The 55,190-nt window shown below is 69.4% G+C and carries 55 protein-coding genes and 1 riboswitch (1 of these 56 running past the window's edge); of the genes, 28 read left to right on the forward strand and 27 right to left on the reverse strand.

What is annotated here, in order from left to right; translation table 11 throughout:
* Window positions 1-4: 4 nt before the first annotated feature.
* Complete coding sequence (locus ACLBWH_RS05200) at window positions 5-1,372, forward strand: MATE family efflux transporter (RefSeq protein ID WP_447797260.1); 1,368 nt, start codon at window positions 5-7, stop codon at window positions 1,370-1,372.
* Here ACLBWH_RS05200 and ACLBWH_RS05205 read toward each other — a convergent pair.
* Window positions 1,344-2,105 carry an MJ0042-type zinc finger domain-containing protein gene (locus ACLBWH_RS05205; RefSeq protein WP_447797261.1) on the reverse strand — a complete coding sequence of 254 codons (762 nt, stop codon included), beginning with the start codon at window positions 2,103-2,105 and terminating at the stop codon, window positions 1,344-1,346. The genes ACLBWH_RS05200 and ACLBWH_RS05205 overlap by 29 nt on opposite strands.
* A 171-nt stretch (window positions 2,106-2,276) precedes the next feature.
* Between ACLBWH_RS05205 and ftsE the strand changes: the two genes are divergently transcribed.
* The 6 genes from ftsE to ACLBWH_RS05235 are packed head-to-tail and all read left to right on the forward strand — an operon-like array spanning window position 2,277 to window position 6,800.
* Window positions 2,277-2,987 (forward strand): cell division ATP-binding protein FtsE, encoded by a 711-nt coding sequence (gene ftsE / locus ACLBWH_RS05210; RefSeq protein ID WP_038664725.1) that lies wholly within the window; start codon window positions 2,277-2,279, stop codon window positions 2,985-2,987.
* Window positions 2,984-3,850, forward strand: coding sequence for a cell division protein FtsX (locus ACLBWH_RS05215; RefSeq protein WP_447797263.1), 867 nt, complete (start codon window positions 2,984-2,986; stop codon window positions 3,848-3,850). The genes ftsE and ACLBWH_RS05215 overlap by 4 nt, the downstream gene beginning before the upstream one ends.
* Window positions 3,847-4,383: a YdcF family protein gene (locus tag ACLBWH_RS05220; RefSeq protein ID WP_447797265.1), complete on the forward strand. Its 537-nt coding sequence runs from the start codon at window positions 3,847-3,849 to the stop codon at window positions 4,381-4,383. The genes ACLBWH_RS05215 and ACLBWH_RS05220 overlap by 4 nt, the downstream gene beginning before the upstream one ends.
* The gene (locus ACLBWH_RS05225) at window positions 4,380-5,105 is read left to right on the forward strand and encodes a lysophospholipid acyltransferase family protein (RefSeq protein ID WP_447797267.1); all 726 of its coding nucleotides are present in this window, start codon (window positions 4,380-4,382) and stop codon (window positions 5,103-5,105) included. Before ACLBWH_RS05220 ends, ACLBWH_RS05225 begins: the two co-directional genes overlap by 4 nt.
* Before the next feature lie 28 nt (window positions 5,106-5,133).
* Window positions 5,134-6,342, forward strand: coding sequence for an LL-diaminopimelate aminotransferase (locus ACLBWH_RS05230; protein WP_447797269.1), 1,209 nt, complete (start codon window positions 5,134-5,136; stop codon window positions 6,340-6,342).
* Window positions 6,342-6,800 carry an acyl-CoA thioesterase gene (locus tag ACLBWH_RS05235; protein WP_447797271.1) on the forward strand — a complete coding sequence of 153 codons (459 nt, stop codon included), beginning with the start codon at window positions 6,342-6,344 and terminating at the stop codon, window positions 6,798-6,800. Before ACLBWH_RS05230 ends, ACLBWH_RS05235 begins: the two co-directional genes overlap by 1 nt.
* A gap of 208 nt (window positions 6,801-7,008) precedes the next feature.
* Here the strand turns inward: ACLBWH_RS05235 and ACLBWH_RS05240 are convergent, their stop codons facing one another.
* Together ACLBWH_RS05240 and crtY are read right to left on the reverse strand one after the other, a co-directional pair.
* Complete coding sequence (locus ACLBWH_RS05240) at window positions 7,009-8,484, reverse strand: phytoene desaturase (protein ID WP_447797273.1); 1,476 nt, start codon at window positions 8,482-8,484, stop codon at window positions 7,009-7,011.
* A gap of 25 nt (window positions 8,485-8,509) precedes the next feature.
* Window positions 8,510-9,676, reverse strand: coding sequence for a lycopene beta-cyclase CrtY (gene crtY, locus ACLBWH_RS05245; protein WP_447797274.1), 1,167 nt, complete (start codon window positions 9,674-9,676; stop codon window positions 8,510-8,512).
* A gap of 75 nt (window positions 9,677-9,751) precedes the next feature.
* Between crtY and ACLBWH_RS05250 the strand changes: the two genes are divergently transcribed.
* The 4 genes from ACLBWH_RS05250 to ACLBWH_RS05265 all read left to right on the forward strand — a co-directional run bounded on the left by ACLBWH_RS05250 (window position 9,752) and on the right by ACLBWH_RS05265 (window position 12,625).
* On the forward strand, window positions 9,752-10,258 hold the full coding sequence (locus tag ACLBWH_RS05250; RefSeq protein ID WP_447797275.1) for a GNAT family N-acetyltransferase: 507 nt from the start codon (window positions 9,752-9,754) through the stop codon (window positions 10,256-10,258).
* Between the two features lie 252 nt (window positions 10,259-10,510).
* Window positions 10,511-11,335: a sterol desaturase family protein gene (locus ACLBWH_RS05255; protein WP_322848213.1), complete on the forward strand. Its 825-nt coding sequence runs from the start codon at window positions 10,511-10,513 to the stop codon at window positions 11,333-11,335.
* Window positions 11,304-11,690 carry a DUF2141 domain-containing protein gene (locus ACLBWH_RS05260; RefSeq protein ID WP_322848629.1) on the forward strand — a complete coding sequence of 129 codons (387 nt, stop codon included), beginning with the start codon at window positions 11,304-11,306 and terminating at the stop codon, window positions 11,688-11,690. Before ACLBWH_RS05255 ends, ACLBWH_RS05260 begins: the two co-directional genes overlap by 32 nt.
* 86 nt (window positions 11,691-11,776) lie before the next feature.
* Window positions 11,777-12,625: a MipA/OmpV family protein gene (locus ACLBWH_RS05265; RefSeq protein ID WP_322848628.1), complete on the forward strand. Its 849-nt coding sequence runs from the start codon at window positions 11,777-11,779 to the stop codon at window positions 12,623-12,625.
* 64 nt (window positions 12,626-12,689) lie between these two features.
* Here the strand turns inward: ACLBWH_RS05265 and ACLBWH_RS05270 are convergent, their stop codons facing one another.
* Window positions 12,690-13,415, reverse strand: coding sequence for an anti-sigma factor (locus tag ACLBWH_RS05270; RefSeq protein ID WP_322848212.1), 726 nt, complete (start codon window positions 13,413-13,415; stop codon window positions 12,690-12,692).
* On the reverse strand, window positions 13,405-13,980 hold the full coding sequence (locus ACLBWH_RS05275) for a sigma-70 family RNA polymerase sigma factor (RefSeq protein WP_416222380.1): 576 nt from the start codon (window positions 13,978-13,980) through the stop codon (window positions 13,405-13,407). The genes ACLBWH_RS05270 and ACLBWH_RS05275 overlap by 11 nt, the downstream gene beginning before the upstream one ends.
* A gap of 212 nt (window positions 13,981-14,192) precedes the next feature.
* Between ACLBWH_RS05275 and ACLBWH_RS05280 the strand changes: the two genes are divergently transcribed.
* The 6 genes from ACLBWH_RS05280 to ACLBWH_RS05305 all read left to right on the forward strand — a co-directional run bounded on the left by ACLBWH_RS05280 (window position 14,193) and on the right by ACLBWH_RS05305 (window position 21,464).
* Window positions 14,193-15,221, forward strand: coding sequence for a ferritin-like domain-containing protein (locus tag ACLBWH_RS05280; protein WP_322848211.1), 1,029 nt, complete (start codon window positions 14,193-14,195; stop codon window positions 15,219-15,221).
* Window positions 15,222-15,235: 14 nt separating this feature from the next.
* Window positions 15,236-16,291: a ferritin-like domain-containing protein gene (locus ACLBWH_RS05285; protein WP_447797278.1), complete on the forward strand. Its 1,056-nt coding sequence runs from the start codon at window positions 15,236-15,238 to the stop codon at window positions 16,289-16,291.
* Between the two features lie 226 nt (window positions 16,292-16,517).
* Entirely contained in the window at window positions 16,518-17,612 is a 1,095-nt protein-coding gene (locus ACLBWH_RS05290) for a ferritin-like domain-containing protein (RefSeq protein ID WP_322848209.1), read from the forward strand.
* A 40-nt stretch (window positions 17,613-17,652) separates the two neighbouring features.
* Window positions 17,653-18,657 (forward strand): ferritin-like domain-containing protein, encoded by a 1,005-nt coding sequence (locus ACLBWH_RS05295; RefSeq protein ID WP_322848208.1) that lies wholly within the window; start codon window positions 17,653-17,655, stop codon window positions 18,655-18,657.
* 267 nt (window positions 18,658-18,924) lie between these two features.
* A riboswitch (TPP riboswitch) is annotated at window positions 18,925-19,034 on the forward strand.
* Window positions 19,035-19,072: 38 nt separating this feature from the next.
* Window positions 19,073-20,986, forward strand: coding sequence for a phosphomethylpyrimidine synthase ThiC (gene thiC / locus ACLBWH_RS05300; protein WP_447797280.1), 1,914 nt, complete (start codon window positions 19,073-19,075; stop codon window positions 20,984-20,986).
* Between the two features lie 127 nt (window positions 20,987-21,113).
* Entirely contained in the window at window positions 21,114-21,464 is a 351-nt protein-coding gene (locus ACLBWH_RS05305; protein WP_322848206.1) for a hypothetical protein, read from the forward strand.
* Between the two features lie 4 nt (window positions 21,465-21,468).
* Here the strand turns inward: ACLBWH_RS05305 and ACLBWH_RS05310 are convergent, their stop codons facing one another.
* The 6 genes from ACLBWH_RS05310 to ACLBWH_RS05335 all read right to left on the reverse strand — a co-directional run bounded on the left by ACLBWH_RS05310 (window position 21,469) and on the right by ACLBWH_RS05335 (window position 24,927).
* Window positions 21,469-21,750, reverse strand: coding sequence for a DUF427 domain-containing protein (locus ACLBWH_RS05310; protein ID WP_322848205.1), 282 nt, complete (start codon window positions 21,748-21,750; stop codon window positions 21,469-21,471).
* A gap of 91 nt (window positions 21,751-21,841) precedes the next feature.
* Window positions 21,842-22,108, reverse strand: coding sequence for a Txe/YoeB family addiction module toxin (locus ACLBWH_RS05315; RefSeq protein WP_322848204.1), 267 nt, complete (start codon window positions 22,106-22,108; stop codon window positions 21,842-21,844).
* Window positions 22,105-22,359 (reverse strand): type II toxin-antitoxin system Phd/YefM family antitoxin, encoded by a 255-nt coding sequence (locus ACLBWH_RS05320; protein ID WP_322848203.1) that lies wholly within the window; start codon window positions 22,357-22,359, stop codon window positions 22,105-22,107. The genes ACLBWH_RS05315 and ACLBWH_RS05320 overlap by 4 nt, the downstream gene beginning before the upstream one ends.
* A 57-nt stretch (window positions 22,360-22,416) precedes the next feature.
* The gene (ung, locus tag ACLBWH_RS05325) at window positions 22,417-23,097 is read right to left on the reverse strand and encodes a uracil-DNA glycosylase (RefSeq protein WP_447797284.1); all 681 of its coding nucleotides are present in this window, start codon (window positions 23,095-23,097) and stop codon (window positions 22,417-22,419) included.
* A complete protein-coding gene (locus ACLBWH_RS05330; protein WP_322848201.1) occupies window positions 23,098-23,412 on the reverse strand; it encodes an alkylphosphonate utilization protein in 315 nt (104 codons plus the stop codon). It abuts the gene before it with no gap.
* 48 nt (window positions 23,413-23,460) lie between these two features.
* On the reverse strand, window positions 23,461-24,927 hold the full coding sequence (locus ACLBWH_RS05335; protein ID WP_447797493.1) for a S41 family peptidase: 1,467 nt from the start codon (window positions 24,925-24,927) through the stop codon (window positions 23,461-23,463).
* 200 nt (window positions 24,928-25,127) lie between these two features.
* On the opposite strand from ACLBWH_RS05335, the gene ACLBWH_RS05340 reads away from it, so the two are divergent.
* Window positions 25,128-25,643, forward strand: a complete 516-nt coding sequence (locus tag ACLBWH_RS05340; RefSeq protein ID WP_447797286.1) for a YciE/YciF ferroxidase family protein — start codon at window positions 25,128-25,130, stop codon at window positions 25,641-25,643.
* A gap of 215 nt (window positions 25,644-25,858) precedes the next feature.
* Here ACLBWH_RS05340 and pepN read toward each other — a convergent pair whose 3' ends face one another.
* Window positions 25,859-28,468, reverse strand: a complete 2,610-nt coding sequence (gene pepN / locus ACLBWH_RS05345) for an aminopeptidase N (protein WP_447797287.1) — start codon at window positions 28,466-28,468, stop codon at window positions 25,859-25,861.
* A gap of 112 nt (window positions 28,469-28,580) precedes the next feature.
* Between pepN and ACLBWH_RS05350 the strand changes: the two genes are divergently transcribed.
* Complete coding sequence (locus tag ACLBWH_RS05350; protein WP_322848198.1) at window positions 28,581-29,399, forward strand: NAD(P)-dependent oxidoreductase; 819 nt, start codon at window positions 28,581-28,583, stop codon at window positions 29,397-29,399.
* Here the strand turns inward: ACLBWH_RS05350 and ACLBWH_RS05355 are convergent.
* The 5 genes from ACLBWH_RS05355 to ACLBWH_RS05375 all read right to left on the reverse strand — a co-directional run bounded on the left by ACLBWH_RS05355 (window position 29,309) and on the right by ACLBWH_RS05375 (window position 35,118).
* Window positions 29,309-30,226, reverse strand: a complete 918-nt coding sequence (locus tag ACLBWH_RS05355) for a DMT family transporter (RefSeq protein WP_322848197.1) — start codon at window positions 30,224-30,226, stop codon at window positions 29,309-29,311. The genes ACLBWH_RS05350 and ACLBWH_RS05355 overlap by 91 nt on opposite strands.
* On the reverse strand, window positions 30,223-31,224 hold the full coding sequence (locus ACLBWH_RS05360; protein WP_447797289.1) for a threonine aldolase family protein: 1,002 nt from the start codon (window positions 31,222-31,224) through the stop codon (window positions 30,223-30,225). Before ACLBWH_RS05360 ends, ACLBWH_RS05355 begins: the two co-directional genes overlap by 4 nt.
* A gap of 183 nt (window positions 31,225-31,407) precedes the next feature.
* The gene (locus tag ACLBWH_RS05365; protein ID WP_447797291.1) at window positions 31,408-31,698 is read right to left on the reverse strand and encodes a hypothetical protein; all 291 of its coding nucleotides are present in this window, start codon (window positions 31,696-31,698) and stop codon (window positions 31,408-31,410) included.
* Window positions 31,699-31,757: 59 nt separating this feature from the next.
* On the reverse strand, window positions 31,758-32,348 hold the full coding sequence (locus tag ACLBWH_RS05370) for a cell wall hydrolase (RefSeq protein WP_447797293.1): 591 nt from the start codon (window positions 32,346-32,348) through the stop codon (window positions 31,758-31,760).
* A gap of 616 nt (window positions 32,349-32,964) precedes the next feature.
* Window positions 32,965-35,118 (reverse strand): transglycosylase domain-containing protein, encoded by a 2,154-nt coding sequence (locus ACLBWH_RS05375; RefSeq protein WP_447797295.1) that lies wholly within the window; start codon window positions 35,116-35,118, stop codon window positions 32,965-32,967.
* A 112-nt stretch (window positions 35,119-35,230) separates the two neighbouring features.
* Between ACLBWH_RS05375 and ACLBWH_RS05380 the strand changes: the two genes are divergently transcribed.
* Complete coding sequence (locus ACLBWH_RS05380) at window positions 35,231-35,812, forward strand: NADPH-dependent FMN reductase (RefSeq protein ID WP_322848192.1); 582 nt, start codon at window positions 35,231-35,233, stop codon at window positions 35,810-35,812.
* 201 nt (window positions 35,813-36,013) lie between these two features.
* Here ACLBWH_RS05380 and ACLBWH_RS05385 read toward each other — a convergent pair whose 3' ends face one another.
* The gene (locus ACLBWH_RS05385) at window positions 36,014-37,282 is read right to left on the reverse strand and encodes a dicarboxylate/amino acid:cation symporter (protein WP_447797297.1); all 1,269 of its coding nucleotides are present in this window, start codon (window positions 37,280-37,282) and stop codon (window positions 36,014-36,016) included.
* Window positions 37,283-37,800: 518 nt separating this feature from the next.
* Here ACLBWH_RS05385 and ACLBWH_RS05390 point away from each other — a divergent pair.
* Complete coding sequence (locus ACLBWH_RS05390; protein ID WP_447797299.1) at window positions 37,801-38,874, forward strand: PLP-dependent cysteine synthase family protein; 1,074 nt, start codon at window positions 37,801-37,803, stop codon at window positions 38,872-38,874.
* Here ACLBWH_RS05390 and ACLBWH_RS05395 read toward each other — a convergent pair.
* The 6 genes from ACLBWH_RS05395 to ACLBWH_RS05420 form a co-directional block, all read right to left on the reverse strand.
* A complete protein-coding gene (locus ACLBWH_RS05395) occupies window positions 38,790-39,434 on the reverse strand; it encodes a hypothetical protein (RefSeq protein ID WP_447797302.1) in 645 nt (214 codons plus the stop codon). The two genes, ACLBWH_RS05390 and ACLBWH_RS05395, sit on opposite strands and share 85 nt — an antisense overlap.
* Complete coding sequence (locus ACLBWH_RS05400; RefSeq protein WP_322848188.1) at window positions 39,431-39,673, reverse strand: hypothetical protein; 243 nt, start codon at window positions 39,671-39,673, stop codon at window positions 39,431-39,433. The genes ACLBWH_RS05395 and ACLBWH_RS05400 overlap by 4 nt, the downstream gene beginning before the upstream one ends.
* 225 nt (window positions 39,674-39,898) lie before the next feature.
* Entirely contained in the window at window positions 39,899-40,780 is an 882-nt protein-coding gene (locus tag ACLBWH_RS05405) for a hypothetical protein (RefSeq protein WP_322848187.1), read from the reverse strand.
* Window positions 40,781-40,804: 24 nt separating this feature from the next.
* Complete coding sequence (locus tag ACLBWH_RS05410) at window positions 40,805-40,969, reverse strand: hypothetical protein (RefSeq protein ID WP_322848186.1); 165 nt, start codon at window positions 40,967-40,969, stop codon at window positions 40,805-40,807.
* Window positions 40,966-42,495 (reverse strand): PAS domain S-box protein, encoded by a 1,530-nt coding sequence (locus ACLBWH_RS05415; protein WP_447797305.1) that lies wholly within the window; start codon window positions 42,493-42,495, stop codon window positions 40,966-40,968. Before ACLBWH_RS05415 ends, ACLBWH_RS05410 begins: the two co-directional genes overlap by 4 nt.
* Before the next feature lie 16 nt (window positions 42,496-42,511).
* Window positions 42,512-42,880, reverse strand: a complete 369-nt coding sequence (locus tag ACLBWH_RS05420; protein WP_447797306.1) for a CsbD family protein — start codon at window positions 42,878-42,880, stop codon at window positions 42,512-42,514.
* 378 nt (window positions 42,881-43,258) lie between these two features.
* Between ACLBWH_RS05420 and ACLBWH_RS05425 the strand changes: the two genes are divergently transcribed.
* Both ACLBWH_RS05425 and ACLBWH_RS05430 read left to right on the forward strand, forming a co-directional pair.
* Entirely contained in the window at window positions 43,259-45,739 is a 2,481-nt protein-coding gene (locus ACLBWH_RS05425; RefSeq protein WP_322848183.1) for a TonB-dependent receptor, read from the forward strand.
* Window positions 45,739-46,605: a tyrosine-protein phosphatase gene (locus tag ACLBWH_RS05430; protein WP_447797309.1), complete on the forward strand. Its 867-nt coding sequence runs from the start codon at window positions 45,739-45,741 to the stop codon at window positions 46,603-46,605. The genes ACLBWH_RS05425 and ACLBWH_RS05430 overlap by 1 nt, the downstream gene beginning before the upstream one ends.
* Before the next feature lie 66 nt (window positions 46,606-46,671).
* Here the strand turns inward: ACLBWH_RS05430 and ACLBWH_RS05435 are convergent, their stop codons facing one another.
* Both ACLBWH_RS05435 and ACLBWH_RS05440 read right to left on the reverse strand, forming a co-directional pair.
* On the reverse strand, window positions 46,672-47,832 hold the full coding sequence (locus ACLBWH_RS05435) for an MFS transporter (protein WP_447797311.1): 1,161 nt from the start codon (window positions 47,830-47,832) through the stop codon (window positions 46,672-46,674).
* A 15-nt stretch (window positions 47,833-47,847) separates the two neighbouring features.
* Entirely contained in the window at window positions 47,848-48,882 is a 1,035-nt protein-coding gene (locus tag ACLBWH_RS05440; protein WP_447797313.1) for an aldo/keto reductase, read from the reverse strand.
* Between the two features lie 90 nt (window positions 48,883-48,972).
* On the opposite strand from ACLBWH_RS05440, the gene ACLBWH_RS05445 reads away from it, so the two are divergent.
* The 4 genes from ACLBWH_RS05445 (at window position 48,973) to ACLBWH_RS05460 (ending at window position 53,182) form a co-directional block, all read left to right on the forward strand.
* Window positions 48,973-49,887 (forward strand): LysR family transcriptional regulator, encoded by a 915-nt coding sequence (locus tag ACLBWH_RS05445; RefSeq protein ID WP_447797315.1) that lies wholly within the window; start codon window positions 48,973-48,975, stop codon window positions 49,885-49,887.
* 99 nt (window positions 49,888-49,986) lie between these two features.
* Entirely contained in the window at window positions 49,987-52,257 is a 2,271-nt protein-coding gene (locus tag ACLBWH_RS05450) for a PAS domain-containing protein (protein WP_447797317.1), read from the forward strand.
* Window positions 52,254-52,787 carry a hypothetical protein gene (locus tag ACLBWH_RS05455; RefSeq protein ID WP_447797319.1) on the forward strand — a complete coding sequence of 178 codons (534 nt, stop codon included), beginning with the start codon at window positions 52,254-52,256 and terminating at the stop codon, window positions 52,785-52,787. Before ACLBWH_RS05450 ends, ACLBWH_RS05455 begins: the two co-directional genes overlap by 4 nt.
* 5 nt (window positions 52,788-52,792) lie before the next feature.
* Entirely contained in the window at window positions 52,793-53,182 is a 390-nt protein-coding gene (locus ACLBWH_RS05460) for a hypothetical protein (protein ID WP_447797321.1), read from the forward strand.
* Between the two features lie 6 nt (window positions 53,183-53,188).
* On the opposite strand, the gene ACLBWH_RS05465 is transcribed toward ACLBWH_RS05460, so the two are convergent.
* Window positions 53,189-54,577, reverse strand: coding sequence for a glycoside hydrolase family 43 protein (locus tag ACLBWH_RS05465; RefSeq protein ID WP_447797323.1), 1,389 nt, complete (start codon window positions 54,575-54,577; stop codon window positions 53,189-53,191).
* Window positions 54,578-54,707: 130 nt separating this feature from the next.
* Between ACLBWH_RS05465 and ACLBWH_RS05470 the strand changes: the two genes are divergently transcribed.
* Window positions 54,708-55,190 carry the 5' portion of a SirB1 family protein gene (locus ACLBWH_RS05470; protein WP_447797325.1) on the forward strand. 324 nt of this gene lie beyond the right edge of the window, so only the first 483 of its 807 coding nucleotides appear in the window; its start codon is at window positions 54,708-54,710; the stop codon falls past the right edge of the window.

Consider the following 55,190-nt stretch of genomic DNA (forward strand, 5'->3'; position numbering starts at 1 on the left):
CGCCATGGCCAGCACCTTCCCCCGTCTGACGACCCGTGCCGAGACGCGATTGCTGCTCGCGCTCGCCTGGCCGGTGGCGCTGACCAGCCTCAACTGGACGTTGCTGCAGGTCACCGACGTGATGGTCGTCGGCCTCGTCTCGACCGAGGAGGTGGCGGCGCTCGGCGCCAGCCGCGCGCTCGGTTTCGTCGGCATCGTCACCGGCCTGTCGTGGCTGTCGGGGGTGCTGGTGATGGCGGCGCGTGCCGACGGCGCCGGCGACCTGCCGCGCACCGGTGCCGTGCTGCGCGAAGGGCTGCTGCTCGGCCTGCTGCTCGGGCTGGCGATCGGCGCCTTGTTCCTCGTCGCCGCCGAGCCGCTGCTCGCGCTGATCGGCGTCGCCGCCGACCGGATCGACGAAAGCGCGCGCGTCGTCCGCGCCTTCGCGATCGCTTATCCGTTCCAGCTGGTGAACGTCGCCGCCGCCTTCTTCCTCGAAGGGGTGAGCCGTCCGCGGCGCGTCACCGTCGTCAACCTCTCGGTACTGCCGGTCAACGCGCTGCTCGCTTGGGCGCTGTCGGCAGGGCATCTCGGCCTGCCGGCGCTGGGCGCGGTCGGGGCGGCGCTGGCGACGTCGATCGCCGCGCTGCTCGGCGCGATCGGCATGGTGGCGAGCGTGCTCACCCTGCCGCGGGCACGGGCGCGCGGCGTGCTGCGCTTCGACGCCGCGGCGTGGCGCGCGGTGCCGCGCGGCGCATGGGCGCTGGCGGTGTTCGGCACCGTGCCCGCGGTCGCCTCCGGGCTGGAGCTCGCCGGCTTCTCGATCCTGATCGCGCTGTCGACGCAATTGGGCGACGCCGCGGCGCACGCCTTCCAGATCGTGTTCGCGATGCACAACGTCACCTTCGCGGTCGCGCTGGGTCTCGGCTCGGCGGCGGGCGTGCGGGCGGGCAATGCGGTGGGCGAGGGCCAGCCGGTGGCGGCGATCCGTCGCACGCTGATCGCGGTCGGCCTGTCGGTGCTCGCGCTCGGGCTCGGCGCGACGTTGCTCGCGGCGACGGCGCCGGTGCTGGTCGCGCTGTTCCCGGCGACCGCGGAGGTGCATCGGATCGCCGCGGCGATGCTGCCGCTCTGGGCGCCGTTCATCGTCTTCGACGGCATCCAGGTGGTGCTGGTCTATGCGTTGCGCAGCCTCGGCGATCAGGTCGCGGCGGGGGTCAACAGCATCCTCGCCTATTTCGTCGTCACCGGCGGCGTCGGCTGGTGGCTGGTTCACCATGACGGCGGCGCGTCGTCGCTGGTCTGGGCGTCCGGGATCGGAATGCTCGCCGCCGGGCTGCTGCACGGCGGGCGGTTCGCTTTGGTCAGTTCGCGGCTTCGCCGGCGAAGCTGAGTTCGAGCCGTTTCGAATTCGCCGGCACGTCGAGCTTGGCCGAGTTGAAGTCGATCGTGCCGCCCGGATTGAGCGTGCGCTGCTGCGGCGTGATCGTCCAGCTGTAGACGATGCGGCCCTGCGCATCGCGCAATTCGGCGCGGATATCGGGCACGCGCTGGCGCTCGGTCGACGGATTGCTGACCTGGCCGCTCACCGCGAACAGCTCCGAACCGTTCTCCAGCCCGCGCCGCTCGATCGGATTGTCCTTGAGCCGCAGCGGCGATTCCTGCGCGCCGATCGGCAGGCCGATGCGCGCGAGCAGTCCGGGCGCGCCGAGGAAGACGATCGCGGCGACGCCGGCGATCATCAGCAGTCCGGCGAGCACCGCGATCACCGTCCAGCGTTTCGACGTGTTGCGGCGCGGGCGGAACGGCGGGCGTGGCGCGAAGGCGTCGTAATCGGGCGCGGGCAGCACCGATTCGGCCGCGGCCGCGGGCCGGACCGGGGGAATCGCCGCGGGTTCGAGGAAGGCGGGCCGTTCGGGCTCGACCGCCGCGACCGGCTGCGCCGATTCGAACGGCGGCATCGGATCGACGACCGGCGGCGGCGGCGGCGGCGCGGGCTCGGGCGGCGGCGGGTCCTGGAACCAGCTATGCCGGCAATTGGCGCAGCGCACGGTGCGACCCTCGGTCCCGATCGCGCTGTCGGGCACCAGATAGCGGGTGCTGCATTCGGGACATTCGAGGATCATGCGCGACGCTTTACGGACGGGTGCCGGAACCATGACCGGGACTGCGTGCGATTCTAAGCACGTGACCCGCCCGTGTGGCAAGCTTGAAGCCGCGCGCCGCCCATGCGAAGGCTGTCGGCAGGGCCGGTTGCGGCCCCGGACACCCCAGACGGAGCGGTTGCGGCCAGGCGCATGGCAAATATCGTGCAGTTCGAAAATGTTGGGCTGCGCTATGGCGCCGGGCAGGAAACCCTGTCCGACATCAGCTTCACGCTGGGCAGCGGCGCCTTCTATTTCCTCACCGGCGCCAGCGGCGCGGGCAAGACCTCGCTGCTCAAATTGCTCTATCTCGCGCAACGGCCGAGCCGCGGCGTCATCCGCCTGTTCGGCGAGGATGCGGTGACGATGCCGCGCAGCCGCCTGCCCGGATTCCGCCGCCGCATCGGCGTGGTGTTCCAGGATTTCCGCCTCGTCCCGCATCTCTCCGCCTGGGACAATATCGCGCTGCCGCTGCGCGTCGCCGGCGTGCCCGAAGAGGATATCGAACAGCCAGTGCGCGAGATGCTCGGCTGGGTCGGCCTCGGCGACCGGCTGCACGCCCGCCCGGCGACGCTGTCGGGCGGCGAGCAGCAGCGCGTCGCCATCGCCCGTGCGGTGATCGGCCGGCCCGAGGTGCTGGTCGCCGACGAGCCGACCGGCAACGTCGATCCCGAAATGGCCGACCGGCTGATCCATCTGTTCGAATCGCTCAACACGCTCGGCACGACGGTAGTCGTCGCGACGCACGATTATCAATTGCTCAGCCGCGTGCCCGGCGCGCAGATGATGCGGCTCGACAAGGGCCGGTTGCTCGATCCGACCGGCATGCTCCGCTACCCGCCGCCACCGCGGGGGCAGGGATGAGCGGCGCGGATCGGCGTGTGCTCGACGAGGCGGGCGGTTTGCGCGCGATGACCTGGGTGATGGCGATCATGCTGTTCCTCACGCTGCTCGCCGCGGCGCTGGGGCTCGGCACGCGCCAGTCCGCGCAGGCGCTCGAACGCCAGCTCGCCGGCCGGCTCACCGTGCAGGTGGTCGAGGGCAGCCCGGCGACGCGCGACGCGCTCGCCCGACGCACGCTCGCCGCGCTGCGCGCGCTGCCGCAGGTGCGCCGCGCGACGCTGGTCGATCGTGCCGAGCTGACCCGCACGCTCGCACCGTGGCTCGGCGATGCCGGAGACGATGCCGATTTGCCGGTGCCGGCGATGATCGACGTCGATCTCGCCGCCGCCGCGCCCGGGCCGGTGATCGCCGCGGCGAGGCGGATCAGCGCAGTCAGCCGCGTCGACCGCCACCAGCGCTGGATGTCGCCGGTCGGCGGTTTCCTCGACACGTTGACCTGGCTCGCGTTCGCGCTGGTGCTGCTGATGCTCGGCGCGACCGGGGCGGTGGTGGTGCTCGCGGCGCGCGCCGGGCTGGAGACGCATCGTGCGACGATCGAGGTGATGCATATGCTCGGTTCGACCGACGTGCAGGTCGCGCGGCTGTTCCAGCGGCGGATCGCGCTCGACGCGGCGCTCGGCGGCGTCGCCGGCGGTGCGGGCGCACTCGCGGTGCTGCTGTTCCTGGGGACGCGGCTCGCCGCGCTGGGATCGGAGCTGCTCGGCGGCATCACGCTCGATGCGGGCGATTGGGGGCTGCTCGTGCTGCTGCCGCTAGGCTTCGTCGTGCTGGCGACGCTGGCGGCACGGGTCACCGTCGTCACCGCGCTGAGGCGGTCGCTGTGATCGTCCGGCTGTTCGGTCTGGCGGCGCTCGCCTGGTGCCTGGGTTTCGCGGCGTTCATGCTGATGCTGCCCAAGCCGCTCGCCCCCAACACCACCGATGCGATCGTCGTGCCGACCGGCGGGGCGGGGCGGATCGATCGCGGCATCGCGCTGCTCCAGGCGCGGCAGGCGCGGCGGATGCTCGTCACCGGCGTCGCGCCGGGCGTGCGGCCGATCGACCTGGCGCGCGAATATAAGGTGCCGGTGACGCTGTTCGGCTGCTGCATCGATCTGGGCGCCGACGCGGTCGACACCCGCTCGAACGCCGAGGAGACCGCCGCCTGGGTCAAGACGCACGATTATCGCACCGTCCGCCTCGTCACGTCCGACTGGCACGTGCCGCGCGCGCGGATGGAGCTGGCCGCGGCGATGGGGCCGGGGGTGCAGGTGCTCGGCGACGGCGTGCCCAGCACGCCGCGGCTCGGCACTTTGGTGAACGAATACAACAAATTGATCCTGCGGCGCGTGGCGCTGTGGCTGGGGGTAGGGGCATGAACCGGCTGCGCACGATCCTGTTCGCGACGTTCTTCTATATCTTGTCGGTGCCGATCGTCATGAGCGTGCCGGTCTCGGCGCTGTTCGGGCGGCGTGCGGTGATCCGCCATGCGCACGTCTGGGCGCGGATGCACCGCTTGCTCTACCGGTACATCATGGGCGTCCGCGTCCGCGTCGAGGGGCAGGTGCCCGCCGGCACCTATTTCTTCGCCGCCAAGCATCAGGCGATGTTCGAGACGCTGGAGCTGCAATTGCTGCTCGGCGACCCCGCGATGGTCATCAAGCGCGAGCTCAGCCGCATCCCGTTCTGGGGGTGGGCGGCGATGCGCTATGGCGGGATCATCGCCGATCGCGAGGCTTCGGCGGGCGCGCTGCGCTCGATGATGCGCGCCGCCAAGGCGCTCAAGGCGGAGGGCCGCTCGATCCTGATCTATCCGGAGGGCACCCGCGTCGCCCCCGGCGAGCAGCCGCCGCTGCAATCGGGTTTCGCCGGCCTTTATCGCGCGCTCGCGCTGCCGGTGGTGCCGGTCGCGCTCGATACCGGTCTGGTCTGGCCCAGGCACGGCCCCAAGCGTCCCGGCGTGGTGACGATCCGCATCGGCGAGACGATCCCGCCCGGCCTGCCGCGCGAGGCGATCGAGGCGCGGGTCCACGATGCGATCAACGTGCTCGACCGCGAGCGGCGGGATTATCGGATGGTGCAAGCGCCGCCCGCGGCGTAGGGTGGCGGGGTCAACTACAAGGTGACCCATGTCCGACGATTTCTACCGCATCAAGCGCCTGCCGCCCTATGTCATCGCCGAAGTCAACGGCATGCGGGCCGCGGCGCGCGCGGCGGGAGAGGACATCATCGATCTCGGCATGGGCAATCCCGATCTGCCGCCGCCCGCGCACGTGCTCGACAAATTGATCGAGGTGACGCGCAAGCCCGATGCGCACGGCTATTCGCAGTCGAAGGGCATTCCCGGCCTGCGCCGCGCCCAGGCCAATTATTACGGCCGCCGCTTCGGCGTCGACCTCGATCCCGAAACCGAGGTGGTGGTGACGATGGGGTCGAAGGAGGGGCTGGCCAGCCTCGCCACCGCGATCACCGCACCGGGCGACGTCGTGCTCGCGCCCAATCCCTCCTATCCGATCCACACCTTCGGCTTCATCATCGCCGGTGCGACGATCCGCGCGGTGCCCACCACCCCCGACGAAGCCTATTTCGAAAGCCTCGAGCGCGCGATGGCGTTCACCGTGCCGCGGCCGTCGGTGCTTGTGGTGAACTATCCGTCCAACCCCACCGCCGAGGCGGTCGATCTCGCCTTCTACGAACGGCTGGTCGCGTGGGCGAAGGAGAACCAGGTCTGGATCATCTCCGACCTCGCCTATTCGGAACTGTATTACGACGGCAATCCGACGCCCTCGATCCTGCAGGTCAAGGGCGCCAAGGACGTCGCGGTCGAATTCACCTCGCTGTCCAAGACCTATAGCATGGCGGGCTGGCGGATCGGCTTCGCGGTCGGCAACGCCAAGCTGATCGCGGCGATGACGCGGGTGAAATCCTATCTCGATTACGGCGCGTTCACGCCGATCCAGGCGGCGGCCTGCGCCGCGCTGAACGGCCCGCAGGACATCGTCGAGAAGAACCGCCAGCTCTATCACAAGCGCCGCGACGTGCTGGTCGAGAGCTTCGGCCGGGCGGGGTGGGACATTCCGCCGCCGCGTGCGTCGATGTTCGCCTGGGCGCCGCTACCGCCGGCGGTCGCGCATCTCGGCAGCCTCGAATTCTCCAAGCAATTGCTCACCCATGCGCAGGTCGCGGTGGCGCCGGGCGTCGGCTATGGCGAGAACGGCGAGGGTTTCGTCCGCATCGCGCTGGTCGAGAACGAGCAGCGGCTGCGCCAGGCGGCGCGCAACGTGAAGCGCTACCTCCAGTCGATGGGCGTCAACACGCCGAGCCGGACCGCGGGCTGATGCTGCTGCGCGCCGCCGCCGACGGCGCGGCCGGCGGCGGCCCGCGCGAGGGCTTCGCCTTCGCGACGCGCTTCCGCGTGCGCTATGCCGAGATCGATGGGCAGAAGGTCGTCTTCAACTCGCGCTACCTCGAATATGCCGACGTCGCCGCGACCGAATTCTGGGAATGGACCGGGATCGGCGCGGCGCTGGGGCCGGTGTGGGAGCAGCTCGAATTCCACGTCCGCAAGGCGGAGGTCGACTATCTCCGCCCGTTCGTCTGGGGCGATACGGTCGCCGCGCACGTCCGCATCGCGCGGGTCGGCGGCACCAGCATGACGATGGCGATGGACATGGCGCACGGCACGACCGGGGACCTGCACGCGACCGTGTCGCTGGTGATGGTCAACGTGCATCTGCCGACGGGGCGGCCGGCGCCGATCCCGGAAGTGGTGCGGGGGTTTCTGGAGGCGTTGTAGAAACAAGCATTCCTCCCCGGAACGGGGAGGGGGACCAGCGAAGCTGGTGGAGGGGGGCTTCCACGAGCGCTATCGTTTGAGGAAGCCCCCCTCCACCACGCCGCTGCGCGTCCCGGTCCCCAGCGTCAGGTCGATCATGCCCCGCATGATCGAGGATCGTCCGGGGGACGATCCGACCTGGCGCTCCGTGCCGGGGAGGAATGAGCGTTTATCGCGCCGCCATCATCAGTGCCGCCGTCGCCTTGGCGCTTCCGACCACACCGGGGATGCCCGCGCCGGGATGCGTGCCCGCACCGACGAAATACAGGTTCGGGATATGGTCGTCGCGGTTGTGGACGCGGAAATAGGCGCTTTGCGTCAGCACCGGTTCGAGGCTGAACGCGCTGCCCAGATGCGCCTTCAGGTCGGTCGCGAAATCGTTCGGCGCATAACTGAACTTGGTGACGATCCGCTCGTGGATGTCGGGGATCAGCCGCCGCCCGACCTCGTCGAGGATGCGCTTTTCCAGGATCGGTCCGACCTCGTTCCAGTCGACCGGGAACTTGCCCATGTGCGGCACCGGCGCCAGCGCATAGAAGGTCGAATGCCCCTCCGGCGCGAGACTGGGGTCGGTGACGGTCGGATGGTGCAGGTAGAGCGAGAAATCCTCCGCCAGCACGCCGTGATCGTAGATGTCGGCGAGCAGTTCCTTATAGCGCGGCCCGAACAGGATCATGTGGTGCGGGATGCCCGGCCATGTGCCCTTGATGCCGAAATGGACCACGAACAGCGACGGCGAATAGCTCTTGCGCTCGAGCCGCGCCTTGGTCCGCTGCGCACTGCGCGAATCGCTCAACAGGTCGCGATAGGTGTGCATGATGTCGCTGTTGGCGGCGACCGCATCGGCCTGCGCTTCCCAGCCGCTCCCGCAGCGCACGCCGGTGGCGCGGTCGCCCAAGGTTTCGATCGAGGCGACGGGATCGCCAAGCCGCAGCGTGCCGCCGATCCGCTCGAAATGCGCGACGAGCCCGGCGATCAGCCGGTTGGTGCCGCCCTTGGCGAACCACACGCCGCCGTCGCGCTCCAATTTGTGGATCAGCGCATAGATCGCGCTGGTCGTCATCGGGTTGCCGCCGACCAGCAGCGTGTGGAAGCTCAGCGCCTCGCGCAGTTTCTCGTTCTGCACGTATTTCGACACGATCGAATAGACCGAGCGCCACGCCTGGTATTTCGCCAGCGCCGGCGCCGCCTTGATCATCGAGGCGAAGTCGAGGAACGCGACATGGCCGAGCTTCTCATAGCCCTCGCGATAAACGCCTTCGGCATATTCGAGGAATTTGTGATAGCCGGCGATATCGGCCGGATTGAGCTTGCCGATCTCGCGCTGGAGCAGCGCCTCGTCGTTGGTGTAATCGAAATTGGTGCCGTCGACCCAGTTGAGCCGGTAGAAGGGCGTCACCGGTTCCAGCGTCACGTCCTCGGCCATGTCGCGGCCGGTGAGCGCCCACAATTCCTGCAAGCAGGCGGGATCGGTGATGACGGTGGGACCCGCGTCGAAGGTGAAGCCGTCGCGCTCCCAATAATAGGCCCGGCCGCCGGGTTTGTCGCGCGACTCGACGATGGTCGTCGCAATTCCTGCCGATTGCAGGCGGATTGCGAGCGCCAGCCCGCCGAACCCCGCACCGATGACGATCGCCGACTTCATGTTCGTTTCCATTCCTCTGCGCGGGTTACCGCCATGCCGTCGTTCGCAGGACCCTGATCGCACTGCCCACCGGGACCGGTGGCTTGCCCGTCAAAATCCGTATCTTGTCCTTGAGACTGGATCGCCCCGCATAGAAACGGGTGATCAGCGTCGGGTCGAGACGGTAGAAGCGCTCGATGATGCGCCAACGTTCCGCCGGATCGCCCGCACGGAACATCATTGCGCTCAGCATGCGATAGAAGGCGCCGTGCTTCCACGCCGCGCGGGCGTAATCGTGGGTGAAGTCCGCCAGCGCCCGGCCCGCGAAATCGGTGCGTTCCGCCAGTCGCACCGCCAGCCGTACCGCGTCGGGCAGCGAATAGCCGGTGGTCGGCTGGAACAGCCCGGCGCGCATCCCCGCCTTGGCGACGTTGGCGCCGCTCGACCGCCAATAGGCCTCGAAATCGCCCCCCAGCGTGATCGGCAGCACGCCCGCCTCGGTGCGCAGCACGCTGTCGACCTGCCAGCCGCGGCCCGCGGCATAAGCGGCGATCCGCAGCCCCAGCGCGGCGCGGTCGACGTGCGGCGTGTCGCTGTAATAGGTGTCCTCGACGAACATGCGGTCGGCGGCGAAGGGCAGGCAATAGACGAAGCGATAGCCGTCGATCTGCTCCACCGTCGCGTCCATCACCGTCGGGCCGGCGGCGCCGTGCGGCGCGTGGAGCAGCAGTTCCTGCCCGACGAACTTCTGCCAGCCGAGATCGAGCACCGACAGGTCGCCGGGCCCCCGGCAGTCGATCACCCCCTTGGCGGCGATCCGGTCGCCGTCGGCGAGCACCACCGCGGTCGCCGAGGCGGCGAGCACCTTGCGCCCGAGCATCATCGCCGGCGCTGGCAGCGTCGCGCGGATCACCGCATGCAGCCGCTCGCTGGTCACCGAATGATAGGTCGCGTCGATCTGCCGCGCGAGGTGCGGGAAGGCGACGTCATAGCCCTGCCAGTCGTGCACCGTCAGCGGCGTGACCAGCCAGCGATCCTGTGGCGCGATGTCGCTGCCGAAGAACGACCAGACGTGGTCGCCGCCGAGATGCGGTGCCGCCTCGATGATCCGCACGTCGAGGCCGGGGTGCCGCGCGCGCAGCGCCAGCGCGATCAGGCAGCCGGCGAGGCCGCCGCCGACGATCGCCACGTCGCAAGGGATGGTCGAACCCATGCCTGCGCCTAGCCCAAAGCGCACGACGGGAGAACCGGCTTTTACGCCGCCGCGCGCCGCGCTAGCCTCGCCGGCATGACGCCGCCCGTCCTCGCCACTGATCGCCTGATCCTCACCGTCCATCGCCCCGCCGATCTCGACGCGCTCGCCGCAATGTGGGCGCATCCCGCGGTGTTCGAACGGATCGGCGGCGTCGCGCGCAGTCGCGAGGAGGTGTGGCTCCGCCTGCTCCGCTCGATCGGCCAATGGCAGGCGTTCGATTACGGCAGCTGGGTGGTCCGCGACCGCGCCGGCGGCCTGGTCGGCGAAGTCGGCCTGCTCGAGTCACGCCGCGCGATCGATCCGCCGCTGATGCTGCCCGAGATGGGCTGGGCCCTCTCCCCGGCGGCGCACGGCCGCGGTTACGCCGGCGAGGCGCTCGCGGCGGTGTTCGCCTGGACGCAGGCGCAGGGCATCGCGCGCACGACCTGCATCATCGATCCGGGCAACGCGCCGTCGCTCCGGCTGGCGGCGCGGCTGGGGTACGAATTGGTGCGCACGGCGGATTACAAGGGCCGGACGATACGTGTGTTCGAACGGTAATTCCGTCCTCGCTTTAGTTGGGGAGGGGACCGCTGGCTGCAGGCCGGTGGCGGAGGGGGCGTCTCCGTAAATGCTGAGCTGACCGTATCCTCCCCCTCCGTCACGCCCTTCGGGCGCGCCACCTCCCCCTGGCGGGGGAGGATCGAAGTGCTTGTTTTCCCTTTGCAGAGCCGAAGATGGGGAATGCCGCACAAGCCAAGCCAGTCGCTTCCGCCATATCCCCGCGTCGGGAAATCCGCTACGTCCCGTGCCATGCTGCTCGCCGTCACCCTGTCCGCGCTGGCGATGACGATGATCGTCGGCGTGCGCTATCTCCTCGTCTCCGGTGCGTTCGCCGCGGCGACGCGGCTGCGCCATCCCGGCCTCTACCGCGGGCTCGATGCGCAGATGCGGCGCGAGATCGCATGGAGCCTCGCCTCCGCCGCGATCTACGGCATCCCCGCCGGCGTGCTCGCCTGGGGGTGGCAGGCGCATGGCTGGACGCGCGTGTATCGCGACGTCCACGCTTATCCTTTATGGTATTGGCCGGTATCGATCCTGCTCTACCTCGTCCTCCACGACACCTGGTTCTACTGGACGCATCGCTGGATGCACCGGCCGGCGGTGTTCAAGGCGGCGCATGCCGTCCACCACGCCAGCCGCCCGCCGACCGCCTGGGCGGCGATGGCCTTCCACCCGATCGAGGCGCTCACCGGCGCTGTGGCAATTCCGTTACTGGTGCTGGCAATTCCGATCCATGTCGCCGCTCTGGGCTTCGTGCTGGCGACTATGACGGTTATGGGCGTAACCAATCACATGGGCTGGGAGGTTTTCCCGCGGTTCATGTGGCGGGGGCCATTGGGCGGTTGGCTGATCACCGCCAGCCATCATCAGCGGCACCATGAGCAATATGGATGTAACTATGGGCTCTACTTCCGGTTCTGGGACCGCCTCTGCGGCACCGATCGCGGCGTCGGCGATTTCGCGCGCAGCCACGCGCGTGCCAAGGCGCAGGCGCAGCAACCGGCCGGTGGCGCTCGCCGCGCTGTTGCCGGCGGCGGCGCTGGTGCTCGGCGCGGCGCCGATCGCGCGGCTTGACGTTGCCGTCAGCCAGATGCGTTCGGCCAAGGGGCTGCTGCGCGTCTGCCTGACCGCCGATCCTGACAATTTCCCCGCCTGCGTCGACGATGCCGATGCGATCACCCGCTCGGTGCCGGCCAATGCGCACAGCCTGCGCTTCGAGGGCCTGCCGCACGGCCAATATGCCGTCGCGGTGATCCACGACGAGAACAGCAACGCCAGGCTCGACACCTTCGCCGGCATCCCGCGCGAAGGCTTCGGCTTCTCGCGCAATCCGCCGATCCGCTTCGGCGCGCCGCACTTCGCCGCCGCACGCTTCGCGGTGACCGGTGATGCAAATCAGCAACAGATACGGATGCATTACATCCTCTGATCGGTCGGCAATGGATAGCAACCGGCTTCCGCCGCGTTACGGCGTCGTAACAGGTTTGGAGCCGTAGTTTGTCCGCCAAGATCTTGATGCCGCTCGCGCTCGCCGCCGCTGCCGTATTCGTCACCCCGGCCGCCGCGCAGGAGGCCTCGGCGCCCGTGCAGTCGACCGAATTCGATTTCAACCGCGATACCGTTACCGTCGGCGCCGCCGGCGTCTATCTGAGCGATTACGAAGGCTCGAACGACTATCGCTTCACCGCCGCGCCGGGCGCGGTCGGCTCGATCAAGGGCTATGGCTTCGTCCTTGCCGGCAACCGGATCAGCGTCGACCTGATCCGCGACAAGCCCGGCCCCGTCTGGGACGTGCAGGCCGGCCCGATCGGCGTCGTCAACTTCAACCGCAGCAGCCTCAAGAGCATCGACGATCCCCGCGTGCGCGCGCTCGGCAAGGTCGATACCGCGATCGAGCTCGGCGGCTATGTCGGCATCGGCAAGACCGGGGTGATCACCAGCCCGTACGACCAATTGTCGGCGACGGTCAGCTATCGCCACGATGTCGCCAATGCGCACGACAGCGGCATCTGGCAGCCGAGCGTCAATTACATCACGCCGCTGAGCGAGAAGATGGCGGTGGCGATCTTCGCCTCGGCCGAGCGCGCCGGCCGCGGCTATGCCACGACCTATTATTCGGTGTCGCCGGCGCAGACGCTGGCGAGCGGCCTGCCGACCTACAATGCGCGCGCCGGCTGGAAGAACTATTCGCTCGGCGGGCTGTTCACCTATTCGCTGACCGGCAATTTGCTCAAGGGCTTCAAGGTCGTCGCCGGCGGCACCTATGTTCGCATGCTCAACGGCTTCGCCGACAGCCCGCTGGTCAGCGTCGCCGGGTCGCGCAACCAGTGGCTGGGCGCGGTCGGGCTCGCCTATACGTTCTGAAGGCAAGAGCATCCAACCATCGTCCCGGCCCCGGCGGGGACGATGGTAGACGCGAACCGCATCGTCACCCGCTGAGCTTGCCCGTCGCGACCACCGGGCCGGTCGGCAGCCCGGTCGGCGAACCGCCCGCCGGCTCGATCGAGATCGCCAGCACCGTCTCCGCCGCGAGCGCCGGCCGCACCGCCGCGGGCACGATCACCCGCGCCGGCCCCGCCGGGATCACCCCGAGCGAGCGCGGCGCGGCCGATCCCTGGATCGCCCACAATTCCGCCGAATGCCCCGCCGGTACGTCGACACCGCCGGCGATCCGCACCGTCGCGCTCGCAGGATCGTAGGCGGCGGCGATCGGCGCGCCCTTGCCAGTCGGCACGATCGCGGCGAGCAGCGGCGCCGGCGCGGCGACCGGCACGCGCACCGGGATGCGGATCGGCGCGGGCGCCGGCCGCAGCATCAGCAGCGTCGTCACCGCCAGCAACAGGCAGGCGGCGATGCTCGCCGCCACCGCCAGCCCGCGCCAGCGCGCGACGCCGCCCGCATTGTCGTTCGCCGCCACAAGCACGCCGCGCTGCGCGTCGAGCGAGGCCTCCACCCGCGTCGCCACCGCGTCGGGCGCGGCCACCGCCGGCCAGGACGCGAACAGCGCGCCCAGCCAGTCGCGCCAGCGCTCCACCTCGCCGGCGAAGCCCGGCTCGCTCGCCAGCCGCCGCAACGCCGCGGCGCGTTCGCTGCCGTCGAGCAGCCCCAGCGCCAGCTCGGCGGCGGTCATGTCGGGGAGGTCGTCACTCGCCATCGAGGCACCCCCGCAAGGCGAGCAGCCCGCGCCGTACCCAGCTCTTCATCGTGCCGAGCGGCACCGCCTGCGCCACCGCCAGCTCGGCATAGGTCAGCCCGCCGAAGAAAGCGCTGCGGATCGCGCCACGCTGGCGCGCCTCGATCGTCTCCAGACAGTCGTGCAACCGCGCGCGCTGTTCGTCGGCGATCAGCGCATCGTCCTGCGCCGCCGCCGGATCGGGCATCGCGTCGGCATCCTCGACCGGCGCGATGCGCGCCCGGCCATGGCGTCGCCGCCAGTCGATCGCCCGGTTGCGCGCGATCGTCGCCAGCCACGAGATCGGGCTCGCCCGTCCCGGCTGATAGGCCCCCGCGCGGTGCCAGATGGTGAGATATACGTCGTGCAGCACGTCCTCGGCGCCTTGCCTGTCTTCGCAGATACGCAGGCATATCCCGAAAAGCTTCGCCGAGGTCAGACGGTAGACGGTGCGAAAGGCGTCGCGGTCCTCCTCGCCGGTGCGGACCAGCGCCTCGACCAGGATCGCGCGAGCCGCCTGGGGGCTGGAGGGGGCGGCGGGAGACACGATGATGGGCTAACCCGGCGCGCGCCTTGCGGCAATATCCCGCGGCCAACATTCCGACCATGTCGGATCATTTTGCAAAATAGACATAATGTTTCGGCCGCGACGCATCTTTCAGCGGCCCGGCAACGTAGCTCGCCACAGGTCTTCCGGTCGCCCGTCGATAGCATGCGGCGATGACGGAGGACCGCATAAGGTGAGGGAGGTTGCTGACGATGACCCAGACGGACCAGATCATCGAGGCGTTCGACGCCCGGGCGCGGCGACGCGAGGAACGGCGCGGATTCTTCAAGAACGCGATGGGCATGGCGGCGGTGACCGCAGCCGGCGCGGCGGCGATGTCGATCGCCAGCGACGCGGCGGCGCAGACCGCGGTGACCGAGGTCGACGTGCTCAACTTCGCGCTCAACCTCGAATATCTCGAAGCGCAATTCTACAGCTATGCCGCCTTCGGCACCGGCCTGCCCGCCAATCTGCTGACCGGCGGCGTCGGCACGCAGGGCACGGTGGTGACCGGCACCGGCACCGGCTCGGCCCGCCAGGTGCAGTTCAGCGACCGCGGCATCGCCGCTTATGCGCGCGAGATCGCCGCGGACGAAGTGGCGCACGTCACCTTCCTGCGCGCCGCGATCCGCGGCACCGGCACCAGCGACGCGCTGATCGCCGCGCAGCCGCAGATCGACATCTCGGGTGCCACCGGCGGCGCCTTCGCCGCGGCCGCCGCCAGCACCACCCCGGCGCTGACCGGCTTCGACCCCTATGCGAACGACGACAGCTTCCTGCAGGCGGCCTTCATCTTCGAGGACGTCGGCGTCACCGCCTACAAGGGCGCGGCGGGCGCGCTGTTCAACAACAAGACCTATCTCGAGGCGGCCGCCGGCATCCTCGCGGTCGAGGCCTATCATGCCGCGATCGTGCGCACCGCGCTCTACGCGCGCGGCATCGCGACGCCGACGATCATCACCGCGCAGAACAACGTCGCCGCGACGACCGCGATCTCCAACCTGCGCGACTCGGTCGACGGCACCACCGATCTCGACCAGGGCATCGCCGCGACGACCACCAACGCGGGCACGACCTCCAACATCGTGCCGCTCGACGCCAACGGCCTCGCGTTCAGCCGGACGCCGGCGCAGGTGCTCAACATCGTCTATCTCAATCCCCGATCGGTGACCGCGGGCGGGTTCTTCCCGAACGGCATCAACAACGGGAACAGCGGGCTGCGCAGCAGCGCCGCGAACTGAGCAGGGGTGGATATATGACCAAGGAACTCTCCGTCCTCGCCATCGTCGAGGCAACCGCGGCGCGCCGCCGGGCGCGACGCGCCTTCATGAAGACCGCTGCGACCGGCGTCGCCGCAGTCGGCGGCCTGTCGCTGCTCGCCGCCTGCGGTGGCGACGACGACAATATGTCGGTGCCGTTTCCGACCCCGACCCCGACGCCGACCGCGACCTCGGTCAGCACCGACGTCGCGGTGCTCAACTTCGCGCTCAACCTTGAATATCTCGAAGCGCAATTCTACAGCTACGCCGCCTTCGGCACCGGCCTGTCGGCGTCGCTGCTCACCGGTACCGGCACGCAGGGGTCGGTCGTCACCGGCTCGGGCGACGGCTTCCCGCGCGCGGTCAATTTCACCGCCGACCCGCTGATCGGCCAATATGCGCGCGAGATCGCGCAGGATGAGATCGCGCACGTCACCTTCCTGCGCACGGCGCTCGGCAGCGCCGCGGTCGCCCAGCCGGCGATCGACATCTCGGGCACGGCGACCGGCGCGTTCACCGCGGCGGCGCGCGCGGCGGGCGTCGTCGCGTCGAACGGCCTGTTCGATCCATATGCCAGCCCGACCAACTTCCTGCTCGGCGCGTATATCTTCGAGGATATCGGCGTCACCGCCTACAAGGGTGCCTCGCCGGTCATCTCGTCGATGTATCTCGAAGCGGCTGCGGGTATCCTCGCGGCGGAGGCCTATCATGCCGGTCTCGTCCGCACGATCCTCTACACCCGCGGCGTCACCAACGCCGATCTGATCACCGCGACCACCAAGATCTCGGACGCGCGCGATCTGCTCGACGGCACCACCGGCGGCACCAACGGCGACGACGACCAGGGCATCGCCGGCACCAACATCGGCGCGGCCAATGCCGTGTCGAACATCGTGCCGACCGACAGCAACGGCATCGCCTACAGCCGCAGCGTCCAGCAGGTGCACAACATCGCCTATCTCAACGCGACCGGCGCCAACCGCACCCGCGGCGGCTTCTTCCCGGCGGGCACCAACAATCCCGACCCCGCCTTCACCGTCGGCCTCGGCTGAGCCCAGCCTTCCACGGGTTGGCCGGCGGTCCCTTCCACGCTGGCCGGCACACGGTCCTCCCCCGATTCGATGTCGGGGGAGGATTTTTTATGCGCGGTCGCCGCCGTTCCGTCGCGCCGCCGCCGATTTCCGCCGCGTCCGGGGTTGACGCCTCCCGCCGGATGCGGAACGGCAAGGCCATCCTGGGCGGCCGCCAGACCGCCCGCGCGTGGGGAGAACCCGAGTAATGACCGCCCGAACCGATACCGACAGCGCCCTCGCAGCGGCACTCGACGCCCGCGTCCAGCGCCGCAGCGAACGCCGCGACTTCTTCCGCACCGCGATCGGCGCGATGGCGGTCACCGCCGCGGGTGCGTCGGCGCTCGGCCTCGCCGGCGCTGCCGAGGCGCAGACGACGACGACCTATTCCGATCAGGATATCCTCAATTTCGCGCTCAACCTCGAATATCTCGAGGCGCAATTCTATGCCTTCGCCACCGGCGGCGCCGGCCTCGCCGCCACCCTGCTCACCGGTACCGGCACGCAGGGCGCGGCGAACGTCAGCGGTGGCGCCGCGGTGACCTTCACCGACCCGGTGCTCGCCCGCTACGCGCGCGAGATCGCCGCCGACGAGGTCGCGCACGTCACCTATCTGCGCACCGCATTGGGGAGCAGCGCGATCGCGCAGCCGGCGCTCGACCTTTCGGTCGGCCCCAACAGCGCCTTCTCCGCCGCCGCGGTCGCCGCCAAGCTGATCGCCGCGGGCCAGACCTTCAACCAATATGGCAGCGAGGAGAATTTCCTGCTCGGCGCCTATCTGTTCGAGGACGTCGGCGTCACCGCCTACAAGGGCGCCGCGCCGCTGCTTACCAAGACCTATATCGAGGCCGCCGCCGGCATCCTCGCGGTCGAGGCCTATCATGCCGCGACGATCCGCGGCGAGCTGTTCCGCCGCGGTTCGGTCGCCGGCTCGGCGCTGATCACCAGCGCCAGCGCGATCTCCGACGCGCGCGACAGCCTCGACGGCGGCACCGACATCGACCAGGGCATCACGCCGGGCGTCACCGCCGCGCCGGGCCAGATCCTGCCGACGCCGACGCCCACCGCGACGGCCACGGCCACGCCGACCCCCACGCCGACGCCGACCCCGACCGCGACGCCCACCCCGGTGCCGACCTTCGCGGTGTCCAACATCGTGCCCGCCGACGCCAACAGCGTCGCGTACAGCCGCACCCCCAATCAGGTGCTCAACATCGTCTATCTCAACGCCGCGGCGGCGAGTGCGGGCGGCTTCTTCCCCGCCGGCCTCAACGGCACCATCAAGGCGGCGACCGCCTCCTGATCCCGCCGTCCGTATTCAAAGCTTTCAGGGGATAGACCCGATGACCGATCTTCCGACCGACACGATCCTCGACGCGATCGCCGACCGCCGCGCCGAACGCCGCAACTTCCTGCGCTATGCCGGCGGGGCCGCCGCCTCGGCCGGCGCATTGTCGCTGCTCGCCGCCTGCGGTGGCGATGGTGACGGCAGCAGCAGCCCCAGCCCGACGCCGACCGCGACCACGCCGACCGTCGGCACCGATGCCGACGTGCTCAACTTCGCGCTCAACCTCGAATATCTCGAGGCGAGCTTCTACAGCTGGGCGGCGTTCGGCCAGGGCCTGTCGAGCGGCATCATCAGCGGCGTCGGCGCGCTCGGCACCGTCACCGGCGGCGCGCAGGTGAACTTCCAGGACCCGATCGTTGCGCAATATGCGCGCGAGATCGCCAATGACGAGGTCGCGCACGTCACCTTCCTGCGCTCGATCCTCGGCAGCTTCGCGGTGGCAATGCCGGCGATCAACATCGGCGGCGACGCCAACGGTGCCTTCACCACCGCGGCGCGCGCCGCCGGCGTGGTCGGCGGGAGCGGCGTCTTCAACCCCTATGCCGACGACATCAGCTTCCTGCTCGGCGCCTATCTGTTCGAGGACGTCGGCGTCTCCGCCTACAAGGGCGCCTCGCCGCTGATCGTCAACAAGCTGTTCATCGAGGCCGCCGCCGGCATCCTCGCCACCGAGGGCTATCACGCCGGGCTGATCCGTTCGGTGCTCTATCGCAAGGGCGTCGACCCCGCCGAGACGCTTGCCGGCGCCTCGTCGATCCTCAACAACGCGCGGCTGATCTCCGACGCGCGCGACAGCCTCGACGGCAGCAGCGACATCGATCAGGGCATCGGCGACACCACCACCGCCAACGTCGTGCCGACCGATACCAACGGCCTCGCCTATAGCCGCTCGACCGGCCAGGTGCTCAACATCGTCTATCTCAACAAGGCTGCGGTCGCCTCGGGCGGGTTCTTCCCCGCCGGCATCAACGGCAACATCCGCACCTCCGCCGCCAACTGACGCTCCGATGCCCTCCCCTCCGGGGGAGGGCGATTGCGTATGACCGGCCGGGGTGTCGCAGCGGCGCCCGTATCTTCCGTCATGCCGGACTCGATCCGGCATCCCGCTGCTTCGCGCCGTCCGGGGAAGCGGGACGCCGGCGCAAGGCCGGGGTGACGGAGCGGGTTCGGAAACCCGTTGGAACCAGCCCCACGCTGATAAGCAGTAGACCCCGGGCGGGCGGAGGAATGGGCTTGGCGCCCGCCGGCGAACCGCGTACACCATCATCGTTATCCCCGGGGGAGCGCTGACGCAGCGCTTGAGAGGAAGGCCGCAGCCTTCGACCCGCTGAACCTGATCCGGTTGATACCGGCGGAGGGAGGGAGCGGTTTCATCCGAAAACCCGCGTCCGCTCTCCGTTCATGGAGAGAGACTCATGGCCGACATTCCCGCGCGTACCGAGATTGGCGTCACCACCGGCCCGATCCGCGGCTCGAAGAAGATCCACGTCGGCCCGCTCGGCGTCGCGATGCGCGAGATCCACCTCGATCCCTCCTCGGGCGAACCGCCGCTGCGCGTCTACGACACCTCCGGCCCCTATACCGATCCCGATGCGCGGATCGACATCATGGCCGGCCTGCCGCAGCTCCGCCGCGCGTGGATCGAGGGTCGCGGCGATGTCGAGCGCTACGACGGCCGCGCGATCCGTCCCGAGGACAATGGCCAGCTCGGCCCCGACCGCTCCGGCGGCGTGCCGCAATTCCCCGGCGCCGCGCGCCGCCCGCTGCGCGCCCGCGCCGGCGCCAACGTCAGCCAGATGCATTACGCCCGCCGCGGCATCGTCACCCCCGAAATGGAGTATGTCGCGACGCGCGAAAATCTCGGCCGCGCGATGCTGCGCGACCACGTCCGCGACGGCGAGAGCTTCGGCGCCGCCATCCCCGATTACGTGACGCCCGAATTCGTCCGCGACGAGGTCGCGCGCGGACGTGCGATCATCCCGAACAACATCAACCATTCCGAATCCGAACCGATGGCGATCGGCCGCAATTTCCTGGTCAAGATCAACGCCAACATCGGCAACTCCGCGGTTGCCAGCAACGTCGCGGCGGAGGTGGACAAGCTCGTCTGGTCAATCCGCTGGGGCGCCGACACGGTGATGGACCTGTCGACCGGCCGCAACATCCACGACACCCGCGAATGGATCCTGCGCAACAGCCCGGTGCCGATCGGCACCGTGCCGATCTATCAGGCGCTCGAAAAGGTCGGCGGCATCGCCGAGGAACTGACCTGGGATATCTTCCGCGACACGCTGATCGAACAGGCGGAACAGGGCGTCGACTATTTCACCATCCACGCCGGCGTCCGCCTGCCCTACATCCCGATGACGGCGAAGCGCGTCACCGGCATCGTCAGCCGCGGCGGCAGCATCATGGCGAAATGGTGCCTCGCGCATCACAGGGAATCGTTCCTCTACGAACGGTTCGACGAGATCACCGAGATCATGAAGGCCTATGACATCGCCTATTCGCTGGGCGACGGCCTGCGCCCCGGCTCGATCGCCGACGCCAACGACGAGGCGCAGTTCAGCGAGCTCTATACGCTCGGCGAACTCACCCATCGCGCCTGGGCGCAGGACGTGCAGGTGATGATCGAGGGGCCGGGCCACGTCCCGATGCACAAGATCCAGGAGAATATGACCAAGCAGCTCGAGGTTTGCGGCGAGGCGCCCTTCTATACGCTCGGGCCGCTCACCACCGATATCGCGCCGGGCTACGACCATATCACCAGCGGCATCGGCGCGGCGATGATCGGCTGGTTCGGCTGCGCGATGCTCTGCTACGTCACGCCCAAGGAGCATCTCGGCCTGCCCGACCGCGACGACGTCAAGGTCGGCGTCGTCACCTACAAGCTCGCCGCGCACGCTGCCGATCTCGCCAAGGGCCACCCCGCCGCCAAGCTGCGCGACGACGCGTTGAGCCGCGCGCGCTTCGATTTCCGCTGGCGCGATCAGTTCAATCTGTCGCTCGACCCGGATACGGCCGAATCCTTCCACGACCAGACGCTGCCCGCCGAAGGCGCCAAGACCGCGCATTTCTGCTCGATGTGCGGCCCGAAATTCTGCTCGATGAAGATCACGCAGGAGGTTCGCGAATTCGCCGCGTCTCGCGCGGCGAATAGCGACCTGTTGGGAGCAGGTCGCGATCCCGAACCTCGCGCATTCACCGCCAAGCAGAATGCGCCCGTCGCCACCTTCGTCGCGGCGGAAGAGGCCGAGGCGGGAATGGCGGATATGAGCGAACGCTTCAGGGAGAAGGGCGGGGAGGTGTATCTGCCCGCCGCCGAATGATCTCCCGCTCCGAGTCGCTGAGGGAAATGCGCCCGTCCGTCAGCGACCTGGCCGCCGCACCTTGCCTGCCACCGCCGCCGGCCTAATTTCGGCGGCACCGGTCGGGGGACCGGGGAGGGGGCTCCAGATGAGTGTACCGATCGTCCTCACGCAAGCGGCGCCGGAGGCCGTCGATCCCGCCGCCGTCACGTCGCGTGCCAAAGCGCGCGCGTTGGCGATGCGCGGCAAGCTCGTCCAGACCTGGCTCTTCCCGCGCGATTTCGGCGGGCCGGCGGTTCGCGCCAACGAGCTGTTCGTCCCGCCCGACGCCGCGCGTCGCATCGAGGCGCTGATCGCCCGGCTGATCGCAAAGATCGGCGACGCGCCCCGGCGCACGATGGAGGTCCACCCCGCCTATCGCGGCGACAGCATCGTGCCGACCAGCATCACTTATCGCATCCACCCCGGCAACGAACGGGTGACGATCCCGATTTGGTAGGCGTTCAGCGCACCTCGACGCCCTTCCAGAAGGCGATCCGGTCGGTGATCTCCTTGGCGGCGTCCTTGGGCGTGGGATAATACCAGGCGGCATCGCGGTTCTCGGCGCCGTCGACGCGTAGCGTATGGTAATGCGCGGTGCCTTTCCACGGACACACGCTCGTCGTCGCGCTATCGATCAGCACCGCCGGATCGACCGCCGCGCGCGGGAAATAGGCATTCCCCTCGACCGTGACGATGTCGTCGCTCGCCGCGATCCGCACCCCGTTCCAATAGGCTTCGGTCATGTCCGCATCTCCTTGCGCCCGATCAACCGATCGGCGGGGGAAAGGATGCGCACGGCGGTGGCCTATGACGCGGGACCTGCGCGGTGCCGCCTCAATAATGATAGCGGCATTGCGCCACCTGCACCGTCTGGTCCGCCCCGTTGCCGGCGACGCGATACACCAGCCGATGCTCATGGCTGATCCGCCGCGACCACCAGCCCGACAGATTGCCGCCGAGCGGTTCCGGCTTGCCCGTTCCCTTGAAGGGATGGCGTCGGCATTCCTCGATCAACGCATTGAACTTGTCGAAGAGTTTGGCGTCATGCGCCTGCATATCGAGATACTCGGCCCACGAACGGGACGAGAATTGTACGTTCACGGCTTGAGAAGCTCATGAACCTCGCCGCGGCCGGCGTCGAGTTCGGCGATGCTCGCCAACAGTCGCTCGGCGTTCTTCGGCGAACGTAGCAGATACAGGGTCTCCTCGATCGACGCCCATTCGCTCGCCGAAACCAGCACCGCGCCTTCGCCGCGCTGGCGCGTGATGGCGAGTGGGGCGCGATCGGCGACGACCTTGTCGATCATCGACTTCAGATTTTCGCGCGCTTCGGAATAGCTGACGGCCTGCATCGCCCTGAGATGGACAACGTTATGTCCAATGTCAACGCCAGCGACGTCGCGTTACCGTCAGGCATCCGGCAACGCCCAGTCGATCGGCGCTACGCCATGCGCGACCAGGAAGGCGTTCGTCCGGCTGAACGGGCGGCTGCCGAACCAGCCCTTGTACGCCGACAATGGCGAGGGGTGCGGCGCGCTCAGCACCAGATGGTCGGGTCGCGTGACGAAGCCGGCCTTCTTCTGCGCATGTGCGCCCCATAGCAGGAAGACGACGGGATCGGGTTTGCTGGCGACCGCGCGGATCACTGCATCGGTGAATCGCTCCCAGCCGCGGTCGCGATGCGATCCGGCGCGGCCGCTTTCGACGCTCATTACCGTGTTGAGCAACAGCACGCCCTGCCGCGCCCATGGCTCGAGGAAGCCGTGCCGCGCCGGCGCGATGCCGAGGTCGGCGTGCAATTCCTTGTAGATGTTGACGAGGCTCGGCGGCGGCCGCACCCCCGGCCGGACCGAGAAGCTCAGCCCATGCGCTTGTCCCGGCCCGTGATACGGGTCCTGCCCGAGGATCACGACGCGCACGCGGTCGAGCGGGGTCAATTCGAGCGCGCGGAACCGGTCCGCCGCCGGCGGGAAGATCGCCTTGCCCGCCGCCGCCTCGGCGGCGAGGAAGGCGTCGAGCGCCGCGAGGCTGGGGCAGGCGAGCGCTTCGGCGAGCGGTGCCGCCCAGCTTGGATCGATCCGCGGCGGCATTCAGCGCTTGCGCACGAATTCGGCGCGCAGCACCAGCCCCTTGATCCCGTCGAACTTGCAGTCGATCTCCTGCGCGTCGCCGGTCAGCCGGATGCTCTTGATCAGCGTACCGCGCTTCAGTGTCTGGCCCGCACCCTTGACGGTGAGGTCCTTGATCAGCGTCACCTGATCGCCGTCGGCGAGCAGATTGCCGACCGAATCGCGCACCTCGACCGCCCCCTCGGCCGGCGCCCCCGCCGCCGCGGCGGCATCCGCCGCGCTGATCCACTCGCCGCTCGCTTCGTCGTACACGAAGCTGTCCTCGTCGTTCTGCATCGCAAACCCCCTTGTCCAGGCCGATGCCCTTACAGCCTGGCGGGCGGGTTAGAACAGCCCCGGCACCTCGCGCCGCGCGGTCGAGATGCGCCCGCTCGCCGGCATCAGCGCCTCGCGCTCGATCGGCACCGACAGCGCCCGCGCTTCCGCGCTCGCCGACGCGGTCAGCTTGGTGCAGCTCTTGCCCTGCAGGAAGTCGAGCGCCGAGCGCGTCGAGGCCTCGCGCGGATCGCCCATCGGATAGGCGATGTCGTCCGACGCGCGGCAGCTCGCCTCCAGCGACGAGGGCACGCCGTTGGAGGACGCCGCCAGGCCGCCGTAATAGGCGCCCTGCCGCGCCGAATTCTGCAATGCGAAGGCGATCACGCGCAGCCGGTCGTCGCACGCGGTCTTGTCGAGCGGGATCTGGCCGACCGGCTTGCCATAGGTGTTGGTGCCGATCAGCGCCGCATTGGCATGGAGGTAGGGCAGATAGGCGTTGATGACATATTCGCTCGCCGAGGCGGTGCCGCCGGTGCCGATGAACGCGATGCGGGTCGCCGCGACCGACTGCGCCTGCGGGGCGAAATAGGTCGTCTCGTTGTTCGACGCCTTCTCGGGACGGAAGCTGGTATAGCTCATCACGTCGCCGGTCGACCGGTTGGCGCCGAGCAGGTTGGTGAGCAATTCGGCGGTCGAGAGCAGCCCGCCGCCATTGTAGCGCAGATCGACGATGATGTTGGTGACGCCCGCGCTCTTGAACCGGGCGAAGGCGGTGCGCAGCGCGGTATCGGCGGTGGTGATGAAGGTGCGCAGGTTGACATAGCCGTAGCGCTGACCGCCGTCGGTGATGATCTGCGCGCCGTAGCGGCTCGACACCGGATCGAGCGTGAAGTCGCTCTTGGCCACCGCGACGGTGCGCGTGCCGCTGCCGTCCTTGACCTGGAAATAGCGCGTCGTGCCGGCCGAATCGGGGCCGAGCGCGGTGTTGAGCGCGGCACCGGTGGTATCGCTCTGGAACAGGCTGGCGACGGTCTGCAGGTTGCTCGCGCTGGTGCCGATCGCGACGATCTCGGCACCGCGATCGACGCCCGCGGCGAGGCCCGGCGCGCCTTCGAACGCCTCGGTCACGTAGAGATGCCCGTCGGCGGTCAGCCCGAAGCGCCAGCCGAAGCCCGCGGTCGACCCGGAGGAATAATAGGCATCCTCCTCCTTGATCGAGGTGAGATAGGTGAAATGCCGGTCCTTGCCCTGCGAGCGCGCCGTCGAGGTCAGCGAATCGAGATAGGAATCGACGCTGGTGAACGGCGACGGATCGGGGTTGGCGGGCAAGGTGTCGTAGAACAGATACCATTCGCGCATCTGCGCGGTGATCCAGTCCTGCCGCTCGCGCAGCGAACAACCCGCGGCCGTCGCGGTCGGCGTGGGTGTCGGCGCGGGGGTGCTCGTCGTCGGGGCGTTGCCGGTGGCGCCGTTGCCGGCGGTCGAGGACGATCCGCCGCCGCCACCGCCGCAGCCGGTCAGCATCGCGGTCATCGCCAGGACCGTCACCGAACGCCGTATCGTCACCGATTGTCTCCCCACCCGATCCACGCAAGTCTAGGCCTGCGCCGAAGCGCCGGCAATCGCGATCGCAGCCGCAAGCGGATTGATTCGGATCAGTGCCTGCCGACGCAACCGCGCCGCCGTCCGGCTCGTTGCACCCCCCGACGACACCAGCATGACGGAGAACGACCATGGGCCTGTTCAGCAAGGACATTGCGACCTTCGAGGATCTCTACGTCCACCAGCTAGAGGACATTTATTACGCCGAGCAGCAGATCACCAAGGCACTGCCCAAGATGATCGAAAAGGCGACCGACGTGCAATTGCGCCAAGGCTTCGAACAGCATCTGCGCGAGACCGAGGGGCAGATCGAGCGCCTGCGCCGCGTCTTCGAGATCGAGGGCCGCCAGCCCAAGGGGGCGACCTGCCCGGCGATCGACGGCATCATCAAGGAGGCCAACGAGGTCGCCGGCGAGGTGAGCGACAAGGCGGTGCTCGACGCTGCACTGACCGCGGCGGCGCAGGCGGTCGAGCATTACGAGATCAGCCGCTACGGCACCTTGGTCACCTGGGCCAAGCAGCTCGGCCACACCGAAAGCGCGGCGCTGTACCAGCAGACGCTCGACGAAGAGAAAGCGACCGACGAGAAACTGACGCAACTGGCAACGAGCAAGCTCAACGCGCGGGCCGAGGCCGGCGCGGCGTAAGATCGTCCGTCACGTAGCAAGCGGGTACCCCGGCGAAGGCCGGGGCCCAGTTGGGCGAAGCGTCGTAATGACTTACAACGGCCTTCCCGATTGGGCCCCGGCCTCCGCCGGAGTACACCGGGTGTTGTGCAGAGGTTTTGCCGTTTCTGCGTAGGTGATGCGCTCTACCTTCAGCTGAAACGCATTTGGCATAACAGGGTGTTGGAGCGATCCCTCTACCCCAGGCTTTTCGACGCCTGTTCGAACACGTCCTTCGACAGCCCCGGCGTAGCGACGATCCGCTCCAGCTCGCCGCGCATCAGCGCCGCGCGATCCGCATCGAAGCGGCGCCAGCGCGCGAGCGGCGGCAGCAGCTTCGCCGCGGTCTGCGGGTTGAGCTTGTCGAGCGCGATCAACTGGTCGGCGAGGAAGCGATAGCCCGAGCCGTCCGCCGCGTTGAACGCGCGCTGGTTCGCCCCGAACGCACCGACCAGCGCGCGCGCGCGATTGGGGTTGGCGAGCGTGAAATCGGGATGCCGCGCGAGGTCGGCGACCAGCCGCCCGGTGTCGTCGCGCGACGACAGCGCCTGCGTCTGGAACCATTTGTCGATCACCAGCCCGTTGCCGGCATAGCGATGGTAGAAGATGTCGAGCGCCGCCTCGCGCTCGTCCGAATAGCCGTTGGCGAGCGTGCCGAGCGCACCCTGCCGGTCGGTCATGTTGTCGGCGCGCTCGAACTGGCGGAAGGCGATCGTCGCGGCATCGTCCGCACCGCTCGCCGCGATATAGCCGAGCGCGACGCTGCGCAGCCGGCGATGGCCCTTCGCCGCCGGACTGTAGACATAGGGGCCGCTGGGCGCGCGCTCGTAGGCGTCGCGCCAACGGTCGGCGAGGCGCAGCCCGAGCGCCCGGCGCAGCCCCTCGCGCGCGCGGAAGATCGCTTCGGGATCGACCATCGCGAGCTGGTCGCCGATGAACCCCTCCGACGGCAGCAGCACCGCCTCGGCAACGAACGCCGGATCGAGCGTGCGGTCGTCGAGCGTGTTGGCGACCGCGGTGATCACCGCGTCATTGTCGGGCCGCCCCTCGATCGTCGTCGCCACCAACGTGTCGAGCATCAATTGCTGCATCGCCTCGTAGCGCGCGAAGGGATCGTCGTCGTGCGCGCTGAGGAAGGCGAGATCGGCGGCCGACCGGTCGCTCTCGATGATCACCGGCGCGGAAAAGCCGCGGTTGACCGACAGCACCGGCCGTTCGGTGATGCCGTCGAACACGATCGTGCTCGCCGCATCGTCGAGCAGCACCAATTGCTCGTCGCCTAGCGCGCGGCCGGTCTCCGCGCCGAACACGCGGATGCGCAGCGGCAGCACCATCGGCTGCTTGTCGGGCTGGCCCGGCGTCGCCGGCACGTGCTGCGCGAGGCGCAACGTCGCGCGGCCGTCACCCGCCTGATGCGCCAGGCTGGCGGCGACGCGCGGCGTGCCCGCCTGGCTGTACCACAAGCGGAATTGCGTCAGGTCGCGGCCGCTCGCCTCTTCCATACAGGCGACGAAATCCTCGCAGGTCGCGGCGGTGCCGTCGAAGCGGGTGAAATAGAGGTCGGTGGCGGCGCGGAACGCCTGCGGCCCCAGGATCGTCGCCATCATCCGGATCAGCTCGGCGCCCTTGTTGTAGATCGTCGCGGTGTAGAAATTGCCGATCTCGATATAGCTTTCCGGGCGCACCGGATGCGCGAGCGGGCCGGCATCCTCCGGGAATTGCGCGGCGCGCAGGCCGCGCACGTCCTCGATCCGCTTGACCGCCGCCGAGCCCTGGTCCGCCGAAAAGCCCTGGTCGCGATAGACGGTGAAGCCTTCCTTGAGGCTGAGCTGGAACCAGTCGCGGCAGGTGATGCGATTGCCCGACCAATTGTGGAAATATTCGTGCGCCACCACCGCGGCGATCGCGTCGTAATCGTAATCGGTGGCGGTATCGGGATCGGCGAGGATGTAGCGGCTGTTGAAGATGTTCAGCCCCTTGTTCTCCATCGCGCCGAAATTGAAATCGTCGACCGCGACGATGTTGAACACGTCGAGGTCGTATTCGCGGCCGTAGACGCGCTCGTCCCACGCCATCGCCAGCTCGAGCGCGTGGAGCGCGTGCCGCGTCTTCTCGACGTCGCCGGCGCGTACCCAGATGCCGAGGTCGACGGTGCGGCCCGATTGCGTGGTGAACTGGCCGCGATTGACCGCGAGATCGCCGGCGACCAGCGCGAACAGATAGGAGGGCTTGGGGAAGGGGTCGTTCCATTCCGCCCAATGCCGGCCGTCGTCGAGCGTGCCCTGCGCGATCGGATCGCCGTTGGCGAGCAGCACCGGATAGCGCGCCGCATCGGCGATCATCCGCACCGCATAGCGGCTCAGCACGTCGGGCCGGTCGGGGAAATAGGTGATGCGGCGGAAGCCCTCCGCCTCGCATTGCGTGCACAGGATGCCGCCGCTGGCATAAAGGCCCATCAGCTGCGTGTTGCGCTCCGGCGCGATCTCCACCTCGGTCTCGACCGTGTGCGCGTCGCCGGGCAGCGGGACGACGAGCTGCTCGCCCTCGATCCGCCAATCCTCGGTGGCGACGCCGTCGATGCGCACCGCGAGCGGGCGCTGGCCGGCGCCATCGAGCCGCAGCGGGTCGCCGCTCGCATCGTTGCGCGTCACCGACAGCGTCGCGGTCACCCGCGTCGCGGCGGGATCGAGGTCGAACACCAGCCGCGTCTCCGGCACCAGCCAGGCGGGCGGGCGGTAATCGTGGCGGCTGATCGCCCCGGTCGCGGCGTGATCGGGCTGGGCGATGGCGTTGAGGGCGTCGAGCATCCACCCTTTATAAGAACGCACGCGTCCGCTGCCAGTCCTTCCTCCGCACAGGACCACGGCGCATCCTCGCGCTGGGCCGTCGACAAGCTCCGCCTGACGGGTAGGATGCGCTATGCTCCTGATCTTCGGCCTCGGTTATACCGCCACCCGCATCGCCGCCGCCTGGCCCGGCGCGACGCTCGGCACCACGCGCGACGGCCGCGACGGCAGCCTGCGCTTCGCCGACGAGGCCGCGGTGCGCCCGGCGATCGCCGCGGCGACGCACATCCTCTCCTCCGTCCCGCCGGAGGGGGAGGAGGATCCGGTGCTCGCCCGCTACGGCGATGCGCTCGGCGGCGGCCGGCTCTTCTATCTCTCCTCGACCGGCGTCTATGGCGATGCCGCGGGCGCGTGGGTCGACGAGAGCGCGCCCACCGGTTCCGGCCGCCGTTCGGCGCGCGCCGCCGCCGATGCCGCGTGGCTGGCGCACGGCGCGCGCGTCTTCCGCCTGCCCGGCATCTACGGTCCCGGCCGCTCGCCGCTCGACCGCGTCGCCGCGGGCCGGGCGCATCGCATCGGCCTGCCCGATCAGGTGTTCAGCCGCGTCCATGTCGACGATATCGTGGCGGGCGTCCTCGCCGCGCGCGACGCCCCCGCCGGCGCCTATAATCTCGCCGACGACCGCCCCTGTTCGCAGGACGCGGTCGTCGCCTTCGCCGCGCGCCTGCTCCGCCTGCCGCCGCCGCCGCTGGTCGCGCTGGAGACGCTGAGCCCGATGGCGCGCGGCTTCTATGCCGAGAACCGCCGCGTCGCCAACGGCAAGGCGAAGCGCATCCTCGGCTGGCGCCCCGTCTATCGCGATTACCGGTTCGGCCTGCGCGCCCTCAACGCGATGACCAGCCCGACCCCGGTCAGCGCCGCTCCCGCCGCGGCGAGCGGCGACCAACGATAGCCTTCGAACAATGTCGACAGCAGCATCGCGATCACCGGCACGATGACGCTCGAATAGGCCGCCTTGGCCGGCCCGATCACGCGCAGCACCTTGTAATAGAGCGGAAAGGCGACCGCCGAGCCGAACAGGCCGAGATAGAGGATCCCCGCCCAATAGGCGCCGCGCATCTCGACCACCGGCGGCCCGGTCAGCCACCAGGCGACCATCCCGTCGACGCCCGCGCCGATCAGCATCGATACCGCCAGCGTCGCCATCATCGGATAGCGTTTGGCGGTCGGCGTCGCCTGCAGCACGTTCGCCATCGACGCGGCGAGGATCGCCACCCCGGTGAAACCGATCCCGGCCAGCGTCGCCGCGGTCCCCGCCGGGCCGCTGCGCGCCTCGTGCAGGAACAGCAGCGCGATCCCCGCCATCGCCACCGCCGATCCCGCGATCAGCTGCCCGCCCATCCTTTGCCCGAGCAGGATGCGCGCCAACAGCGCGTTGGGCACCAGCAGGATCGCGAACACCACCGCGACGAGGCCGGAGGTGATGTGATGCTCGGCGCGATAGACGAAGTTGAAGTTGAGGCAGAATTGCAGCACGCCGACCGCCGCGGCGAACGCCCAGCCGCGCCCATCGAGCGCGAACCGTTCGCCCTTCGCCCTGGCGACGATCGTCATCGCGATGCCCGCGACGAGGAAGCGGTAGGTCACCGACCAGCTCGGCGGCACCACGCCCAATTGGTCGCGGATCACCAGCCAGGTCGATCCCCAGATCAGCGTCACCAAGGCGAAGGGGACGAGGATCGCCGCCCGCGTCGACCGGGGCGCGGCGGCCTCGCTCACAGCTCCCCGATCGCCGCCGCGAGCAGCGCGACCTGATCGGCCGGGCTGTCCCACGCCGTCACCAGCCGGATCTCGCCCGCCGCCCAATCGTAGAAGTCGAACCCCTGCGCGCGCAGCGCCGCCGCCTCGTCGGGCGTCGCCTGCAGGAACACCTCGTTCGCCTCGACCGGGTGGACCAGCCGCGCCCCCGCCGCCGCCGCCAGCGCCGCCGCGCGCGCATTGGCGGCGCGGGCATTGTCGAGCCACAGGTCGTCCTCCAGCATCGCCAGCACCTGCGCGGCGAGATAGCGGCCCTTGGAGAACAGCAGCCCCGCCCGCTTGCGCCGGTACAGCGTCGCCCCGGCAAGCGCCGGCTTGAAGAAGACGAGCAGTTCGGCGCTCATCGCCCCGTTCTTGACGAAGCCGAAGCTCAGCGCGTCGACCCCCGCCTGCCACGTCACCGCGGCGGGCGAGCACCCCAGCGTCGCCACCGCATTGGCGAAGCGCGCGCCGTCCATATGCAGTCCCAGCCCGCGCGTCCGCGCCAGCGCGCCGATCGCGGCGACCTCGTCGGGCGTATAGACGCGGCCATACTCGGTGGCGTTGGTGATCGAGATCGCATGCGGCTGGACGCGATGCACGTCGTTGGCGATCGCGTCGATCACCGCGGCGATCGTGCCGGGGGTCAGCTTCGCGCCCTCGCCGTCGGCGAGATAGAGTTTGGCGCCATGGGTGTAGAATTCCGGCGCGCCGCCCTCGTCGTTCTGGATATGCGCGTCGCGATGACACACCACCGCGCCATGCGGCGGGCACAAGGCGGCGAGCGCGAGGCAGTTCGCCGCGGTCCCGGTCGGCACCCACAGGGCCGCGACATCGGTGCCGAACAGATCGGACAACCGTCCGTCGAGCGCCTGCGACCGCGCATCGCCGTCATAAGCGGTGTCGAGCGTGTTCGCCTCGGCGAGGGCGGCCATCACCTTGGGATGCACCGGTGCGGCATTGTCTGAAAAGAAGCGCATGCCGAAAACCTTGCGGCGCGGGGCCGGCACCGTCAACCGCGCTTGGCGGGCGAATGGCCACCGCCCTGACTGACACTTCGGAGGAACCCACCCGTGCTCCTGCGAACGCAGGAGCACGGGTGGGTTCGCGGACGTCCCGATCACGTCCGGGTGACGGGAGAGCCTGGAAGCCCTACCCCGCGATCACCCCATCCGCTCGGTCAGCACGATCTCGCCCTCGACCTCGATATCCTCGTCGCTGTCGAGATCGGCATCCTCGGGCATGTCGAATTCCGCGCTCCAGTCGTACACCTTCGCCGCGCCGCCCTCGATCCACACGCGCACCGCGCCGCTGGTGATCTCGCCGCCCATCGCGCCGACGAAGTCGGTGACCAGCGCATCGGCGGCGCTTTCGTGATCGGTCACGCCGGGGATGCTCGCCGCCTCGACCTCTTCGTCCAACTCGATGATCTGCGCCCAGAATCGTTTTGCCATCGTCTGCTTCCTTGCTGCGGGGGGCGGTCTTGCCAGATCGGCGCGCGAAACGCTCGCCTCTAATGCCGCACGTAGAACAGGTGCGAGCGCACCCGCCCGACCTTGACCAACGTATCGCGCCAATAGGGCACCATCCAGTCGGTATGGTAATGCGTCGCCCGCCCGACCGTGGCGAAGACATAGCCGCCGAGCGCCCGCCGCGCCGCGCGCCGTGCCGCGCCCCAGCCGAGGTGCACCGGCCGCCGGACGAACGAACCGTCGCAGGTGAACGAGAATTGGCAGCCCGTCGTCCGGTCCGATCCCTGATAGACGACGCCGCAGATCGTCTTGGGAAAGCCCGGCGCGCGCACCCGGTTGAGGATCACCTGGATCACCGCCTGCTGTCCGCGGCGGTCGTCGCCCGCTTCGTAGAGCGCGGCGGTGGCGAGGCATTCCGCCGCCTGCTCGCGCGCCGCCGGCCCGCCCTGGAAGCGATAGGGCAGGGCGCGCAGCCGCCGTTTCGTCTCGATCGGCACCGCCGCGTTCGACGCGCGCGCCTCTTCCATCGTCAGCGGCCTCGCGACCTGCGGCGCCGGCGGCAGCGCGAACCGCCACGGCCCGATCGACCCCGCCACCACGATCACTACCGCGACGACGCCGAGCAGCAGCAACCACCGCTCCGACGCAAGATCATGCGCCTTACGCCGCCCGCGCGGCCGGGAAGGGGTGCGTCGCTGCGCCATGGTGCGACCGTCTAGCCGAGGCGGAGCACGATGCCAGCCCGCATGCGCGCCGCTTCCCCACGTATCCGTCACCCCGGACTCGTTCCGGGCCGCAGGCGAACGGCATCATCTCAAGCGTTTCTCCTCGCCGCAGAGTAGACCCCGGAACGAGGCCGGGGTGACGGCGGAAGCCGGGAGAGCATTGGGCGAAGATAAACGCCTAGGCGACTGGCCCGCATCCCGGCTCGATATTCCGCATGGCGACGACCCTTCACTCAACCCCAGTGCTCCCGCGCAGGCGGTAGCCCAGGAGTCGCGAATGTCGTCAGGCGTTGCTCTGCTCAACCCTTAATCGCTCCAGCGCTCGCAGACATCGCAAGAAGAAGAGCGGGATCACGCGAAGGCGCGAAGGTGTACCGCGTGGGGCGGCGTCGTCCTGTCATCGCAATCGCCTGATGGAAAGGGCCGCAACCGCGGCGAGCGCAACACCTTCGCGCCTTCGCGTCTTCGCGCGAACACATCCCTCGTCGCTACGCGTCCCGCGGCAGCCGGATACCGATCCGGCCTATTCCTCATCCCCCCCGTCGCCACCACGCCGGTCGCGCGGTGGCGGCGCGTCCGGCGGGACCGGCGCGCGGTCGCGGCCCGGCGTGATGCTGATGCTGCCGTCGCGGCCCATCTTCATCTGCATGCCGAAGCCGTCGATCGTCCCCTCGGGCGCGGCGATGTCGCCCATCGATTCGTCCAATGCCTCATCGGGGCCGACGACCGCCTCGGGGTCCATCGCATTCTCCTCGATCACTACCGGCGCGACGACCGGCGCGATGTTGAGTGCGGAGACCATGAACTGGCGCCACAATTGCGCTGGGATGCCGCCGCCGTGCAGCCCGGCATTGGGCGAGCTGTCGTCGTTGCCGACCCACACGCCGACCACCAGATCGCCGGCGAAGCCGATGAACCAGGCGTCGCGGCTGTTCTGCGACGTCCCCGTCTTGCCATAAGCCGGCAGCGTCAGCACCGCGGCGCGACCGGTGCCGCGCAGCGACGCGCCGAGCAGGTCGAGCATATGCTCGCGGATGCCGTCGGGCATCGTGCTCGGCCCGCCGGTCAGCGACTGATACCAGCTCTTGCTCGCGCCGCTGTCCTCCAGCCCGCGCGGGTGGACCGGATATTTGCCGTTGGCGACCGCCGCATAGGCCGCGGTCAGTTCGAGCAGCGAGACCTCCGCGGTGCCGAGCCCGATCGTCGCCTCGTTGGGGATCGGCGTCGAGATGCCGAGATCACGCGCCGCCTTGATGACGTTGCGCACGCCGACCTCCTGCGTCAGCCGCGCCGCGACGACGTTGCTCGACCGGGCGAAGGCGCGGCGCAGCGTGATCGGCCCGAGATAGCGGTTGTCGTCGTTCTTCGGCTTCCAGCCGGCGATCTCGATCCGGCTGTCGTCGGCCATCGTGTCGGGCGTCATGCCGGCGCGCATCGCGGCGAGATAGACGAACAATTTGAACGTCGAGCCGGGCTGGCGGCGTGCCTGCGTCGCGCGGTTGAACGGGCTCTTGGCGTAATCCTTGCCGCCGACCATCGCGACGACGCGGCCGTCGCGGCGCATCGCGACCATCGCCACCTGCGCCTGCCGCAGCCCCGCCTGCCGCACGACGCGCTCGGCGGTATTCTGCAGCCGGCGATCGAGCGTCGTCTTCACCGTCGCCTCGGTCTTGATCTCGCCCGCCTGGTCGCGCGCGTCGGGCAGCACCCAGTCGGCGAAATAGGTGCCGCTCGGCAATTGCGTCGGGCGGCTGGCCAGCACGCGCTGCGGCTCGACCTCGGCGGCCTCGGCCTTGGTGATGAAGCCCGCTTCCGCCATCGCCCGCACCACCAGCATCTCGCGCTTGCGCGCGCCTTCCAGATTGCTGGTCGGCGCGAGCCGCGACGGCGCCTTGACCAGGCCGGCGAGCATCGCCGCCTGGCCGACGTTCATCTTCTCGGGCTCGCGGCCGAAATAATGTTTCGACGCGGCGCGCAGGCCATAGACGTTGTCGCCGAAATAGACGTTCGACAGATAGCGCGACAGGATCTCGTCCTTGCTCAGCCATGCCTCGAGCCAGAAGGAGATCATCACCTCGCGGATCTTGCGGGCGGCGGTGCGGTCCGAATCGAGGAAGGCGTTCTTGGCGAGCTGCTGCGTGATCGTGCTGCCGCCCTCGCGCACCCCGCCCGAGCCGACATTGTGGACGAAGGCGCGCAGGATGCCGCGCGGGTCGATTCCCCAATGCGAGCGGAAGCGGCGGTCCTCGATCGCCAGGAACGCGTCGGTGACGTGCGCGGGCAGCTTGGCGGCGTCGACCGGCGCGCCGATGATCGCGCCGCGCCGCGCGATCGGCGTGCCGTCGTCCGCGGTCAGCGTGATCGACGGCGGCGTCGGCGGCTTGAGCGAGCGGCTCAGCGGCGCGGTGACCGCGAGCCAGCCGATCGCGATCACCAGCAGGACGATCCCCACGCCGATGCCGCGCACGATCCAGCGGCCGATGTTGCGCGGGCTGCGCGGCGACGGCGGCAGGTCGCCGCCGGACGGATCGTCGCGGTCGAGGAAGTCGTCGAAGCGGCCGCCCAGGCGGTGGTCGCGCGGTGTCTCGTCGTCCAGCTCGTAGCGCTGGCCGATGGAATTGCGGCGATTGGTATCGACGGGTTCGTGACGCATCGGCTCGTCCCAGCGGTCAGCCATGAGGTGTATTACAATCCTAAAACAGCTGAGGCAAGGGCGCACGGCTATGCGTGCGGTTAGCGAAGTTTACCTTGGCTGGCGCCGTCCGTCGAGCCGCGCTATCGCAGGCGTCATGGCAGTCGATCCCGCTTCTCCCCCCCTCGTCGTCGGCATCGGCGGCACCATCGGCGGCGTGTCGTCGACCGAGCGCGCGCTCCGCATCGCGCTCGACGCGGCGGAGCGCGAGGGCTTCCGCACCCGCATGTTCGGCGGCGCCGACATGGCGCGCCTGCCGCTCTACGACCCGCGCGCGACCAGCCGCACCGCCGACGAGGAGGCGTTCGTCGACGCGGTGCGGCAGGCGTCGGCGGTGATCATCGCCAGCCCCGGCTATCACGGCAGCATCTCGGGCGTGGTCAAGAACGCGCTCGACCTGCTCGAGGAGACGGCGAAGGATCCGCGCCCCTATCTCGCCGACATGCCGGTCGGGCTGATCGCGACGGCTTACGGCTGGCAGGCGACGGGCTCGACGATCGCGGCGCTGCGCTCGATCGTCCACGCGCTGCGCGGCTGGCCGACGCCCTTCGCCGCGGCGATCAACACGCAGATCACCAAGTTCGACGCCGACGGCGGCGCGAGCGACCCCGCGGTGGTCGAACAGCTCGGGATCGTCGGCCGGCAGGTCGCGCGGTTCGCACCGCTCGCCACGGCCTGATCCCCGGACGCCATCACCGGGCAACATGGACAAGTTGGACACCTTAACGGAAACGATCCGGGTCTATCGTTTCGATTCCTGCACCAATGAAAAAGAGCCGCGCCGTCCGACGACGGCTTACCGGATGCGCGGCCGGTAGGACAGGCGCGCGCGTTTCCGGCGTCGGTGCAAGGCTTTGCCCCGGAGTCGCACCTATATCGTTCAGGCCGGGACCAATTCGCCCGCGTTCGACTCGGCCAGCAGCCCCTGCCGCTTGGCGACGATCGCCGGGATCAGCGCCTGCCCCGCGACGTTGACCGCGGTGCGGCCCATGTCGAGGATCGGGTCGATCGCGAGCAGCAGCCCCGCGCCTTCCAGCGGGAGGCCGAGCGTCGACAGCGTCAGCGTCAGCATCACCAGCGCGCCGGTCAGCCCCGCGGTCGCCGCCGAGCCGAGCACCGAGACGAGCACGATCAGCAGATAATCCGTGCCGTGCAGCGGGATATTGTAATATTGCGCGACGAACAAAGCCGCGACCGCGGGATAGACGGCGGCGCAGCCGTCCATCTTGGTCGTCGCCGCGAACGGCACCGCGAAGGCGGCATAGCTGCGCGACACGCCGAGCCGCTCGACCACCTGTTCGGTGACGGGCAAGGTCGCGATCGACGAGCGCGAGACGAAGCCCAATTGGATCGCCGGCCAGGCGGTGGCGAAGAAACGCTTCGGGCTCATGCCGTTGGCGAGCAGCAGCAGCGGATAGACGACGAACAGCACGAGGCCGAGGCCGATATAGATGGCGATCGCGAAGGTGCCGAGCGCCGACAGCGACTGCCAGCCGTAGCGGACGATCGCGCTGCCGAGCAGCGCACCGGTGCCGATCGGGGTCAGCCGCACTACCCAGCGCAGGATGCGGCGGAAGATCGCCAATGCCGAGGCGTTGAAGGCGAGGAACGGCGCGCCGGCCTCACCCGTCCGCACCGCGGCGACGCCGATCGCGATCGCGACGACGATCAGCTGGAGCACGTTGAACGACAGTCCGGTCTTCGCGCCGCCGTCGGCGAGCCTGGTCGAGGCTTCGAGGCCGAGGATATTGGCCGGCACCAGCCCGCGCAGGAAGTCGAGCCACGACCCCGCAGTCTCGGGCCGCACCGCAGCGGCGGCGCTGACCCCGGCATGCGCGCCGGGCTGCAGCAATGTGCCGAGCGTCAGCCCGATCGACACCGCGATCAGTGCCGACAGTCCGAACCAGAGGAAGGTGCCGGTGACCAGCCGCGCGGCGTTGTTGAGGTCGCGCAGCGCGGCGATCGACGCGACGATCGCGGTGAAGACGAGCGGCACGACCAGCGCCTTGAGCAATTGCACGAAGATGTCGCCGACGATCTTCAGCCCGTCGGCGAGCCCGGCGAGCGCATAGCTGCGCGCGACGAAGCCGAGCGCGAGCCCGATCGCCATGCCGATGAACACCTGCACGCCGAAGGGAGGGCGGGTCACTGCGTTGAAGTCCTGATCATCGCGGGGATGTAGGGGGTGGGCGGTGTTGGCGCGACGATAGAAATGGTGGAGGCGGGTAAAGATGGGGTGCGGTTTTGTCTGCCTCATGGCTCCCGCCCCATCCTCCCCCTCCGTCAGCGCTGACGCTCTGCCACCTCCCCCTGGCGGGGGAGGAATAAGGAAGTCCTCCCCCGCCAGGGCAGGGCGATCGCATATGGCCCTCCCGGTAAGTCGTACGCCCTCCAAATCCACTTCGTCACCCCGGCCTTGCGCCGGGGTCCCGCTTCTTTGGACGGCGCGAAGAAGCGGGATGCCGGATCAAGTCCGGCATGACGGGGATGGGAAAGCCGTTGCAACACCCCAATGGCCATATGCGATCGCCCTGCCCGCCAGGGGGAGGTGGCGCCCCGAAGGCGTGACGGAGGGGGAGGACAGGGCGGGAGCTCCACGATCACGCGCGCCGTCGAGTTGCGCACCACCCTGTCCGTTTCCGCCCCATCCGTGTAGAGGCCGCCGCCATGACTCACGCAACCGACACCGAACGTCGCTGGCTGACCGAGGCGGTGCGGCGGATCGAGGCGGATTACAACCGCTCGGCGGACACGCATCTGATCCGCCTCGAATTGCCGCGCTTTCCCGGCATCACGCTGTATCTCAAGGACGAAAGCTCGCACCCGACCGGCAGCCTCAAGCACCGGCTGGCGCGCTCGCTGTTCCTCTACGCTCTGTGCAACGCGTGGATCGGGCCGCGCACCACGGTGATCGAGGCGTCGTCGGGGTCGACCGCGGTGTCGGAGGCCTATTTCGCGCGGATGCTCGGGTTGCGCTTCATCGCGGTGGTACCCGCGCAGACCGCGGCGCCCAAGCTCGATGCGATCCGCTTCTACGGCGGCGAGATTCATGCGGTCGACGATCCGCGCACCGTCTATGCCGCCGCGCAGCGGCTCGCGGCGGAAACCGGCGGCCATTATATGGACCAGTTCACGTACGCCGAGCGGGCGACCGACTGGCGCGGCAACAACAATATCGCCGAGAGCATCTTCGCGCAAATGGCGCAGGAGGAGCATCCGGTACCGCGCTGGGTGGTGTGCGGCGCCGGCACCGGCGGCACCTCGGCCACGATCGGCCGCTTCATCCGCTACCAGCGGCATGCGACGCGATTGTGCGTCGCGGACCCCGAACATTCGGTATTCCACCGCCATTTCGCCGACCCGCGCGTCACCGCGCTGCCCGATGGCTGCGCGTCGCGCGTCGAGGGGATCGGCCGGCCGCGGCTCGAACCGAGCTTCATCCCCTCGGTGATCGACCGGATGATCGCGGTCGAGGACGCCGCCAGCGTCGGCGCGATGCGCGCGCTGTCGGACGTGCTCGGCCGCTCGGTCGGCGGCTCGACCGGCACCAACCTCCACGCCTGCGCGCAACTCGTCACCGAGATGGCGGCGGCGGGCGAGCAGGGCAGTATCGTGACGCTGCTATGCGACGGCGGCGACCGCTACGCCTGCACCTATTACGACGACGCCTGGTGCGCGACGCACGGCGTCGCCTGGAACGACGCGGCGGCGGCGATGCGCGGCTTCCTCGGCGCGGGCTGACGGCGCGGCGGCATCACCGGCGGGGCGAGCATCAGCCGATGCCCGAGCCGGTCGTAGAAGCGGCAGACGTCGATGATCTCGGTACGGCCCGGCGCGAGCCGTGTGCCCAAAGCATAGCGGCGCAGTTCGTCGCCCGCGGTCGCGCGCCAGCCGGCGGTCATCACGCTGCCGCCGGCGACGTCGGGCCGGCGCACCACGCCGTTGCAATGGATCAGGCAGGCGCTGGACCGGCCGAGCGCGAGCAAGCGTGCGCGATCGGCGCCGAGGGTGAGCGGGTGGACGCCATAATCGCGCAGCTTGTTGGCGGTGTTGCGCTGCTCCTCGCGCACGACATGGCCCGCCGACGCGCCGAGTTCATCGAGCAGGCCGTGCAGGAAGCGGTCGAGCTCGCGCAGGCAATTGGCGACGAAGCGGGCACGGGTACGCGCATGTGCGCCCTGCGGCCAGCCGTCGGTGATCACCGGACGCTCGGCGAGCGCGGCGAGGAAGGTCGCGCCGCGGGTCAAGGTGTCGTGCGCCGCCGCTGCCCCCCGCAGCGGCGTGACGCGGGTATGAATCACGCCTCGCTATGCACCGGATCGGTGTCGGCATCCTCGGATGCGGCGAGCGTGCTGGCGGCGCGGGTGGCGGCGGCGCGCTGGTCGCGCATCGCCTCGGTCCGCTCGGCGCGGGCGGCCATCGCTTCCCACGACCGTGCGGCGCGCTCGCACCGGTCGCGGACGTTGTCCAGATTGGCCTCGGACGCGTTGTTGCGCTCCTGATCGGCCTGCTTGCGGAAGAATGTGGCGTCGCTGGACATCGGGCACCTCGTCAGCGGAAAGAAGAGAGGCAGGGAAGGGCGAACGGCGCGGTCGAACACCGGCGCGTCACGTCGATATGCGACTATACGGACACCCTAGATGGGCGCGAACCGCTCGATAAGCAAGTGACGCCCCCGCCGGTCGTCCGATCGGACGGCGACGGAGGCGCATCTGCCCGCGAGGGGGGAGCGGCAGGTCGAAATACGCCGACCTGCCGCCGACACTCAGCGCAGGCGGCGGCGCGTCGCCGCCGTCGCGCCGAACCCGGCCGCACCGGCGCCGACCAGCAGCGCGAGCACGATGATGAATGAGGTACCGGCAGCCGCACCGGCGGCGGCGTCGGTCGCCGACTTGGCGGTCGCGACGGCCTTGTCCTTCGTCTTGACGAAATCGGCCTTGGCGCGCGTCACCTGGGCCTGCGCCTCGGGACGGCTGATCTTGCGCTGCGCGGCGACGATATCGACCACGCGGCTTTCCGCCTGCGCGCCCTCGTTGCCGCCGCGTGCCAGCGCGGGAAGCTGCTTGGCGATTTCCTTCTGCGCCTGTTCCGGCGTCATCTGCGCGGGGTCGGACGGCGCGGCGGACAGATAGGCGGCGGCCTCCTGGCGCACGTCGCCCTGATCGACACCGGCAACCTCCGCGGCGCGCGGTGCGACCGCACCGACGCTCGAACCCGCGGCGCCGGCGACCGCACCGACGGTGCGGAACGCGCCGCCGATGATCCCGCCGACCGCCGAGGTCAGCAGGTACAGCGTCAGGATCAGCGTCACGCCCCAGACGACCAGGCCGTGGACCAGCGCGTCGAAGCGATCAGTCGCGCCGCCGACGCGCGCCGCGGCATAGCCGCCCGCGCCGAGTGCTACGATCGTCGTGATCAGCCAATAGATGCCGGCGCCGATGCCGAAGCCGGCGGCGCCGGGCGTCGTGCCCTCGACCGGATCGACCATCGTCAGCCCGATGCCGGTACCGAGGATGCCGAGCACCAGCTGGATCGCCACCGCGATCACCACGCCGGCGAAGATCGCGCCCCAGGACAGCCGCTTCGGCCCACGCAGGATCGCGTTCTCTTCTGCCGGCGTCACGCCGGTCGTCGTCATCGTCACCATATTCACTCCTGTTGTCGTCTGTCGTTATCGGTCGGCGGGCGTACGATCGGCCGGGCCGGTCGCGTCCGCGTCGCGTTCTGCGCGCCCCTTGCGCACCTCGGCATCGTCGCCGAGCAACTTGCCGATCGTTTCCCGCGCGGCGCCCTTGGCCGCGCGCGTCTTCCGGTCGGCAGGTATCTTTCCGGTCATGCGGCCCCTCGCTGCGCGGTGCTGCGCTCGACCGAGCGCAGGACGACCGCGCCGTCGTCGAACCCGCGCGCGCGCGCCCAGGCCGCCGCCGCGGTCCGGCGGTTGACGCCGATCTTGGCGTAGATGCGCGCGACATGGTTGCGCACGGTGTTGCCCGAAACGTCGAGCGCCCGCGCGATGCTCTTGTCGTCGAGCCCGCGGCAGATCAGCGCCAGCACCTCGCGCTCGCGCGCGGTGAGCGCATCGAGCCCGGGGCCGTCGGTGTCCGGCTGCGGCGCGCGCAACCGCGCGAGCTTGTCCATGATCGAGCGGCTGAACCAGCTCGTATCCTTCATCACCGCCTCGATCGCCTCGACCAGTTCGAGCTCGGTCGCCTTGCGGCGGGTGATGTCCTGGAACGCCCACAGCAGGCAGGTGGCGTTGCCGATGGTGATCGATTCGGTCGAGACGACGCAGTCGATCGCGCCGCCGTCGCGCACCGCGATGCGCGCCTCGTGGTTGCGCAGGTCGCTGCCGTCCTCGATCACCGCCTCGACCTCGCCGCGCACCGTATCGTCCGCCCACAGGCCGAGGTCGGCGAGCGAGCGGCCGACGATCGCGTCGGCGGCATAGCCGGTCAGCGCGGTGAAGCTGGCATTTACCTCGCACAGGACGTGGCCGTCGCGCGCGCCGATCGCCATCGGCACCGGCGCCAGCTGGAAGGTGCGGGTGAACCGCTCCTCGCTGTGGCGCAGCGCCGATTCCGCCTGCCGCCGCGGTTCGAGGTCGGCGAAGGTGAACAGCATGCACGGCTGTTCGTCCAGCTCGATCGGCTGGCCCGCGACGATCACCAATTTGGTGCCGCCGCCGGGCAGCACCAGATCGGCCTCCATCTGCGGGATCGTCCGTCCCTCGGCCAGCCGCTGCTTGGCGAGGTCGCGCTGGGTGGCGCCGTGCAGCACGTCGATGTCGTAGACGGTCTTGCCCAGCATCTGTTCGCGGCTCTGCGCGGTCATGTCGAGGAAACCCTGGTTGACCTTGACGAAGCGCAGGTCGGCGAGGCGGCAGATCACCGCCGGGGCCGGATTGGCGTTGAACGACTGTTCGAACCGGTCCTCGGCCTCGAAGCGCGCGGTGACGTCCTGGATGATCAGCACGACGCAGGTCGGCACGTCCTCGTCGGCGTCGTTGAGCACCAGGCTGCGCACCTGATGCACCCAGCGCGGCTCCTCCTCGCCGGCGACGGTCACCTCGACCACCACTTCGGAGAAGGAATCGCCCGCCGCCACCCGCTCGATCGGGTAATCGTCCGCTTCGAGCCGATGGTTGTTGCGATAGCGCAACTGGAAGCGCGCGCGATAATCGTCGACGGTCGCGCCGAGCTGATCGAGCCGCTCGACGCCGTGCATCGCCAGCGCGGCATCGTTCGCCCAGAGCAGGCTCTGGTCGGGATCGATCAGGATCACCCCCTCGTCGAGACCGGAAATGATCTGCCGCAAATGCCGCAGGTCATTGGTCTCGCGCAGGCTCTTGAGCGACGTGGACATCGACGCGCGCCGGCGATCAGTCGCGCTGGCCGTGGATCAGCCAGGCGAGCGCATAGCCGCCCGCCGCGGCGGCCGCTGCCGCCCACAACACCGGGCGTTCGTCGAGGCTGCGCGCGACGACCTGCTTGCCGTGGCGAGCCGCCTCGGCGGCACGGTCGGCGGCATCGGCGACCGCCTCGCGGCCCTTGTCGGCGAGATGCGGCGCGGCATCGATCGCATCCTCGGCGACCGACTGGGCGCGGCCGTACAGGTTCTCCGCGCCACCAGCGACCTGATCGACGACGCCGTCGACCTGCCAGTCGCGGCTGTCGACCGCATCGCCGACGGCCTTCTCGACCTTGCCGCCGACGTAGCGGGCGCCGCCATGCCATTCGTGCGTGTTCATCTCGATCTCCAAAATAAAGGCGCCCGATCCGGCACGGCAGGCATGCAGCCGTCAGCGATCCGATGCGGGCAGGCATCGGATCGGCCGAACCGATCGGGGCGAGTAGGGAAGGCTCGCGAGCAGCCGCCGTGTTCGACCGTTCTGGACATACAAACCTACATCAATCCAGTTGGTTCCTGGTAGCTTTGTGGGGGGTGCCTGATCGTCATGTACCAGACGGGGACCGACGTTCGGCGGTGCGGAGCACCCCGGATATCCCCACGACGCAGGGAGCGGATATTTCACACCGCAACATAAATGTGGCCGATATGTCATAAGTCCGAAACGAACTCATCGCACCGCGCGCCCATGTTTCGTCACGAAACGGGGGGCTTTGTCATGTCATTCACCAACACCGCCATTGCGGCACGGCTGCTCGCCGCGACCGCCGTCTGCTCGACGCTGATCGCGACGCCCGCGTTCGCCGCCGACGATCCCAAGAGCGTCGTCGCCGCCGAGGATCCCAAGAGCGTCGTCGCCGCCGACAGGACGCCCGAGGCGACGCCGGACCAGCTTGCCGATATCGTCGTCACCGCCGAGAAGCGGCCGCAGAATGCGCAGAAGACGCCGATCTCGATCAGCGTGCTGAGCGGCGACGATCTCGCCAACCGGCATGTCGTGTCGCTCGCCGACCTCGGCGACGGATCGATCCCGTCTCTGAAGGTGGCGCCGTTCTACTCGCGCAACTCGGCGCTGATCGTCAACATCCGCGGCGTCGGCGTGCTCAGCGACAGCAACCAGCCGGCGCGCGACCAGGGCGTCGGCGTCTATATCGACGGCGTCTATCTGGGCCGCGCGCAGGGACTCGGCACCGCGCTGTTCGACATCGAGAATATCGAGGTGCTGAAGGGGCCGCAGGGCACGTTGTTCGGCCGCAACACCGAAGGCGGCGCGGTCAACATCGTCACCAAGCGGCCGAGCGGCGAATTCCACCTCAACACGATCGCCGGCATCGGCAATTACGGCGCCTATAAGGGCGAGGTGCATCTCGATCTGCCCGCGATCCAGGATCTCGCGGTCAAGATCGATGCGGTCGTCAGCCATCGCGGCCCGCTGGTGCGCAATCCGTTGACCGGCGCCGACGGCTTCAACGCCTATGACAAGCGCGGCCTGCATTACGAATTGCTGTGGAAGCCGACCACGGATTTCAGCGCCGATTATTCGTTCGACACCTCCTACGACGCCTCGACCCCGCTCTATCTCCAGTTGCTTGCGGCAGGCACGTACAAGCAGGCGCCGCTCGGCACCGTCCAGCCGCAGCGCGCGCGCGACGCCAATGTCGGCGTGCCGCAGCAGCCCAGCGTCGGCAAGGTCCGCGGCAACCAGCTGACGCTCGCCTATCACCCGGCGTCGGCGCTCACCGTCAAGTCGATCAGTGCCTATCGCGCGATGACGCAGACGCAATATGACAACGGCTCCGCGGCCAGCACGCTGTCGGCGCCGACCGCCACCTTCGTCAGCAAGGATTTCGGCGGCAACACCATCCCGCTGCCGTTCTCACGCTACAGCCTCGCCGATTTCCGCCAGAACCAGTTCAGCCAGGAGGTTCAGCTGATCGGCGACGTGGCGGAGGTGCAGTTCGTCGCCGGCGCGCTTTATTATCAGGAGCATGTCGAGGACAATGCCCGCGCCTTCTACACCAACCAATGCACCACCTCGGCCTGCACCGCTTATACGATCCTGCCGCCCAACTTCCGCACCGACGTGGCGAATTACGCAGCGCTGCCGCTCGATTACACCGCGCAGCGGATCGACCGCGCCAGCTATGTGAAGACCAGCAGCATCGGCGCCTTCGGCCAGGCGACCTGGACGCCGGCGGCGCTCGACGACCGCCTCCACCTGACCGGCGGCCTGCGCTGGAGCCGCGACGCCAAGCAGGGCACGCTGCTGACGGTCAACGGCAAGCTGCCGGTCGACCGCCGCGGCGTATCGCGCGAACTGCCGCTCGACGCGCGCTGGTCGCGGGTCGATCCGATGGTCAATCTCGCCGTCGACGCCACCCGCGACGTCCACGTCTACGGCAAATGGAGCACCGGCTACAAATCGGGCGGCGCCAATTCGCGCTCGCAGGAATATGACGCGTTCAATCCGGAAACGGTCTCGGTGTTCGAGATCGGCGCCAAGACCGAATTCTTCGATCGCCACGCCCGCTTCAACATCGCGGCCTATGCCGGGACGTACAAAGACATTCAGATCGACTTCCAGCGTCCCTATGTCGACGGCAAGAACGGCGCGACGACGCGCACGACGATCTCGACGCTCAACGCGCCGGGCACCGGCGGCATCCACGGCGTCGAGGCCGAACTGACGGTGATGCCGACGCGCGGGCTGACGCTCCACGGCTCCTACGCGCATACCTATGTCCACATCCCGCCGGCGGTGAACCCCTATCCCAACGCCAAGGGCGACCTCAGCACGCTCGCCGTGCCGATCTACCAGACCTACACGCCGAGCGATTCGGCGAGCGCCGCCGCCGATTTCGAACTGCCGCTGACCGGCGTGACGCTGCGCGCGCATATCGACGGCAATTACGACTCGGGCTTCTACGCCAATTCCAACGACCCCGTGTACGTCGGCGCGAACAACCCGGCCAACGTCTACCAGCCGAAGGGCGATGCCGCGTTCATCGTCAACACGTCGCTGGCGCTCGCCGATATCGCCATGGGGCAGGGCGGCTCGAAGGTGACGCTGTCGGTCTGGGCGCGCAATCTGTTCGACGAACAGCATGTCTTCTACAAGGCGTTGTACGTCACCACCGGCCTGCAGGGATTCTACAACGAACCGCGGACGCTCGGTGGCCAGGTGCAGGTGACCTTCTGATGCGTATCGTACCATCCGCCGCGACGGTGGCGCTGCTCGCCTTGCTGCCGGGCAGCGCCGTGGTCGCCCGGTCGCAGCCGGTCGCGACCGCGACCGCGGCGGCGCACGAACGGCTGCTGCCGTTGCAGGGCGGGCGCAACTTCCGCGATCTCGGCGGCTATGCCACCGTGGATGGGCGGCACGTCAAATGGGGCCTGTTGTACCGTTCCGGTTCGATGCACGGGCTGACTGCGGCCGATTATGCCGAATTGCAGCGGCGCGGCATCCGCGTCGTCTGCGACCTGCGCGACACCCGCGAGCGCGCCGCCGAGCCGGTCGATTGGCCGGCGCACGGCGCGCCGCAGGTGCTGAGCGACGATTACCTGCTCGATACGCGCGATTTCATTCCCGCCGGCGCGATGAAGGACTGGACGCAGGCGGCGGCACGAGCGGCGATGACCGCGAGCTATCCGAAGATGCTCGGCCAGTTCCGCGGCCAGTATCGCCGGATGTTCGCCGAACTGCTCGCCGGCCACGCCCCGCTCGCGTTCAATTGCTCGGCGGGCAAGGACCGCACCGGCATCGCCGCCGCGCTGCTGCTCACCGCGCTCGGCGTACCGCGCGAGACGGTGGTCGAGGATTATCTGCTGACCAACCGCTACCTCGACGCCGCCAAGCTCCTCGCCAGCCCGGCGCAGGCGGATACGCCCTGGGCGCATCTGCCGCCCGGCGTCACCGCGGCGCTGGCGACGGCGGATCGGCGCTATATCGAGGCGGCGCTGGCAGTGCTCGACGCGCATTCCGGTGGCGCAACCGGCTGGTTGCGCGACGAGATGGGGCTGTCGGCGGCGGACATCGTCCGGCTGCGCACCGCCTATCTTGATTGACCGGGGCGCCGACGGCGTAGCGAACCGCTGACGCAGGCCAGTCGCCGCCCGACCCCCGCCCGGCCTCTATGCGGGGCAGGCGACGCGCGCCGGTCGGCGGACGGCGAGCAGCAGCACGAGCGCCGCAGCCGCCATCGCCGCGCCGGCGAGCGACACCGCGGGCAGGCCGAGCCCTGCGCCGATTACCCCGCCGCCGAGCGCCGCACCGATCGCATTGCCCAGGTTGAACGCCCCGATGTTCATCGCCGAGGCGAGGTTGGGCGCGTCCGCGGCCGCCTGCATCACGCGCATCTGCAACGGCGGCACGATCGCGAAGCTGGCGATGCCCCAGACCAGGATCGCGGCGGCTGCGGACAGCGGCCAGTGCATCAGGACCGCGAAGGCTGCCAATACCGTGGCGAGCACCACGAAGCTCCCCGTCAGCGTCCGTTCGATCGACCGGTCGGCGAGCTTCCCGCCGAGCGTGTTGCCGATCGTCAGGCCGACGCCGTAGAGGACCAGCATCGCGGTCACGAAGCCGGTCGAGCCGTGCGTCACGTCGCGCAGGATCGGCACGATGTAGGTGAAGACGGTGAACATCGCGCTCGCCCCGACCACGGTCAGTGCCAGCGCCGCCAGCACCGGTGCGCGCCTCAGCACGCGCAGCTCGCCGCGTACGTCTCCGCCCTCCGGTGCGGGCAGCGGCGGCAGCGCGACGCGTAGCGACAGCATCGCCACCGCGCCGACCACGGCGATCCCCGCGAAGGCGGCCCGCCAGCCGAGCACCTCGCCCGCCCAGGTGGCGAGCGGGACGCCGCCGATCGTGGCGATCGTCAGGCCCGAGAACATCGCCGCGACCGCACCGGCGCGTCGCTCCGGGGGAACGAGGCTCGCCGCGACCACCGAGCCGACGCCGAAGAATGCGCCGTGGTTGAACGAGGTGACGACGCGCGCCGCCATCAGCAGCCAATAGCCGCCAGCCAGCGCCGACAGCGCATTGCCGAGCGTGAAGATGGCCATCAGGCCGATCAGCAGCGTCCGCCGGTTCACCCGCCCGGTGGTCAGCGTCATCAAAGGCGCGCCGATCAGCACGCCGAGCGCATAAGCGCTGACCAGCAACCCGGCGGCGGGGATCGTGACGCCGAGATCGTCCGCGATCATCGGCAGCATGCCCATCGGCGCGAACTCGGTCACGCCGATGCCGAACGCGCCCAAAGCGAGCGCGAGGAGAGGGGGGTGGAATTTCATCGATCGATTCCCGGTTCAGACGAGCGGCGGGGCGAGGCGGGCGAAGCCCTCCTGCTGGCGATAGGGGGTATGCGGATAGGGCGGCAGCACGTCGCTCGCCGTATCCAGCGCGGCGATCTGCGCGGGCGTCAGCGCCCAGCCAACCGCACCCAGATTGTCGCGCAACTGCGCCTCGTCGCGCGCGCCGATGATGACGGAGGAGACGGTCGGCCGGTGCAGCAGCCAGTTGATCGCGACCTGCGGCACGCTCCGCCCCGTCTCGGCCGCGACCGCCTCCAGCGCGTCGATCACGCGGTACAGATGATCCTGCGTCACCGGCGGCGCGAATTGTTCGGTCTCGTGCAGCCGGCTGCCCGCCGGGATCGGCCGGTCGCGCCCGATCCTGCCGGTCAGCCGCCCCCAGCCGAGCGGGCTATAGACCAATGCGCCGACCCCCTGGTCGCGGCCGAGCGGCATCAGATCGGCCTCATAGGCGCGACCGATCAGCGAATAATAGACCTGATGCGCCACCAGCCGTGGCCAGCCATGCCGGTCGGCTAGCGCCTGCGCCTTCATCACCTGCCAGCCCGGATAATTGGACACGCCGGCATAGCGGACCTTGCCCGCCGCGATCAGCCGGTCGAGCGTGCCCATCAGCTCCTCGGTCGGCGTGCCGGCGTCGAAGGCGTGCAGTTGCAGCAGGTCGATATGGTCGGTGCCCAGCCGCCGCAGCGCCGCCTCGACCGCGCCGATCAGCCGCGCCCGCGACGCGCCCCAGTCCTGCGGCCCGTCGCCCATCGGCAGGCCGGTCTTGGTCGACAGCAGCACCGCGTCGCGCCGGCCGCGGATCGCCGCGCCCAGCACATCCTCCGACGCGCCGTTCGAATAGACGTCGGCCGTGTCGAACAGCGTGACGCCGGCGTCGAGACAGATATCGACCAGCCGCCGCGCCTCCGTGGCATCGCTCCGCCCCCAGGCGCCGAACAACGGCCCGGTGCCGCCGAACGTGCCGGTGCCGAACGACAGCACCGGCACGCGCAGCCCCGATGCCCCCAATTGGCGGTATTCCATGATCAACCCTTTCGCGGTTCAGCGTCGCGTGCATAGATGCAGGGCGGATCGTCTCCGCGGAACCGCCCGGTAAGGCGAAGGATCTGTGCAATGGATGCAAAGATAGCGGGCAATGGCGATCGCGCCCGCTCGCTCGCCCTGTTCGTCGCGGTGATCGACGGCGGCAGTTTCTCGGCCGCGGCGCGGGGGCTGGAGCTGACCCCGTCGGCGGTCGCGCGGGCGATCGACCGGATCGAGGCACGGCTCGGCGTGCGGCTGCTGCTGCGCTCCACCCGCGGGCTGGCGCTGACCGCGGAGGGGCAGGCGTATCTGCTCGCCGCTCGCCGCATCCTCGCCGACCTCGACGATGCCGAACAGCAGATCGCCGATCAGGGCAGCCCGCGCGGGCGGTTGCGGGTGAACGCCGCGCTGGCGCACGGCCGCTTGTGCGTCGTGCCGCTGCTCGGCGACTTCACGCGCGCCTATCCCAACATCCTCGTCGATATCGCGCTGACCGATACGCTGATCGATGTGGCCGGCGGGCAGGCGGATGTCGCGGTACGCTTCGGGCCGCTCGCCGACAGTGCGCTGACCGCGCGCAAATTGGGCGAGAGCGGCCGGGTGATCGTCGCCGCGCCCGACTATCTCGCACGCCACGGCACGCCGCGCGTCCCCGAGGACCTGCACGCGCACAATTGCCTCAACTTCAACTTCCGCCGCGCCGAGCCGATCTGGCCGTTCCGTCGCGACGGGCGCGATCTCTCTCTGTGCGTCGATGGCGGCATCGTCGCCAACAATGGCGAGACGCTGGGGCAGCTCGCCGCCGCCGGCGTCGGCGTCACCCGCGTCGGCCGGTTCAGCGTCGCCGCGGAGATCGCCGACGGGCGGCTGGTGCCGTTGCTCGAAGATTATAATCCGGGCGATGTCGAGCTGATCCACGCGGTGTTCGTCGGCGGCACGCATCTGCCCGCGCGGGTGCGGGTGTTCGTCGACTTCCTCGCTGAACGGCTCGCCCGGCCGGCGTGACCGCCGCATCGGCGACATTCTCGCTAAGTCGATGAATTAATTATACCAAATCTGATGCCAATCGATGCATCGCAACCGCATTTGTGCGTTGTTAGCGGCATGGACGATGCTGCAACGATCGCCGACCTGCGCCAGCGCCTCGCCCGCGCCGAGGCGGCGCTGGCCGAAAGCGAAACCCGCTTCGCCGCCACGCTCGACAGCGTGCCGGTCGGCGTCGCGATGCTCGACACGGAGGGCCGGATCGTCGTCTCCAACGCGCAATATCAGCGCTTCTGCCCGAGCGGGAGCATGCCGACCAAGGATCCGGAGCGGCGCTGGCGCTGGCGCGGCTGGGACCGGGATCGCCGGCCGCTTGATTCGAACGATTTTCCCGGTGCGCGCGCGAGCCGCGGCGAGTGCGTCGTCCCCGGCCAGGAGTTGCTCTACACCAACGACGACGGCAAGGACATCTGGGTGCGGGTGGCGACCACCCCGCTGCGCGATGCCGAGGGCCGGATCACCGGGCAGGCGAGCGTGATCAGCGACATCGACGCGCTCAAGCGCACCTCCGAATCGCTCCGCGACGCCGAGCGGCGGCAGACGTTCCTGCTCAGGCTCAGCGACACGATCCAGCTGATCGACGACGCCGCCGCCATCCGCGACCGCGTCACCACGATGGTCGCGGCGTGGCTGGCGGTCGACCGGTGCCGCTGGAGCGACGCGACGGACGAGGGCGGCCTTGTGTGCGAGCCCGAGGATGCGGCGGCGCTGCACGCGGGGCGGGCGGTGGTCGCGGACGACCCGGCGGGGCACGCGCGGATCGTCGTGCCGGTGATGCGCCGCGGCCGCCTGGTCGCGACGCTCGGCATCGCGCACGACCGCGCCAGAACGTGGCAGGACGCCGATCGCGCGCTGTTGCACGACGTCGCCGAGCGCGCGTGGGTGGCGATCGACCATGCCCGATCGGCCGCCGGCTTCCGCCACCGCGATGCGGAATTCCGCGAGGTTCAGGCGCGTGCGCAGCAACTGATCGACGGCATCGCCACGACGATCTGGGAAACGCCGCCCGACGGCGCGATCACCGCCGACAGCCCCAGCTGGCGTGCCTATACCGGGCAGAGCTACGCCGAATATCGCGGCCTCGGCTGGCTCGACGTGGTGCATCCCGACGATCGCGCCGCCACGATGCGAATCTGGCTGGAGGCGCTGCGCCGGTGCGAGCCGATCGACCTCGAATATCGGCTGCGCGGGCGCGACGGCGCCTATCGCTGGATGAACGCGCGGGCGATCCCGCTGCGGGATGCGAGCGGCGCGGTCCAGAAATGGCTCGGGATGAACATCGATATCGACGTCCGCAAGCAATTGGAGGAGGCGGTGCTCGACAACGAGCGCCGCATGCGCGCGTTGGTCGAGGGCGTGCCGCAATTGCTGTGGCGGGCGCGACTGGCGGGCGACTGGTTCTGGGCGAGCCCGCAATGGTCGGCGGTCACCGGCCGGCCGGAGCGCGACAGCCACGGCAGCGGCTGGCTCGATTTCGTCCATCCCGACGACGTGGTGGCGGTCACCAGCGCCTGGGCGCTGGCGCAGGACAGCGGCGGGTTCGATGTCGAGCATCGCCTGCGCCACCACGACGGCAGCTATCGCTGGTTCAGCACCCGCGCGCTGCCGATCCGCGACGATCACGGGCGGATCGTCGAATGGCTCGGCACCTCCAACGACATCGATGCGCTGCGCCAGGCGCAGGACCGGCAGGACGTGATGGTCGCCGAGCTGCAGCATCGCACCCGCAACATCATCGCCATCGTCCAGTCGCTGGCCGAGAAGACGATCGACGGCGCGGGTTCGCTGGAAGCGTTCGAACATCGTTTCAACGACCGGCTGCACGCGCTCGCGCGGGTGCAGACCCTGTTGTCGCATGCCACGGCCGGCCAGCGCGTGACGTTCGGCGACCTGCTCGATTCGGAACTGACCGCGCTCGGCGCCTTCCATCGCGACGGCGTCGCCGATTCGGTGATCCTCGACGGACCGCACGATGTGCCGCTCCGGTCGGGTGCGGTGCAGAGCCTGGCGCTGGCGCTGCACGAACTCGCCACCAACGCGGTCAAATATGGCGCATTGAAAGCGCGCGACGGCAAGCTCAGCGTGCTGTGGGACGTCGAGCGCGCCGACGACGGCATCCTGTGGCTGAACGTCGACTGGCGCGAAAGCGGCGTGACGCTGCCGCCGGTCAGCGCCAGGACGCGGCCGGGCGGCTATGGCCGGCAGTTGATCGAACGCGCCTTACCCTATCAATTGGGGGCGAAAACGAGTTATGCCTTCACCGATGATGGCGTCCACTGCCGCATCGCGGTGGCGATGGTGTCGGATCGGGCGGGTGGGGAGTTTGGATGATGTCTGACACGCTGCTGCACAACCGCCGGGTTCTGGTCGTCGAGGACGAATATATGGTCGCCGACGCGATGGAGCGGAAGCTGCGTCGCGCCGGCGCGGTGGTGATCGGGCCGGTCCCCTCGGTCGCGCAGGCGCTCGACCTGCTCGCGCGGGAAGGGGAGATCGACGGCGCGGTGCTCGACATCAATCTCGGCGATCACAAGGTCTATCCGGTCGTCGACCTGCTGCTGGCGCGCGGCACGCCCTGCGTCTTCGCCACCGGCAACGATCGCGCCGACGTGCCGCCGGCCTATGCGCATCTGATCCGCTGCGAAAAGCCGATCGACGGTGCCTGCCTCGTCTCGGCGCTGGCCGGCGGGGCGCGGCCCGATCCCGTCGCCGACGCCGAGCCGCTGGTCTTGCGGCAGATCCGCCACCAGTTGCTCGACCATGTCGAGCGTGCCTCCGACCTCGGCCATACGCTGCTCGCCGCGAAATTGTGCGAGGCGCTCGATGCACTCGATGCGATCGACGTGGACCCGGAGGCCTGAGCGCGATGGGGGCGCGGAATGCGGAGGACGAAGCGGCGGCCGGCCACGGCGACCGCCTGAGCGAGGCGGCGCGCGCGATCCTCGTCAACCGGCGGTCGCGGCTCGATCTGCTGCCCGCCGAATTGTTCGGCGAATGGCCGTGGGAGGTGCTGCTCACCCTGTTCGTCGCCGATGCCGAGGGGCGGCGGCTGACCGGGCGGACGATCATCGCGGAGATCGCCTGCACGCCGCGGACGATGACGCGCTGGCTGGAGCATCTGGCGCGGACCGGGCTGATCGTCGGCGACACCAGCGACGATCTCGACGCGCCGCTGACGCTGTCGCCCGCGGGGATCAGCGCGCTCGAATCCTATCTCGCCGCCACCGTGCAGACCGCGCACCTGCTGGGCGTGTGACCGCGGTCAGCGGTCGAAGCGCCAATAATCGACGTCGAGCAGCGAGCCGGGGCTCTTGCCGCGGAACACCAGATACAGATCGTGCACCCCGTTCGCGCCGGCGACGTCGGTGGTCCGCTGCTGCCATTGTCCGCCCGCGCCGGTGACGCCGACCGGCAGCGTGCCGAGCAGCGGACCGTCGACGGCATCGGCGTGCAGTTCGATCCGCGCATCCGCCGTGCCCCGGGCGACCGCGGCGGTGAAGTGCTTCGCCCCCGGCGTGCCGAAATCGACTCCGGCGACCTTGATGTAGCTGCGATCGGTCGCGCGGGTGACGTAGACGCGCGCCGCCTCCTGCGCGGTGGTGACGCCCGGCGCCCAGGCATAAGCGCGGTCGATCGGGCGCTTGGTCCGCCCGGTCCAGGCGATCGTTTCCGCCTCGACGCGGGCGTAGGGATCGAGCGTGCCGATCTGCGGCGCGCGCGTCCGGTCCCACCAGCCGAGGTTCGGGATCGTCCCGTCGGGATTGTAGCTGAATTTGGCGACCGCGATCGAGCGCCGCTCGTGATGGATCGGGGTGAGCGCGAAGTTCAGCTCGTAATGGAAGCCGAAGACGTAGGAGCCGCCCTTATAGTCGATGATGCCGGGATGGTTGCCGGTCGAGCGCGCATCGTGGCGCATGATCTCGCCCTTGTAGGTCCACGGGCCGGTCGGCCGGTCGCTCATCGCATAGCCGATCCCCTCGGCGCAGCAGGTCGAGGCGAACGCCATGTAATAGCGGCCGTTGCGCCCGTAGAACCACGGCCCCTCCTGATAGTCCCGGATCCGCGGCAGCTTGGTGATCGGCCCGGCATAGGACACCATGTCCTTGTTGAGCCTGACGTACCACAGGTCGGGATTGCCCCAGTAGAGATAGGCCTGGCCGTCGCGGTCGATCCACACCGTCGGATCGAAATAGCCCTCGCCCGGCGCGATCAGCGGCTTGCCGAGCGCGTCGCGGAACGGCCCCGCCGGCGTGTCGGCGACCGCCACCGCGATCACGTTGCGCGGCGATCCGGCGACGGTGATCGGCGCGTAGAGATAGAATTTGCCGCCCCGCGCGATCACCTGCGGCGCCCAGGCGTCGTTGGTCTGCGACGCCCAGGGAAAGGTCTTGAGCGAGGCGACGACGCCGCGGTCGGTCCAATTGGCCATGTCGGTGGAGCTGTAGAGCCGCCAGTCGAGCATCTTGAAGCCGTCGGCGTCGTCCTCGTCGTGGCTGGTGTAGAGGTAGACGACGCCGTCGTGGACCAGCGGCGCGGGATCGGCGGTGAAGCGGGTCTGGACGATCGGGTGCTCGACGCCGGCCTCGGGCGCGGCGGCGCCCAGCAGCGCGAGCGGGGCGATGATGCGGAGCAGGGCGGCGGTCGTCGTCATGGCGCGGGTCCTCTCGCTGGCGCCGCCTGGCCGCGGGCGCTTCGTCGCATCGGCTTAGCGAATCGCGTGGGGGTCGCAACCGGCCGATGGTCGCGGTTGCGGAACATCGCCGCGCGCCCATCTTGGCAGGATGGAAGATGATCTCATTCGCCTTGGCCTGCTCGACGACGAGGACATCCTCCTCGATCAGGCGGCCCTCGCGCTCGGCTTGCTCGACCATCGCGAGGGCGACGACGAACCCGGCCGCGCGCTGCTCGACACGATCGCCGACCGGCTCGACGAACTGGCGCCCGGCGCGACCGATGCGCGGGCGCAGGCCGAGCGGCTCGCGCAGGTGTTCGGTGCGGAATTCGGTTTCGCCGGCGATGCCGCGACCTATGACGATCCCGCCAACGCCGATCTGATCCGGGTGATCGAGCGCCGCCGCGGCCTGCCGGTCAGCCTGTCGATCCTCTACGTGGCGGCGGCGCGGCGGCTCGGCTGGACCGCGCATGTGCTCGACGTGCCCGGTCACGTGCTGGTGCTGATCGGCGACGACGTCGCGCCGGTGATGATCGACCCGTTCCGCGGCGGCCGTCCGGTCGGCGCCGAGGAACTGGCGACGATGGTGCAG

The sequence above is a fragment of the Sphingomonas sp. M6A6_1c genome (genome assembly GCF_053345135.1).

Coding starts and splice junctions, on each gene's coding strand:
- ACLBWH_RS05200 (WP_447797260.1), top strand. CDS start 5: ATGGCCAGCACCTTCCCCCGTCTGACGACCCGTGCCGAGACGCGATTG.
- ACLBWH_RS05205 (WP_447797261.1), bottom strand. CDS start 2,105: ATGATCCTCGAATGTCCCGAATGCAGCACCCGCTATCTGGTGCCCGAC.
- ftsE (WP_038664725.1), top strand. CDS start 2,277: ATGGCAAATATCGTGCAGTTCGAAAATGTTGGGCTGCGCTATGGCGCC.
- ACLBWH_RS05215 (WP_447797263.1), top strand. CDS start 2,984: ATGAGCGGCGCGGATCGGCGTGTGCTCGACGAGGCGGGCGGTTTGCGC.
- ACLBWH_RS05225 (WP_447797267.1), top strand. CDS start 4,380: ATGAACCGGCTGCGCACGATCCTGTTCGCGACGTTCTTCTATATCTTG.
- ACLBWH_RS05230 (WP_447797269.1), top strand. CDS start 5,134: ATGTCCGACGATTTCTACCGCATCAAGCGCCTGCCGCCCTATGTCATC.
- ACLBWH_RS05235 (WP_447797271.1), top strand. CDS start 6,342: ATGCTGCTGCGCGCCGCCGCCGACGGCGCGGCCGGCGGCGGCCCGCGC.
- ACLBWH_RS05240 (WP_447797273.1), bottom strand. CDS start 8,484: ATGAAGTCGGCGATCGTCATCGGTGCGGGGTTCGGCGGGCTGGCGCTC.
- crtY (WP_447797274.1), bottom strand. CDS start 9,676: ATGGGTTCGACCATCCCTTGCGACGTGGCGATCGTCGGCGGCGGCCTC.
- ACLBWH_RS05250 (WP_447797275.1), top strand. CDS start 9,752: ATGACGCCGCCCGTCCTCGCCACTGATCGCCTGATCCTCACCGTCCAT.
- ACLBWH_RS05255 (WP_322848213.1), top strand. CDS start 10,511: ATGCTGCTCGCCGTCACCCTGTCCGCGCTGGCGATGACGATGATCGTC.
- ACLBWH_RS05265 (WP_322848628.1), top strand. CDS start 11,777: ATGCCGCTCGCGCTCGCCGCCGCTGCCGTATTCGTCACCCCGGCCGCC.
- ACLBWH_RS05270 (WP_322848212.1), bottom strand. CDS start 13,415: ATGGCGAGTGACGACCTCCCCGACATGACCGCCGCCGAGCTGGCGCTG.
- ACLBWH_RS05280 (WP_322848211.1), top strand. CDS start 14,193: ATGACCCAGACGGACCAGATCATCGAGGCGTTCGACGCCCGGGCGCGG.
- ACLBWH_RS05285 (WP_447797278.1), top strand. CDS start 15,236: ATGACCAAGGAACTCTCCGTCCTCGCCATCGTCGAGGCAACCGCGGCG.
- ACLBWH_RS05290 (WP_322848209.1), top strand. CDS start 16,518: ATGACCGCCCGAACCGATACCGACAGCGCCCTCGCAGCGGCACTCGAC.
- ACLBWH_RS05295 (WP_322848208.1), top strand. CDS start 17,653: ATGACCGATCTTCCGACCGACACGATCCTCGACGCGATCGCCGACCGC.
- thiC (WP_447797280.1), top strand. CDS start 19,073: ATGGCCGACATTCCCGCGCGTACCGAGATTGGCGTCACCACCGGCCCG.
- ACLBWH_RS05305 (WP_322848206.1), top strand. CDS start 21,114: ATGAGTGTACCGATCGTCCTCACGCAAGCGGCGCCGGAGGCCGTCGAT.
- ACLBWH_RS05310 (WP_322848205.1), bottom strand. CDS start 21,750: ATGACCGAAGCCTATTGGAACGGGGTGCGGATCGCGGCGAGCGACGAC.
- ACLBWH_RS05320 (WP_322848203.1), bottom strand. CDS start 22,359: ATGCAGGCCGTCAGCTATTCCGAAGCGCGCGAAAATCTGAAGTCGATG.
- ung (WP_447797284.1), bottom strand. CDS start 23,097: ATGCCGCCGCGGATCGATCCAAGCTGGGCGGCACCGCTCGCCGAAGCG.
- ACLBWH_RS05330 (WP_322848201.1), bottom strand. CDS start 23,412: ATGCAGAACGACGAGGACAGCTTCGTGTACGACGAAGCGAGCGGCGAG.
- ACLBWH_RS05335 (WP_447797493.1), bottom strand. CDS start 24,927: ATGACCGCGATGCTGACCGGCTGCGGCGGTGGCGGCGGCGGATCGTCC.
- ACLBWH_RS05340 (WP_447797286.1), top strand. CDS start 25,128: ATGGGCCTGTTCAGCAAGGACATTGCGACCTTCGAGGATCTCTACGTC.
- pepN (WP_447797287.1), bottom strand. CDS start 28,468: ATGCTCGACGCCCTCAACGCCATCGCCCAGCCCGATCACGCCGCGACC.
- ACLBWH_RS05350 (WP_322848198.1), top strand. CDS start 28,581: ATGCTCCTGATCTTCGGCCTCGGTTATACCGCCACCCGCATCGCCGCC.
- ACLBWH_RS05360 (WP_447797289.1), bottom strand. CDS start 31,224: ATGCGCTTCTTTTCAGACAATGCCGCACCGGTGCATCCCAAGGTGATG.
- ACLBWH_RS05365 (WP_447797291.1), bottom strand. CDS start 31,698: ATGGCAAAACGATTCTGGGCGCAGATCATCGAGTTGGACGAAGAGGTC.
- ACLBWH_RS05375 (WP_447797295.1), bottom strand. CDS start 35,118: ATGGCTGACCGCTGGGACGAGCCGATGCGTCACGAACCCGTCGATACC.
- ACLBWH_RS05380 (WP_322848192.1), top strand. CDS start 35,231: ATGGCAGTCGATCCCGCTTCTCCCCCCCTCGTCGTCGGCATCGGCGGC.
- ACLBWH_RS05390 (WP_447797299.1), top strand. CDS start 37,801: ATGACTCACGCAACCGACACCGAACGTCGCTGGCTGACCGAGGCGGTG.
- ACLBWH_RS05400 (WP_322848188.1), bottom strand. CDS start 39,673: ATGTCCAGCGACGCCACATTCTTCCGCAAGCAGGCCGATCAGGAGCGC.
- ACLBWH_RS05405 (WP_322848187.1), bottom strand. CDS start 40,780: ATGGTGACGATGACGACGACCGGCGTGACGCCGGCAGAAGAGAACGCG.
- ACLBWH_RS05410 (WP_322848186.1), bottom strand. CDS start 40,969: ATGACCGGAAAGATACCTGCCGACCGGAAGACGCGCGCGGCCAAGGGC.
- ACLBWH_RS05415 (WP_447797305.1), bottom strand. CDS start 42,495: ATGTCCACGTCGCTCAAGAGCCTGCGCGAGACCAATGACCTGCGGCAT.
- ACLBWH_RS05420 (WP_447797306.1), bottom strand. CDS start 42,880: ATGAACACGCACGAATGGCATGGCGGCGCCCGCTACGTCGGCGGCAAG.
- ACLBWH_RS05425 (WP_322848183.1), top strand. CDS start 43,259: ATGTCATTCACCAACACCGCCATTGCGGCACGGCTGCTCGCCGCGACC.
- ACLBWH_RS05430 (WP_447797309.1), top strand. CDS start 45,739: ATGCGTATCGTACCATCCGCCGCGACGGTGGCGCTGCTCGCCTTGCTG.
- ACLBWH_RS05435 (WP_447797311.1), bottom strand. CDS start 47,832: ATGAAATTCCACCCCCCTCTCCTCGCGCTCGCTTTGGGCGCGTTCGGC.
- ACLBWH_RS05440 (WP_447797313.1), bottom strand. CDS start 48,882: ATGGAATACCGCCAATTGGGGGCATCGGGGCTGCGCGTGCCGGTGCTG.
- ACLBWH_RS05445 (WP_447797315.1), top strand. CDS start 48,973: ATGGATGCAAAGATAGCGGGCAATGGCGATCGCGCCCGCTCGCTCGCC.
- ACLBWH_RS05450 (WP_447797317.1), top strand. CDS start 49,987: ATGGACGATGCTGCAACGATCGCCGACCTGCGCCAGCGCCTCGCCCGC.
- ACLBWH_RS05455 (WP_447797319.1), top strand. CDS start 52,254: ATGATGTCTGACACGCTGCTGCACAACCGCCGGGTTCTGGTCGTCGAG.
- ACLBWH_RS05460 (WP_447797321.1), top strand. CDS start 52,793: ATGGGGGCGCGGAATGCGGAGGACGAAGCGGCGGCCGGCCACGGCGAC.
- ACLBWH_RS05465 (WP_447797323.1), bottom strand. CDS start 54,577: ATGACGACGACCGCCGCCCTGCTCCGCATCATCGCCCCGCTCGCGCTG.